This window comes from Symbiobacterium sp. (assembly GCF_040797425.1).
Taxonomy (GTDB): Bacteria; Bacillota; Sulfobacillia; order Symbiobacteriales; family Symbiobacteriaceae; genus Symbiobacterium.
This window is the reverse complement of sequence record NZ_JBFNEH010000005.1, coordinates 1-56,434: the sequence shown is the minus strand read 5'-3', so window position 1 is coordinate 56,434 and position 56,434 is coordinate 1. Positions and strand designations below refer to the sequence as shown.

Annotated in this window: 57 protein-coding genes (1 of these 57 cut by a window edge); 5 read left to right on the top strand and 52 right to left on the bottom strand. The window is 68.4% G+C overall.

All coding sequences use genetic code 11. The annotated features are described in order from the left end of the window. The 14 genes from AB2385_RS02725 to AB2385_RS02660 all read right to left on the bottom strand — a co-directional run. Positions 1–317: the 5' portion of a bifunctional riboflavin kinase/FAD synthetase gene (locus AB2385_RS02725; RefSeq protein ID WP_367653388.1), read on the bottom strand. Its footprint begins 664 nt before the window's first position; only the first 317 of its 981 coding nucleotides appear in the window; it begins with the start codon at positions 315–317; the stop codon falls past the left edge of the window. Positions 318–328: 11 nt separating this feature from the next. Next, positions 329–1,300 carry a tRNA pseudouridine(55) synthase TruB gene (truB, locus tag AB2385_RS02720; RefSeq protein ID WP_367653387.1) on the bottom strand — a complete coding sequence of 324 codons (972 nt, stop codon included), beginning with the start codon at positions 1,298–1,300 and terminating at the stop codon, positions 329–331. A gap of 2 nt (positions 1,301–1,302) precedes the next feature. Beyond that, the gene (locus AB2385_RS02715; protein WP_367653386.1) at positions 1,303–2,274 is read right to left on the bottom strand and encodes a bifunctional oligoribonuclease/PAP phosphatase NrnA; all 972 of its coding nucleotides are present in this window, start codon (positions 2,272–2,274) and stop codon (positions 1,303–1,305) included. Continuing rightward, complete coding sequence (rbfA, locus tag AB2385_RS02710) at positions 2,267–2,644, bottom strand: 30S ribosome-binding factor RbfA (protein ID WP_367653385.1); 378 nt, start codon at positions 2,642–2,644, stop codon at positions 2,267–2,269. The genes AB2385_RS02715 and rbfA overlap by 8 nt, the downstream gene beginning before the upstream one ends. A gap of 94 nt (positions 2,645–2,738) precedes the next feature. Then, positions 2,739–5,852 (bottom strand): translation initiation factor IF-2, encoded by a 3,114-nt coding sequence (infB, locus tag AB2385_RS02705; RefSeq protein ID WP_367653384.1) that lies wholly within the window; start codon positions 5,850–5,852, stop codon positions 2,739–2,741. A 4-nt stretch (positions 5,853–5,856) separates the two neighbouring features. After that, the gene (locus AB2385_RS02700; RefSeq protein WP_367653383.1) at positions 5,857–6,189 is read right to left on the bottom strand and encodes a L7Ae/L30e/S12e/Gadd45 family ribosomal protein; all 333 of its coding nucleotides are present in this window, start codon (positions 6,187–6,189) and stop codon (positions 5,857–5,859) included. Beyond that, positions 6,189–6,488, bottom strand: a complete 300-nt coding sequence (locus AB2385_RS02695) for a YlxR family protein (RefSeq protein ID WP_367653382.1) — start codon at positions 6,486–6,488, stop codon at positions 6,189–6,191. The genes AB2385_RS02700 and AB2385_RS02695 overlap by 1 nt, the downstream gene beginning before the upstream one ends. Positions 6,489–6,525: 37 nt before the next feature. Beyond that, the gene (gene nusA, locus AB2385_RS02690) at positions 6,526–7,602 is read right to left on the bottom strand and encodes a transcription termination factor NusA (protein WP_367653381.1); all 1,077 of its coding nucleotides are present in this window, start codon (positions 7,600–7,602) and stop codon (positions 6,526–6,528) included. Between the two features lie 21 nt (positions 7,603–7,623). Beyond that, positions 7,624–8,106, bottom strand: a complete 483-nt coding sequence (gene rimP / locus AB2385_RS02685) for a ribosome maturation factor RimP (RefSeq protein ID WP_367653380.1) — start codon at positions 8,104–8,106, stop codon at positions 7,624–7,626. 243 nt (positions 8,107–8,349) lie between these two features. Beyond that, positions 8,350–8,907 carry a hypothetical protein gene (locus tag AB2385_RS02680; RefSeq protein ID WP_367653379.1) on the bottom strand — a complete coding sequence of 186 codons (558 nt, stop codon included), beginning with the start codon at positions 8,905–8,907 and terminating at the stop codon, positions 8,350–8,352. A gap of 47 nt (positions 8,908–8,954) precedes the next feature. Next, the gene (locus AB2385_RS02675; RefSeq protein WP_367653378.1) at positions 8,955–10,301 is read right to left on the bottom strand and encodes an ADP-ribosylglycohydrolase family protein; all 1,347 of its coding nucleotides are present in this window, start codon (positions 10,299–10,301) and stop codon (positions 8,955–8,957) included. Then, a complete protein-coding gene (locus tag AB2385_RS02670) occupies positions 10,301–10,774 on the bottom strand; it encodes a DUF4149 domain-containing protein (protein WP_367653377.1) in 474 nt (157 codons plus the stop codon). Before AB2385_RS02670 ends, AB2385_RS02675 begins: the two co-directional genes overlap by 1 nt. Continuing rightward, a complete protein-coding gene (locus AB2385_RS02665; RefSeq protein WP_367653376.1) occupies positions 10,771–11,625 on the bottom strand; it encodes a Cof-type HAD-IIB family hydrolase in 855 nt (284 codons plus the stop codon). The genes AB2385_RS02670 and AB2385_RS02665 overlap by 4 nt, the downstream gene beginning before the upstream one ends. A 110-nt stretch (positions 11,626–11,735) precedes the next feature. Further along, positions 11,736–12,341, bottom strand: coding sequence for a biotin/lipoate A/B protein ligase family protein (locus AB2385_RS02660; protein ID WP_367653375.1), 606 nt, complete (start codon positions 12,339–12,341; stop codon positions 11,736–11,738). A 112-nt stretch (positions 12,342–12,453) separates the two neighbouring features. On the opposite strand from AB2385_RS02660, the gene AB2385_RS02655 reads away from it, so the two are divergent. Further along, a complete protein-coding gene (locus tag AB2385_RS02655) occupies positions 12,454–12,657 on the top strand; it encodes a hypothetical protein (protein ID WP_367653374.1) in 204 nt (67 codons plus the stop codon). Between the two features lie 63 nt (positions 12,658–12,720). Here AB2385_RS02655 and AB2385_RS02650 read toward each other — a convergent pair whose 3' ends face one another. The 7 genes from AB2385_RS02650 to AB2385_RS02620 all read right to left on the bottom strand — a co-directional run bounded on the left by AB2385_RS02650 (position 12,721) and on the right by AB2385_RS02620 (position 22,670). Beyond that, positions 12,721–17,160: a PolC-type DNA polymerase III gene (locus AB2385_RS02650; RefSeq protein ID WP_367653373.1), complete on the bottom strand. Its 4,440-nt coding sequence runs from the start codon at positions 17,158–17,160 to the stop codon at positions 12,721–12,723. Positions 17,161–17,276: 116 nt separating this feature from the next. Next, complete coding sequence (locus AB2385_RS02645) at positions 17,277–17,993, bottom strand: MgtC/SapB family protein (RefSeq protein ID WP_367653372.1); 717 nt, start codon at positions 17,991–17,993, stop codon at positions 17,277–17,279. Positions 17,994–17,999: 6 nt separating this feature from the next. Continuing rightward, positions 18,000–18,641: a glycosyltransferase family 2 protein gene (locus tag AB2385_RS02640; protein ID WP_367653371.1), complete on the bottom strand. Its 642-nt coding sequence runs from the start codon at positions 18,639–18,641 to the stop codon at positions 18,000–18,002. A 148-nt stretch (positions 18,642–18,789) separates the two neighbouring features. After that, entirely contained in the window at positions 18,790–19,668 is an 879-nt protein-coding gene (locus AB2385_RS02635) for a metal ABC transporter permease (RefSeq protein ID WP_367653370.1), read from the bottom strand. After that, complete coding sequence (locus tag AB2385_RS02630) at positions 19,669–20,937, bottom strand: metal ABC transporter permease (RefSeq protein WP_367653369.1); 1,269 nt, start codon at positions 20,935–20,937, stop codon at positions 19,669–19,671. It lies immediately after the preceding gene. Positions 20,938–20,940: 3 nt separating this feature from the next. Next, positions 20,941–21,726 carry a metal ABC transporter ATP-binding protein gene (locus AB2385_RS02625; protein ID WP_367653368.1) on the bottom strand — a complete coding sequence of 262 codons (786 nt, stop codon included), beginning with the start codon at positions 21,724–21,726 and terminating at the stop codon, positions 20,941–20,943. A gap of 32 nt (positions 21,727–21,758) precedes the next feature. Beyond that, positions 21,759–22,670 carry a zinc ABC transporter substrate-binding protein gene (locus AB2385_RS02620; protein WP_367653367.1) on the bottom strand — a complete coding sequence of 304 codons (912 nt, stop codon included), beginning with the start codon at positions 22,668–22,670 and terminating at the stop codon, positions 21,759–21,761. A 330-nt stretch (positions 22,671–23,000) separates the two neighbouring features. On the opposite strand from AB2385_RS02620, the gene AB2385_RS02615 reads away from it, so the two are divergent. The 3 genes from AB2385_RS02615 (at position 23,001) to AB2385_RS02605 (ending at position 25,090) form a co-directional block, all read left to right on the top strand. Then, positions 23,001–23,948: a patatin-like phospholipase family protein gene (locus AB2385_RS02615; protein ID WP_367653366.1), complete on the top strand. Its 948-nt coding sequence runs from the start codon at positions 23,001–23,003 to the stop codon at positions 23,946–23,948. Positions 23,949–24,050: 102 nt separating this feature from the next. After that, positions 24,051–24,650: a CPBP family glutamic-type intramembrane protease gene (locus AB2385_RS02610; protein WP_367653365.1), complete on the top strand. Its 600-nt coding sequence runs from the start codon at positions 24,051–24,053 to the stop codon at positions 24,648–24,650. Between the two features lie 95 nt (positions 24,651–24,745). Next, positions 24,746–25,090: a hypothetical protein gene (locus AB2385_RS02605; protein WP_367653364.1), complete on the top strand. Its 345-nt coding sequence runs from the start codon at positions 24,746–24,748 to the stop codon at positions 25,088–25,090. A 143-nt stretch (positions 25,091–25,233) separates the two neighbouring features. On the opposite strand, the gene proS is transcribed toward AB2385_RS02605, so the two are convergent. The 26 genes from proS to AB2385_RS02475 form a co-directional block, all read right to left on the bottom strand. Further along, a complete protein-coding gene (proS, locus tag AB2385_RS02600; RefSeq protein WP_367653363.1) occupies positions 25,234–26,700 on the bottom strand; it encodes a proline--tRNA ligase in 1,467 nt (488 codons plus the stop codon). Positions 26,701–27,493: 793 nt separating this feature from the next. Then, positions 27,494–28,606: a flavodoxin-dependent (E)-4-hydroxy-3-methylbut-2-enyl-diphosphate synthase gene (gene ispG / locus AB2385_RS02595; protein ID WP_367653362.1), complete on the bottom strand. Its 1,113-nt coding sequence runs from the start codon at positions 28,604–28,606 to the stop codon at positions 27,494–27,496. A gap of 65 nt (positions 28,607–28,671) precedes the next feature. Beyond that, positions 28,672–29,706, bottom strand: coding sequence for an RIP metalloprotease RseP (gene rseP, locus AB2385_RS02590; RefSeq protein WP_367653361.1), 1,035 nt, complete (start codon positions 29,704–29,706; stop codon positions 28,672–28,674). A gap of 301 nt (positions 29,707–30,007) precedes the next feature. Continuing rightward, entirely contained in the window at positions 30,008–31,168 is a 1,161-nt protein-coding gene (locus AB2385_RS02585) for a 1-deoxy-D-xylulose-5-phosphate reductoisomerase (RefSeq protein WP_367653360.1), read from the bottom strand. Between the two features lie 30 nt (positions 31,169–31,198). Further along, a complete protein-coding gene (gene ytvI / locus AB2385_RS02580) occupies positions 31,199–32,260 on the bottom strand; it encodes a sporulation integral membrane protein YtvI (RefSeq protein ID WP_367653359.1) in 1,062 nt (353 codons plus the stop codon). Between the two features lie 26 nt (positions 32,261–32,286). Then, complete coding sequence (locus tag AB2385_RS02575; protein WP_367653358.1) at positions 32,287–33,096, bottom strand: phosphatidate cytidylyltransferase; 810 nt, start codon at positions 33,094–33,096, stop codon at positions 32,287–32,289. A gap of 48 nt (positions 33,097–33,144) precedes the next feature. Further along, entirely contained in the window at positions 33,145–33,915 is a 771-nt protein-coding gene (locus tag AB2385_RS02570; protein WP_367653357.1) for an isoprenyl transferase, read from the bottom strand. Continuing rightward, positions 33,909–34,160 carry a hypothetical protein gene (locus tag AB2385_RS02565; protein ID WP_367653356.1) on the bottom strand — a complete coding sequence of 84 codons (252 nt, stop codon included), beginning with the start codon at positions 34,158–34,160 and terminating at the stop codon, positions 33,909–33,911. The genes AB2385_RS02570 and AB2385_RS02565 overlap by 7 nt, the downstream gene beginning before the upstream one ends. Before the next feature lie 3 nt (positions 34,161–34,163). Next, positions 34,164–34,721, bottom strand: coding sequence for a ribosome recycling factor (frr, locus tag AB2385_RS02560; RefSeq protein WP_367653355.1), 558 nt, complete (start codon positions 34,719–34,721; stop codon positions 34,164–34,166). A gap of 2 nt (positions 34,722–34,723) precedes the next feature. Further along, positions 34,724–35,449 (bottom strand): UMP kinase, encoded by a 726-nt coding sequence (gene pyrH / locus AB2385_RS02555; RefSeq protein ID WP_367653354.1) that lies wholly within the window; start codon positions 35,447–35,449, stop codon positions 34,724–34,726. Positions 35,450–35,606: 157 nt separating this feature from the next. After that, positions 35,607–36,521 carry a translation elongation factor Ts gene (gene tsf, locus AB2385_RS02550; protein WP_367653353.1) on the bottom strand — a complete coding sequence of 305 codons (915 nt, stop codon included), beginning with the start codon at positions 36,519–36,521 and terminating at the stop codon, positions 35,607–35,609. Between the two features lie 225 nt (positions 36,522–36,746). Further along, the gene (gene rpsB, locus AB2385_RS02545; RefSeq protein ID WP_367653352.1) at positions 36,747–37,526 is read right to left on the bottom strand and encodes a 30S ribosomal protein S2; all 780 of its coding nucleotides are present in this window, start codon (positions 37,524–37,526) and stop codon (positions 36,747–36,749) included. Between the two features lie 161 nt (positions 37,527–37,687). Next, positions 37,688–37,918 carry a hypothetical protein gene (locus AB2385_RS02540; RefSeq protein ID WP_367653351.1) on the bottom strand — a complete coding sequence of 77 codons (231 nt, stop codon included), beginning with the start codon at positions 37,916–37,918 and terminating at the stop codon, positions 37,688–37,690. Between the two features lie 92 nt (positions 37,919–38,010). Next, the gene (locus AB2385_RS02535; protein WP_367653350.1) at positions 38,011–38,328 is read right to left on the bottom strand and encodes a hypothetical protein; all 318 of its coding nucleotides are present in this window, start codon (positions 38,326–38,328) and stop codon (positions 38,011–38,013) included. 119 nt (positions 38,329–38,447) lie between these two features. Continuing rightward, a complete protein-coding gene (locus AB2385_RS02530) occupies positions 38,448–39,869 on the bottom strand; it encodes a DUF342 domain-containing protein (protein WP_367653349.1) in 1,422 nt (473 codons plus the stop codon). A gap of 24 nt (positions 39,870–39,893) precedes the next feature. Beyond that, positions 39,894–40,553, bottom strand: a complete 660-nt coding sequence (locus tag AB2385_RS02525) for a flagellar brake protein (protein ID WP_367653348.1) — start codon at positions 40,551–40,553, stop codon at positions 39,894–39,896. Between the two features lie 70 nt (positions 40,554–40,623). After that, the gene (locus AB2385_RS02520; RefSeq protein ID WP_367653347.1) at positions 40,624–40,842 is read right to left on the bottom strand and encodes a flagellar FlbD family protein; all 219 of its coding nucleotides are present in this window, start codon (positions 40,840–40,842) and stop codon (positions 40,624–40,626) included. A 161-nt stretch (positions 40,843–41,003) separates the two neighbouring features. Next, positions 41,004–41,762, bottom strand: coding sequence for a GTP-sensing pleiotropic transcriptional regulator CodY (codY, locus tag AB2385_RS02515; protein ID WP_367653346.1), 759 nt, complete (start codon positions 41,760–41,762; stop codon positions 41,004–41,006). A gap of 277 nt (positions 41,763–42,039) precedes the next feature. Continuing rightward, the gene (gene xerC, locus AB2385_RS02510; RefSeq protein WP_367653345.1) at positions 42,040–43,098 is read right to left on the bottom strand and encodes a tyrosine recombinase XerC; all 1,059 of its coding nucleotides are present in this window, start codon (positions 43,096–43,098) and stop codon (positions 42,040–42,042) included. A 258-nt stretch (positions 43,099–43,356) separates the two neighbouring features. Further along, entirely contained in the window at positions 43,357–44,703 is a 1,347-nt protein-coding gene (trmFO, locus tag AB2385_RS02505; protein WP_367653344.1) for a methylenetetrahydrofolate--tRNA-(uracil(54)-C(5))-methyltransferase (FADH(2)-oxidizing) TrmFO, read from the bottom strand. Beyond that, a complete protein-coding gene (topA, locus tag AB2385_RS02500; RefSeq protein WP_367653343.1) occupies positions 44,704–46,905 on the bottom strand; it encodes a type I DNA topoisomerase in 2,202 nt (733 codons plus the stop codon). It abuts the gene before it with no gap. A gap of 73 nt (positions 46,906–46,978) precedes the next feature. Next, positions 46,979–48,085, bottom strand: a complete 1,107-nt coding sequence (gene dprA, locus AB2385_RS02495) for a DNA-processing protein DprA (RefSeq protein WP_367653342.1) — start codon at positions 48,083–48,085, stop codon at positions 46,979–46,981. 95 nt (positions 48,086–48,180) lie between these two features. Further along, a complete protein-coding gene (locus AB2385_RS02490; RefSeq protein WP_367653341.1) occupies positions 48,181–49,335 on the bottom strand; it encodes a M20/M25/M40 family metallo-hydrolase in 1,155 nt (384 codons plus the stop codon). An 81-nt stretch (positions 49,336–49,416) separates the two neighbouring features. Beyond that, positions 49,417–49,680, bottom strand: coding sequence for a sulfurtransferase TusA family protein (locus AB2385_RS02485; RefSeq protein WP_367653340.1), 264 nt, complete (start codon positions 49,678–49,680; stop codon positions 49,417–49,419). A gap of 171 nt (positions 49,681–49,851) precedes the next feature. Next, positions 49,852–50,100: a hypothetical protein gene (locus AB2385_RS02480; protein ID WP_367653339.1), complete on the bottom strand. Its 249-nt coding sequence runs from the start codon at positions 50,098–50,100 to the stop codon at positions 49,852–49,854. Positions 50,101–50,141: 41 nt separating this feature from the next. After that, positions 50,142–51,794, bottom strand: coding sequence for a YifB family Mg chelatase-like AAA ATPase (locus AB2385_RS02475; protein ID WP_367653338.1), 1,653 nt, complete (start codon positions 51,792–51,794; stop codon positions 50,142–50,144). A gap of 189 nt (positions 51,795–51,983) precedes the next feature. Here AB2385_RS02475 and AB2385_RS02470 point away from each other — a divergent pair, with 189 nt between their 5' ends. After that, complete coding sequence (locus AB2385_RS02470) at positions 51,984–52,811, top strand: DUF3794 domain-containing protein (protein WP_367653337.1); 828 nt, start codon at positions 51,984–51,986, stop codon at positions 52,809–52,811. A gap of 54 nt (positions 52,812–52,865) precedes the next feature. Here AB2385_RS02470 and AB2385_RS02465 read toward each other — a convergent pair whose 3' ends face one another. From AB2385_RS02465 to rplS, 5 genes are all read right to left on the bottom strand, one after another. Then, a complete protein-coding gene (locus AB2385_RS02465; protein WP_367653336.1) occupies positions 52,866–53,222 on the bottom strand; it encodes a YraN family protein in 357 nt (118 codons plus the stop codon). Continuing rightward, positions 53,223–54,008, bottom strand: coding sequence for a ribonuclease HII (locus AB2385_RS02460; protein ID WP_367653335.1), 786 nt, complete (start codon positions 54,006–54,008; stop codon positions 53,223–53,225). It abuts the gene before it with no gap. Positions 54,009–54,203: 195 nt separating this feature from the next. Continuing rightward, complete coding sequence (gene ylqF / locus AB2385_RS02455) at positions 54,204–55,070, bottom strand: ribosome biogenesis GTPase YlqF (protein WP_367653334.1); 867 nt, start codon at positions 55,068–55,070, stop codon at positions 54,204–54,206. Positions 55,071–55,083: 13 nt separating this feature from the next. Beyond that, complete coding sequence (gene lepB / locus AB2385_RS02450) at positions 55,084–55,776, bottom strand: signal peptidase I (RefSeq protein WP_367653333.1); 693 nt, start codon at positions 55,774–55,776, stop codon at positions 55,084–55,086. 108 nt (positions 55,777–55,884) lie between these two features. Beyond that, positions 55,885–56,253 carry a 50S ribosomal protein L19 gene (rplS, locus tag AB2385_RS02445; RefSeq protein WP_367653332.1) on the bottom strand — a complete coding sequence of 123 codons (369 nt, stop codon included), beginning with the start codon at positions 56,251–56,253 and terminating at the stop codon, positions 55,885–55,887. Positions 56,254–56,434 lie beyond the last annotated feature (181 nt).

Here is a 56,434-nt window from a genome sequence, read left to right as displayed (position 1 = left end):
AACGCCGCCGGGGTAAGGTCGGCGAACTCCCGATTGAAGGGCAGCGCCAGGTGCACATCCACGCCCAGCTCCGCCATGATCTCGGCCCGCTCCTCCAGCGTTTGCAGCATGGGCGGCGCCGATTCGGGCCGCAGCACCGCCATGGGCAGGGGATGAAAGCCGACGGCCAGCGACTGCCCGCCGACCCGCCGCGCCTCGGCCACCAGGGCCCTCAGGATCGCCTGGTGCCCCAGGTGCACACCGTCCCACTTCCCAATGGCAATCACATTCCCCGTGCCCTTCAGCGGAACGTCAGCTATGCGCGTAACAAGCTTCATGCCTATACCTCTTACGCAAATACTCTTAGGAGTCGTAGCGCCCCGCCGGTCACCTGCGCCAGCGCCAGCAGTTCGCCCGCCTCACCCAGCAGCGCCACCGTGGCGCCATCGGGCGCCGGGGGGCGAATCCGCGGCGCGACGCCGTGGCGCAGGCGCTCCGCCGCAGGCCCGGCGACGACCACCTGCGGCATGTCGCCCAGCACGGCGGCCATCGGCAGCAGCCGGGCCTGCCCCGCCGCCAGCTCCTCCAGCGTGGCGGCCTCGCTCAGGGTGAACTGGCCCGAGCGGGTGCGCACCAGGTAGGAAAGGTGGGCCCCCACCCGCAGGTACTGGCCAAGGTCGTGGGCCAGGGTGCGCACGTAAGTCCCCTTGGAGCAGACCACGTCCAGGTAGGCCACCGGCCGTGGCCCCGGGCGGAAGTCCAGGAGCTGCAGCCTGTGGATGGTGACCCGCCGCGGCTTCCGCTCCACCTCGATGCCCTCCCGAGCCAGCTCGTAGAGCCTGCGCCCCTCCACCTTGACCGCGCTCACCATCGGGGGCACCTGCTCGATCTCGCCGTGGAACCGGGTGAGGGCGTAGGCCACGTCTCCCCGGGTGAGGTGCGAGGCATCGGCTTCGGCCAGCACCTCGCCGAAGCTGTCCTGGGTGCTGGTCGTCACGCCGAAGGTGACCTCGGCCCGGTAGGCCTTGTCGGCCCCGGCGATGTACTCGGCCAGGCGCGTGGCGCGCCCCACACAGATGGGCAGCACGCCGGCGACGCCGGGGTCCAGGGTACCCGTGTGCCCGACCCGCTTGACCCCGAGGGTGCGGCGCACGAAGTTCACCACGTCGTGGGACGTCATCCCCGGCGGCTTGAGCAGGTTGAGAATCCCGTCCGGACCGGGCGCCGGCACGCCGGCCGCACCGGCCTTGGGGGCGGCAGACCGGCGCGGGCCCGACCCTGCCGCCGCCCGGAGTGCATCTCCCCTCGCTGTATCCGCCATCGCTAGAGCACCGCCTTCACCGCAGCCACCACCTGGCCGACCACCTCGGCCACGGGGCCGGCCAGGGTGCAGCCAGCCGCCCGGGGGTGGCCGCCGCCGCCCAGCTTCACCGCCACCGCACCCACGTCGACGCGGCTGCGGGAGCGCAGGCTCACCCGCACCCGGCCGTCCTCCGTCTCCTTGAACAGCAGGCCGACCTCCACCCCCGCCACCGAGCGGGCGTAGTTCACGATGCCCTCCACGTCGTGATCGCTGGCCCCGACCTCCGCCAGCATCTGGCGGGTGACCACCATCCAGGCCATCCGGCCGCTCTCGTCCACCTGGAGCGTCTGCAGGGCCCGGGACAGCAGCGCGAGCCGGGGAAGCGGCTCGGACTCGAAGATCGCCTGGGCCACGTCGTAGGGCCGGACCCCGCGCTCGATCAGGTCTGCGGCCACTCGGTGCGTGGACGGGCCCGTAGAGTCATAGCGGAAACCGCCGGTATCCGTGACCAGCGAGGTGTACAGGCAGAGCGCCGTCCCCGCGTCGATGGGGGCGCCAATCTCCTGCAAGATGCGGTAGGCCAGCTCGCCCACGGCCGCGGCCGAGAAGTCGAGGTAGTTGTACTCCGCAAAAGCCGTGTTGGTAGCGTGATGGTCGATGTTCAGGGTGCACCGACCCAGCCGGACGGCCGGCAGAGCGTCGCCCACCCGCTCCAGGTCGCCGCAGTCGAGGAAGCAGGAGAGGTCCCACTCCCCGGTGACCTCCTGCCACGGCACCTGGTACGCATCCCAGCCGGGCAGGAAATGGTACATGGGCGGGATGGGGTCCACCCCGACCATCACCGCCTCCTTGCCCATCTGCCGGAGGGCGCGGATCATGCCCAGCGTCGAGCCGATCGAGTCGCCGTCGGGCTGCACGTGCATGAAGAACAGGATCCGCTGCGCCTCCCGAATCAGGCGGCCCGCCGCCGCCAGGTCGACCAGGTTACTCATCCTTGTCCTCCGCCCGCTGCTTCTGCTCCTGCTGCACCTGCACCAGCAGCTGGGCGATGCGCTGACCGTGCTCGATCGATTCGTCCAGGGTGAAGTGCAGTTCAGGCGTGTAGCGTAACTGGAGCCGCCTGGCCACCTCGCTGCGCAGGAACCCCGTGGCCGAGGTGAGGCCCTTCATCGTCTCGGCCTTCTGCTGCTCGTTCCCCAGTACCGAGACGTAGATCTTCGCATGCCGGAGGTCGCGCGATACCTCGACCTTTACGATTGAGACGAACCCGATGCGCGGGTCTTTCACCTCGTCGCGCAGCAGTTCCGCCAGGATGTCGCGCATCTCCTCACCCACGCGGGCGGCACGCTGGCTTCCTGCCATGAGTACGCACCTCCTGCCTTACCTTCGCGTTGCGCCCATCTGCAAGTCAAGGCCGGTGGCAGCGCCACCGGCCTTGCGCCGGGCTCTATCCGGGCTAACCGGCCTTGATCTCCCTCAGCTCGTAGGCCTCGAGGATGTCGCCGCGCTTGAAGTCCTGGAAGTTCACCAGCGTGATGCCGCACTCGTAGCCTTCGGCCACTTCCCGGACCTCGTCCTTGAAGCGGCGCAGGTCGTTGATCTCGCCGTCCCACACGACGACGCCGTCCCGGACGAGGCGGTAGCGGGCGTTGCGGGAGACCTTGCCGCTGATGACCATGCAGCCGGCCGCCACGCCGACCTTGGGCACCTTGAAGGTCTCGCGCACCTCCGCCCGGCCCAGCACCACCTCTTCGATCTTCGGCTTCAGCATGCCCTTCATGGCGGCCTCGACATCGTCGATGATGTCGTAGATCACGTTGTAGGTGCGCACGTCGATGCCGTGCTCCTCGGCGGCCCGGGACGCCCGGTCGTCAGGCCGCACGTTGAAGCCGATGATGATCGCCTTCGAGGCGCTGGCCAGCATCACGTCGGACTCGGAGATGGCGCCGACACCGGCGTGGATGACCTTCACCTGGACCTCTTCGTTCCTCAGCTTCTCCAGCTGGCCCCGGATCGCCTCCACCGAGCCCTGGGCATCGGCCTTGACGATCAGGTTGAGGTCCTTCATCTCGCCCTGGGCGACCTGGCTCATGAAGTCGTCCAGCGAGATCGCCTTCTGCGCCTGCCGCTGTGCCTGGGCCTTGGCGATGCGCTTCTCTGCGACGGTGCGGGCCGTCTTCTCGTCCGGGGTTACCCGGAACACGTCGCCGGCCGCAGGCACGGAGTTGAAGCCCAGCACGCGCACAGGCGTCGAGGGACCGGCCGACTTCAGCTTGCGGCCGCGGTGGTCGAACATCGCCCGCACCCGGCCCCAGGCGGTCCCGGCCACAAAGACGTCGCCGGTCCGCAGCGTGCCGCCCTGGACCAGCACCGTGGCCACCGGGCCGCGGGCCTTGTCCAACTCGGCCTCCAGGATGGTGCCGGCCGCAGGCTTGTCGGGGTTCGCCTTCAGGTCGGACACCTCTGCCAAAACCAGGATGTTCTCGAGCAGCAAGTCCAGATTGGTATGCTGCTTCGCCGACACCGGTACCATGATGGTGTCGCCGCCCCACTCCTCGGGCACCAACCCGTAGGCCGTGAGGTCCTGCATCACCCGCTGCGGGTTCGCCTCGGGCTTGTCGATCTTGTTGATCGCCACCAGGATCGGCACGTTGGCCGCCTTGGCGTGGTTGATGGACTCGACGGTCTGCGGCATCACCGAATCGTCGGCCGCCACCACCAGCACGGCGATGTCGGTGACGTTGGCGCCGCGGGCCCGCATGGCGGTGAATGCCTCGTGGCCGGGGGTGTCAAGGAAGGTGATCTTCTTGCCCTTCAGCTCCACCTCGTAGGCGCCGATGTGCTGCGTGATGCCGCCCGCCTCGCCCGCGGCCACCCGCGATTGCCGGATGGCGTCAAGCAGCGAGGTCTTGCCATGGTCGACGTGGCCCATGATCGTGACCACGGGATGCCGCGGCTTCTTCAGTTCCTCCGGCTCGCCCGGGTCCTCCACACGGTCGTAGATCTCGACGATGTCTTCCTTCTCCTGGACCGTGACCTCCACGCCGAACTCCGAGGCGACCAGGACACAGGTGTCGACGTCCAGTTCCTGGTTGATCGTCGCCATGATGCCGAAGTCGGTGAGGAGCTTCTTGATGACCTCGGCCGCGGTGACGCCCATCTCGTGGGCCAGATCCTTTACCGACATCGGGCCGCTGATCGTGATGGGCTTGAGCACGCGCCGCTCCACCACCGAAGCCTTCTTGGCGGGACGCCGCCCGAACAGCTTCTCCTCAGACGGCCGGGAGGCCTCTTCGTCCCGCCGCGAGTAGATCTCGGCCCGCTTCCGGTCGCCGCCCTGGCCGACGCGCGGCCTGCCGTCCGAGGGCTTCGCCTGCTCGGCGACCTTCGGGTCCAGCTTCGGAATGGCCAGCGGGCCGCCACGGCGGCCGCCCTTCTGCGGCAGGCCGAGCCCTCCGGGACGGGGGCCGGCGGGGCGCGAGCCCGCGCCGGTGCGCGGAGCCGCGGGCTTGACCGGCAGGCCGATGCCCGAGCCACCGGGCTTCGGCGCCGGGGCGGCAGGCTTGCTGGGCAGCCCCAGGCCGGGTCGGCCGCCCTGCGCAGGCTTCACGGGCAGACCGAGACCAGGCGTTGCGGGACGGGCCGGCTGTCCGGCGGGCTGGCGCGTCTGCGCAGCCGGTTCCCCGCCGCCCCGGGCCGCTGTCTCCGTCCTGGCGCCTTCGGCAGCGGCTGCCGGACGCTCCGCGGCGGGCTTCGCCGGGGCCGCCTGAGCAGGCGCCTTCGCCTGGCCGGCCTCCGCGGCAGCGGCGGTCGGCGCCGCCCGCCCGGCTGCGGGCTTTGCAGAAGCGGCCGGCTGCTGCTCGGCCCTGGCGGGCTCGGCGGGCTTCACCGTCTCTGTGCGGTTCTCAGCCGGCACAGCGGCCTGCGGTGCGGGTTCGCCGGTGCCGGGCCCGGCGGCCGGGCGCGTAGCGGCAGGCCGCTCGGCAGCAGGCCGTTCCGCGGCGGGCCGCTCGGCCGCGGGGCGCTCCGTGACGGGACGCTCCGCGGCAGGGCGTTCAGCCGCAGGCTGCGCGGCAGCAGGGCGCCCGGCGGCCGGCCGCTCTGCAGCCGGACGTTCGGCCGCGGGGCGCTCCGCGAGGGGGCGTTCCGCCAGCGGACGGCGTTCGGCCAGCGGACGCTCCGCCAGCGGCCGTTCGGCCAGCGGGCGGCGTTCCGCGAGCGGACGGCGCTCCGCCAGCGGGCGCCGCTCCCCCTTTTCTGCGACAGGCCGGCGTGGCCGTGTTCCGGCACCGAAGTAGTCCTCGAGCAGTGAGGCCTTCGCGGGGTTCGCTTCCCGGACCTTCGGTGCAGCCGCCTGCTTGGCCGCCTTTGCCGTGGTGCCGGGCGAGTCGTCCCCTTTCTGGGTGCCGGTGCGCTTCACCACGCCGGCCACCTGGTCTGCGGTCTTCTGGTCGATGGTGCTCATATGGTTTTTCACATCCACGTTCAAAGATTGAAGGACTTCCAGCACCCGCTTGGAGTCCACACCCAACTCTCTAGCCAGTTCAAATACGCGCAGCCTCGGCTCCAACGGATCACCCCCGTCCTGTCACAGGCGCCAGACCCTCACGCTGAAGGATGCCAATCATACCCCGCGTGAAATCGCGAGACTGGACGACGATCACCGCACGCCCCGCCTTGCCCACCGCTCCGCCCAGTTCGGCGCGGGTTCCCACGAAGTAGCAGGGAACCCCCGCTTGTGCGGCCAGGTGGGCAAACTTCGCCCGGGTGCGCTCGCTGGCGTCGGTCGCCAGCAAGACGAGGTCGGCACGCCCACGCCTGAGGGCCTGCTCTGCGGCCAGGTCGCCCGAAACCAGCTTCCGGGCCCGCTGGCACAGCCCGAGCATGGCACGCAGCGATGGTGGCATCAACCAGGCTTCACCATCCCCAGTCCTGCCTCGAGCCGGGCCCAGATCTCGTCGGAAACCGGCTGCTCCAGGGCTCGCTCCAGGCGCTTGCCCTTGATCGCCTTCGCCAGGCACTCCCGGTCGGGGCACAGGTACGCGCCCCGTCCCGGCCGCTTGCCCGAAGGAGAGGTATCCAGGTCGATGACGCCGTCGGGCGTCCGCACGATCCGGATCAGCTCCTTCTTGGGCCGCATCTGGCCACAGCCGACGCACATGCGTTGCGGAACCTTCTTCACCCGGGGCTGCTGCCCTCTGGCCATCACCGCACCCCCTCTCCGTCAACGGGCGGCTCCCGCCTTACTCGCCGAGGCCCGGAACGTCCCAGACGCCGGCGGCAGCCTGCGACTCAGACTTGATATCGATCTTCCATCCCGTGAGCTTCGCGGCCAGGCGGGCGTTCTGCCCTTCCTTGCCGATGGCGAGGGACAGTTGATTATCTGGCACAATCACCCGGGCCGTACGGGTGGCCTCGTCACAGATCACCTGCGTCACCCGGGCCGGCGAGAGCGCCTTCGCCACGAACACCGAGGGGTCGGGCGACCACTCCACAACGTCGATCTTCTCCCCCTGCAGCTCGTCGACGATGTTCTGCACCCGCAGGCCCTTCTGCCCCACACAGGCGCCAACCGGGTCGACGTTGGGCTCCCGGGCCATCACCGCGAGCTTCGAGCGCGCTCCGGGCTCCCGGGCGACGCCCTTAATCTCCACCGCACCGTCGTGGATCTCCGGCACCTCCAGCTCGAACAGCCGCTTCAGCAGACCGGGATGGGTGCGGGAGACGGCGATGGCGGGTCCCTTGGTGGTGCGCTTGACCTCGATGACGTACGCCTTGATGCGCTGGTTCTCCACGAAGCGCTCGCCGGGAATCTGTTCGTTGGCGGTGAGTACGGCCTCGACGCCCTTGGAGAGCTCCAGGTAGACGGTCTTGGTCTTCGGATCTTGCCGCTGCACCAGGCCGGTGACGATCTCGCCCTCGCGGCTGGAGTACTCCTCGTAGATCATGCCGCGCTCGGCTTCCCGGATGCGCTGCACCACCACCTGCTTGGCGGTCTGGGCGGCAATGCGGCCGAAGTCACGGGGCGTGACTTCCACCTCAAAGATGTCGCCCACCTGCAGGTTCGGGTTCTTCGCGCGCGCCTCCTCGAGGCTGACCTGAAGCCGCGGGTCAGTGACCTGCTCGACGATCTCCTTCTGGGCGTACACCCGGTAGTCGCCCGTCTTGTCATCGAAGAAGACCCGCACGTTCTGCGCGATGCCGAAGTTCCGGCGATACGCCGAAATCAGCGCCGCCTCGATCGCCTCGATCAGGACCTCCCGCGCGATGCCCTTCTCTCGCACCAGGTCATCCAGCGCTTCGAGAATCTCGGCTTTCATACTCAAACCCCTTCCGCACGCCTAAAAATCAACGTAAAGCCGAGCGCTCGCAACCTGCTTGCGGTCGAGGGCGATCGTCTGGCCCTGCGACTTCCCCTCGGTGAGCCTCAGCATGATACGACCATCCACCAGTCCGAGCAGTTCACCCACAAACGACTTCTGCCCGTCCACGGGGGCGTAGGTGGTGACCATCACCTTGCGCCCCGCGAAACGGGCGAAGTCTGCCTCGCGCTTTAAGGGCCGCTCCAGCCCGGGCGAAGAGACCTCGAAGAACTCGTACGGCGGATTGGGCAACAGTTCGTCGAGCCGGGCGTCAACCACACGGCTCAACGCCTCGCAATCGTCGAACCCCACACCGCCCTCCTTGTCGATATACACCCGGAGATAGCGGTTGGCACCTTCCTTGACCAGTTCCACGCCTACCAGTTCCAACCCCAGGGCCGCAGCGTGGGGCGCTGCGACCTCCTCCACCAACTCTTCGAGACGTTTCCCGCTCTTCGCCAAACAGGACCAGACCTCCGATCGCACACTCAAGCAGGCAGCCGACTTGGAGACAGGACCTACAGCACTACTCTTTCCCGTTTCCGGGCACCAAATGAGCCGGTTCTCACCGGCTCCCGACAGTCCCCAACGAGGAAACCTCGGACGTTGAAAAGAGTGGGTTAACACCCACTCCTTAACACTCAGGACGGCTACCTCAGTTCTCATGATAGCATAGTTTCCCGGCCGTGGCAATAGCGAGCGGTCCTACTTTCCGCCAAGTCGCTCATCGACGGTGAGCGGGGGAATCCGCTCCTTCAGTTCGCCCACGAACCCGCCCACCGAGCGCAGGCAGATGGCCGGGATGGGCACGAACGTGAGCTTCTTGCCCGGGTTGCGCTTCTGAAACTGCGTCAGCAGCTCCTGCGTGCGCGGGTTCACGCCTTTCTCGGGCAGTGCGCGGCCCACATCGACGCCGCGCAGCACCACCCAGATCGCCGGGAAGAGCGGATTGCGCCCGCCGCGCACCAGCATGCCCACCTTGTCCAGAGGGATGACAGTGGTCCCGCGGGTATCCCGCACCACCATCTCGCTCTTGCGGACCTCCAGGCTGAAACCCCATGCCGTGGAGACGTACCAGGCCAGGACGCCGATGAAGATGCCGTAAAGCACGAAGATCACCGTCCCCACGGGGCCGGAAAAGACCGGGCTGAGCGGAACGACGACGATGGTGGCCGCCACCAGGATCAAGCCGTACAGGATCTTCTGGACCAGGGTCAGGCCAAACTGGGTCGCCGCCTTCGCATTCTTCGTCTCTGCTGTCATCCGCCGCGGCGGCCCCGCACACCGGCGCCGCCGCTCCACCTCCGTTGTTAGTTTCCGATTGTGAGGCTCCGGAACACGCCGTACAGCCCTTCCGCCAGTTCGTCGAGCACCGCGCGGTCTCTGAGGCGCTGGCTCCAGCGGCGGGGCACCGCCGCCGGCCCATAGGCCGCACCGGCGAGTCCCCCCGCCACGGCGCCGACCGTATCGGCATCCTCTCCTAGATTCACCGCTGCCGTGATGCACTCCTCCAGCGACTGGCTGCGCAGGAAGGCCCAGAGTGCGGCCTCCAGCGTCTCCACCACATAGCCGCCTGCCCGGATCTGCTCGGCCGGCCGGTCCTTCACCCCGGCCAGGCGACGGGCCAGGTCGCCGATGGCCTTCGCAACGGGAGGTTCGGCCCCGGGCAGGGGCGACAGCCCCGCCGCCAGCGCCTCCTCCGCCCCGGCGCCCTCCAGCAGTGCGTCCACCGTGCGGTGGTAGATGGCGATGGCCGCGTCTGACTCGGGGTGCGGGTGCGTCATCCGACCGATGCGAATGGCCTGCGCCGGATCGCACCCATAGGCCAGGGCAGCCGGCAGCGTGCGCATGAGGGCACCGTTCCCGGCAGCCCACTTGCCCAGCTCCGCCGCCACGTGGGCGCTGGCCAGTTCCCAGGAGCCCAGCCGCATGTACGCGGCGATGGCCGTCCGGCACGTGTTGCCCACGTCGGGCGGGTTCGACTTCAGCCACGCCACAAAGTGGCGCCCCACGGCGTCCACCGGGTCGGCAGGCGACTCGAGAATCCCCCGCCCCACGGCCACGGCCATGTCGGTGTCGTCGGTCCAGCCGCCCGCCGGAATGCCGAAAGGCCCGCCGCCCAGGATCTCCCGGTGCCCATCCGGAAAGCGGCGCCGGATCGCGGCGCGGTCCATGAACTCCACCGTGCAGCCCAGGGCGTCGCCCACCGCCAGGCCGAGCAGCGCCCCGAGGCTGCGGCCCGCCCGGGTGAGCGCCAGCTGCCGCTGCACGGTGAGCGCCTCCCGATCCAGCCAGGTGAGGCGGCTCCGCACCACGTGCCAGGTGGGCAGGCTCATCAGCCGTGCAAAGGGGAAGTAGGCATCGCTCAGCCCACGGTGAGCGGCCACCAGCACAGCGGCCTCGATGCAGAGCAGATCCTCCGGGGCCATCCCCGCCGGCAGGCTCACCTCCACCCCCTCGAAGGGTTGGAGCTCACGCTCGGCGTGGGGGTTCCGATAACCCAGGTCGATCATGGTAAGGAGGGTGCGGTCCAGCGCTGCCGCCTCCGCCGGACCGAGCCCCCCGTAGAGGGCGAGCACGGCCCGCCAGTCCGGCGGCGCGTCCCAATGCGGCCGTGAGTTCCTCAGGGCCTCGAGCACCCGCGCCTCCCAGTCCATCACCGCCGCCTCCCTTTTTCCTCCGCAAAGGGCCCCAGCACGATCACGCCCGTGCCCATCAGCATGCCGGCGGCAGCCACCCGCTCCGAGAGGGTGTGCCAGCGGTTGTACTCCACGCGCACCGGATCGGTCTCGGCGTAGTTCTGAATCGGCTCGGGCGGCTCCGCCCGCTCCATCTGCGGGAAGATATAGAGCCAAGTGGTGAGACCCACGCCGAGGCAGCCGAGGAGCAGCACCAGGCGGGCCTTGTTCACGCCGCTGCGCAGGCGGGGCAGCAGCGCCAGCAGCGCGACCAGCCCCAGCAGCAGGCCGGCGTTGTTCAGCAGGTAGATCATGTCGCCGGCCAGGTCGCCGGCCGCCTGGCGGTCGGGGCCGAATGCGGCGAAGATCTTCGGCGCGCTCAGGACGAAGCCCGCCGCCGCGCCTACCCAGAGTCCCATCGCCAACTGGGTCACGGCCTCCAGTGCTTTCATCGTCCGCACACCTCCTCGAGGACGCACGCGACGCCGTCCTCCTCACAGCAGGGCGCCACGCGGTCTGCCGCGGCCTTCACGTGTGCGGCCGCGTTGCCCATGGCCACTCCCAGCCCGACGTACCGTAGCATGTCCACATCATTATCCGAATCGCCGAAGGCGATCATCTCCTCACGGGGAATCCCCAGCTTCTCCCCCAGCGCGGCCAGGCCCGTGGCCTTGGAGACGCCGGCGGCGTTGATCTCCAGGTTGCCCTTGCCCGACGACGTGACCGTAACGCCCGGCACCTCCCGGCGAATCTCCTCCGCCAGGACGGGAAGCCCGGCGGGCTCGCCCAGGAGCATCAGCTTCAGCACGGGCGGACGGTCCGCCGACAGCGCCCACCGGTCCAGCCGCCGCACCAGCTGGGTGCGGTTCGCTTTCCACATGCGGATGACGCCCAGCGCGGACCGGAGCGGCGTCTCGCCGAGACGGAGCCACTGGTACGTGTTAAGGGCGTGGGCCAGGGGCTGGTCCAGCACCTTCCCGTCCGGGGTGTAGCAGTGCACGAGGGCGCCGAAGCGGCGCGCGACGGCGATCGTGTGCGCCACGGCCTCGCCGGGCACCGCACGGAAGTCCAGGTACGCCCCCGCCTCGTCGAGGACCGCGGCGCCGTTGCAGCAGATGACCGGCCCGCCGCCGACTTGGCGGCTGATCTCCAGGGCCGACTGGGGCGTGCGGCCGGTGGCGATGACGGTGATCATGCCGCGGTCGCGCACCGCTGCCAGAGCCGCCCGGGTGCGCGGGGAGACCTGGTGACGTTTGCAGAACAACGTGCCGTCCACATCGAGGGCGACCAGCCGGTAGCGCAAGCCGATACCCCCACCAAAACCGCCCCGCTGCCCACTCGCCCGAGCAGCGGGGAAATATGCAACGCTATTGACATACTACCTGTTTCCGGACACTGGCGCAATCCTGCGGGCTACACCCGGCGCAGTTCCGCCTCCAGCGCCTCCGCCAGGGCATGCCACCCGCCCCGGTACCCGGCACGGACCAGCGAGGTGAGGAAGGCATGGTGCCCCCGCCCCCGACGGTAGTCGGGCTCCCGGGACGGGTGCGGCAGCAGGGCGGCGATGGTCTCCAGGTCCGGGTCCACCAGCAGCGAGCCCTGGTAAAGGGCCACCTCCCGGTTCGCGTAGAGGCTGGAGCCCAGCACCTTCAGGTCGCCGATGGCCACGTCGCCCATCCCCCGCACCTGCACGTCCTCCAGTCCCAGGCCCCGCAGGGCCCGTGCGATGGCGTCGGCGATGGGGCCGACCCACTGCGTGGCGAACGCCTTGCGGCGGGCGTCGTAGGCGGCGGTGATGATCATGCAGCCCGGCGTGAGCACCACGGCCCCGCCCCCGCCCCGACGGCGGTAGACGGGCACGCCGGCGGCCGCGCAGAGGGCGAGGTCAACGTCGGTCTCCGGGGTGCCGGCGCCCAGCACGGCCTCGGTCCGTTCGGGCTCCCAGAGCCAGATGAAGGGTCCTTCGTTCTTGAATCTCTCGAGTGCGATCGCATCGTAGGGGAGGGGTTGGATCTGCATGGTGGACCTCCTGCCGTAGCGGTCTGAGCTGTGATCTCACTGCTCCCCCCGACTTACGAGGGGTGTGATTTTTGCTTATCGTTCAAATGGCAAAGGGGGGGATTGGTCGTGCATGCCCGGCCCCATGCTCCGTCAGCCCCCGCGGCGCCACCTGCACTTCAACGCCGCGTGCTCACTCGTGGGCGGTATCATCTGTTTCGTCACGCTCGACCACCTGCACCCCGCGGGGCTGATCTCCACCGCGGTCTGGCGCGTTGCCCTGCCGGCGGCCGCGAAGCTGCTGGCCGTGCGGTTCCGCCGGCTGACCGCTGCCTGATGCGGTGCCGGCAGCAGATCATCCAGGGGAGGATGGGTCCCGGCCCATCCTCCCCCTTCGCACTCAGAACGCGAACACCAGCTGGTTGCCCTCCGGCAGCCCCTTCAGACACCCGTGGTTCTCCAGCAGTTCCATCACGGCCTTGTTCAGCCGCGCCCGGTTCTTCAGGTCTTCCTTCGAGTGGAACTCCCCCTGCGCCCGGGCCTCCACGATCGCCTGTGCGGCGCTGTCGCCCAGGCCGGCCAGCGAGTTGAAGGGGCAGAGCAGAAGCTTGTCCCCGACGATCTGATACCTGGTGGCGTCGGACCGGTACAGGTCCACCGGGGCGAAGCGGATGCCCCGCAGGAACGCCTCCTCCACCAGTTCGTACTCGGTGAGGGAGTCCTTCTCCTTGGGCGTGGCGTCGCGGCCCTTGGCCTCGATCTCCTGCACGTACCGCCGCACCGCCTCGGGGCCCTGCACCAGCAGGTTCGCGTCCACCGAGCCCGCCCGCACCGTGAGATAGGCGGCGTAGAAGAGCGTCGGCTCGTGCACCTTGAACCAGGCGATGCGCAGGCAGGAGAGGACGTACGCCGCGGCGTGCGCCTTCGGGAACATGTACTTGATCTGCTTGCACGACCAGATGTACCAGTCGGGCACGTGGCAGGATCGCATCGTCTCTTCCATCTCGGGGGTGAGGCCGCGGCCCTTGCGCACCGACTCCATGATCTTGAAGGCGGTGGCCGGCTCGACGCCCCAGTAGATCAGCTGCACCATGATATCGTCGCGGCAGCCAATCACGTCCTGGAACGGGATCCCCTTCTTCACCAGTTCCTGGGCGTTGTTGGTCCACACGTCGGTGCCGTGGGAGAGGCCCGAGATGCGCACCAGGTCGGAGAAGTTGCGGGGGCTGGTCTCCATGAGCATCTGCCGGACGAACCGCGTGCCCATTTCGGGCAGCACGATGGTGCCCAGGTCGAACTGAAGCTTCCCGTCCTCGATGCCCAGCACCCGGTTGCCGCCGGGCCGGAAGAGCGCCAGCACGTCCGGGTCGTCTACCGGCACCTTGCGGATGTCGAAGTCGGGGTTGCCCGTCTTCTGCCGGTAGAGGTCCTGGAGCACCTTCAGCATCGTCGGGTCATCGTGGCCGAGGATGTCGAGCTTCATGAGGGCCTGCTCGAAGGAGTGGTAATCGAAGTGCGTCGTCTTCACGCCGGAGCTGCGGTCGTCGGCCGGGTACTGCACCGGCGTGACTTCCTCGATCTCCATGCCCACGGGGCAGACCACCATGCCGCCCGGATGCTGGCCGGTGGTGCGCTTCACGCCGGCCACGCCCTGGGCGAGGTAGCCGATGTGCGCCTCGCGGACGCCGGCGATCTTGTTCTCCTCCAGCCAGGCCCGCACCATGCCGTAGGCCGTCTTCTCCGCGATGGTGCCCACCGTGCCGGCCTTGAAGACGTACTTCTCGCCGCCCAGCAGCTCCTCGGAGTACTTCTGGATGCGGTTCTGCACCTCGCCCGAGAAGTTCAGGTCGATATCGGGCACCTTGTCGCCCTTGAAGCCCAGGAAGGTCTCGAATGGGATGTCCTGGCCGTCGCGGTCCAGTTCGGTGCCGCAGCGAGGGCACTTCTTCCGGGGCAGGTCGAAGCCCGACCCGGTCTTGCCGTCGTCATGCCACTCCAGGTACTTGCAGGAGGGGCAGATGTAGTGCGGCGGCAGGGCGTTCACCTCGGTGATGTCCATGGCCCAGGCGACAAAGGAGGAGCCCACGGAACCGCGGGAGCCCACCAGGTAGCCCAGCTCGTTGGACTTCTTCACCAGGAGGTGCGAGATGTAGTACGACACGGCGAAGCCGTTGCCGATGATCGCATTCAGCTCCTTCTCCAGCCGCTGTGCGATCTTCTCGGGCACCGGGTCGCCGTAGACCCGCTTCACCTTCTCCCACGAGAGCCGCCGGGTCTCCTCCTCGGAGCCCTCCAGCTTGGGCGGGTAGAGCTTGTCCGGCACCACCTTCACCTTTTCGATCTGCTCGGCGATGGCGTTGGGGTTCGCCACCACCACCTCGTAGGCCGCCTCCTCGCCCAGGTAGGCGAACTCGTCGAGCATCTCCTGGGTGGTGCGCAGGTAGAACGGGCCGTCGTACTCATCCCGGAAGCCGATGCCGTGCTTCAGGATGCGGCGGAAGATCTGCTGGTGCGGGTCCAGGAAGTGCGCGTCGGAAACGGCCACAACCGGCTTGCCCAGCCGCTTGCCCAGCTCGTAGATGCGCCGGTTGAGCGAGAGCAGCTGCTCCTCGGAGTTCACCTGGCCCTGCTCCAGCAGGAAGGCGAGGCAGTCGCGGGGCAGGATTTCCAGGTAGTCGTACCAGCTGGCCAGCTGCTCCAGTTCCGGCTCCGGCACGCCGCGCAGCAGGGCATCGAAGAGGTGGCCCCCGTAGGTGGACGAGCCGATGAGAAGCCCCTCCCGGTGCTTCTCCAGCTCGGTCCGCGGCACGCGGGGCGTGCGGTTGAAGTACTCGATGTGGGAAAGGCTGATGAGCTTGTACAGGTTCTTCATGCCCACCTGCGACTTCACCAGGCAGGTGGCGTGGTGCGCCCGGAGCTGCTCGGCGTTGATGGTGCGCGTGAGGCGGTTGAGGTCGGCGACGCTTTCGACGCCCTCCGCCCGCTCTGCCGCCAGCTCCAGCAGCTTGGCCAGCACCATGGCGGCCGTCCGCGCGTCGGCATCGGCCCGGTGGTGGTCGACAAGCTCCACGTTCAACTCCTTCGTGAGCGCGGCCAGGCTGTGGCTCCGCATGTGGGGCAGCACCGCCCGGGCCAGGGTCAGGGTGTCGAGCACCGGGTTCTCGAAGGGCTCGCCCAGGTGCTTCTGCCGGTGGTAGCGCAGGAAGGAGTAGTCGAACTGGGCGTTGTGGGCCACGATGATGGCGTCGCCGACGAAGTCGAAGAACTCCCGCAGGGCCACCTCAGGCTCGGGTGCGTCGGCCACCATCTCGTTGGTGATGTGGGTCAGCTTCTGCACGTCTTCGGGAATCGGCTTCGACGGGCGCACGAAGCGCTGGAACGACTCGCCGATCTCGCCGTTTCGGTACCGCACCGCGCCCAGCTCGATGATGTCGTCGCCGATGGGGGAGAAGCCGGTGGTCTCGATGTCCAGCACCACGAACTCGGCGTCGGCCAGGCGCACGTTCTCCGGCGGCCGGAGCACCACCGGCGCCCCGTCGTCCACCAGGAAGAGCTCACAGCCGTAGATCACCTTGAAGTCGTCGGGAACCTTCACGTGGCTGGCGGCGGGGAAGGCCTGGACCACGCCGTGGTCCGTGATGGCCACCGCCTTGTGGCCCCACTTCACGGCGGTTCTCACCAGGTCGGCCGGGTCAATCAGGGCGTCCATCGCCGACATCGTGGTGTGCGCATGCAGTTCCACCCGCTTCAGCGGGCCCTCATACCCATCCTGCCGGCTCGGCCTCTGGCCCACCATCACGTCGTCGGCCAGCAGGGTCAGGTCGCCGGAGAACTTGTCCACCTGCACGTTCCCCCGCACCTTCACCCAGGCGCCGTTCTTCAGCACCGCCAGGTAGTCCGGGTCCTTCTGGGGGTCGCGGAAGAGCTTGACGGGAAGTGTGTCGCCCAGGTCGCCAGGGTGCTCGGCGCGCAGAAGGTCGCAGACGCCGAAGGAGATGAGCTGGCGGCCGCTCTTCAGGTCGCGGCTGTCCAGGCCCACCACCTCGCCCTCGATCACCACCCGGTTCTCCTCCTCGGTGATGGTGGCAATCCGCCGTACGGGCGCATCGTCCGGGATGGCGCGGCCCTTGATGACCCCCTCGGATGGCGGCGGGGCGCTCTTCGCCTCTTTTTTGCCGAAGGCGGACTGGCGCTGCATCCACTGTTCCAGGTAGGCCTCCGCCAGGTCGTCGGCCGGGATCGGCTCGGGCGGCGGCGGCACCTCCTCCTCTTCCCGGTCGGCGAAGGGATCCTCCGGCTCCGCGGGGACCGGGGGAGCCGCCGGCCTGGGCGCAGGACGGGCCGTCACCCGCACCTGCAGGCCGCAGCCGGTCTCCTGCCGCACCAGCCGCTCCAGCACGGGCACCACGCCGCGCCGCTCCACCACCTCGGCCTGGGCGGCGGTGGGCAGTTCCAGCACCAGCCAGGCGCCCTCCACCCGCCGCTCGGCCTTGTCGAGAATGCCGTTGACCAGCGGAAGCGCCGCTTTCAGCTGCACCAGGATGTCCGGCCAGGCCTCATCCAGGCGCTGGGCGGGGTCCGCCTGCGGGTCGGCCACCCGTACCGGTACCACGGTAACCGACGCGGCCAGGTCGCCGAAGCATCCCGCGGCGATGGCGGATGCCACGCCTTCGCGCTGCTCCAGCGGAAGCCGCACCGGGCTCTCCAGATGGAGCGCGACGGTTCGGGCGCGCAGGCGCACATCCACGCGCACCACCTTCGCCGCACCCAGGAACGCCTGCGCCTCCGGGGGCAGCTGGGCCACATCGACCAGCGAGAGCCAGTCGGACTGCGGTGACATCAGAATGGCTCACCCCAAGCCTGGAAATCGTTCCGCCGCGGCCCGGCGAGCGGGCGCGGCGGCTGCAAGGAACGCGAGCGCGAGGGCCTGGGCCCGCGCGCCCGCACCGATCTCCTTTAATCTTCTTCGGTGACGGCGATGACCCCTTCCGTCGCCATGAGGTCGCCGATCAAACCCGACATGTCGATGCCCCCGCGGCCCGTCGGCTTGACCGCGAAGGTGATCTCGATCGTCCCGGGCAGGGGACCTGCCCGCATGGCGACGTTGTTGATGGTGCAGCCCCACCGCCCGCAGATGGAGGCCAGTTCGCCCAGCTTGCCCGGGGTGTCGGTGACGTGGACCACCAGCGAGTGGTAGCCGCCGCGCGAGATGAACCGGCGCTCCACCTGGGAGAGGGTCTTCAGGGTGAGCAGCACCAGCACCACGGCGACGAAGGTCTCCAGGTACAGGCCCGCCCCCACCGCCAGGCCCATGGCCGAGACCACCCAGAGCGAGGCGGCGGTCGTCAGGCCCCGGATGTTGGCGCCCTCGCGCATGATCGTGCCGGCGCCGAGGAAGCCGATGCCGCTCACAACCTGCGCGGCGATGCGCCCCGGGTCAGCGTTGCCGACTCCCGTGGCGAGCACCAACTGGTACATGCCGATCGAGACCTTCATAATCAGGGCCGAGCCCACGCACACCAGGACGTGCGTGCGCAGGCCCGCCGGCCGGTTGGTGGCCTCGCGCTCCAGGCCCACCACGCCGCCGGCCAGCGCAGCCACGAACAGCGGGACGAGATTCTCCCAGAGTTCTTGTGCGAACGAGTAGAAGTTCGCCTGCAAATACTCTAGCAATCTATACTATCCCTTCTGTACATATTTTAATATTTCGTAGTACATCTTCAGGCGTGCCGCTGCACCCTTCATCAGGCCGAACTTCTCTTCCTTCATGCGGTGGGTCATCTCTTCCAGAACCACCTCCACGACCCGGCAGCCGTGGCTCCGCACGTACTTGGTGATTGCGACCTCGATGCCGAACCGAACCTGCTCCGCGTCGGGTTCCTGCTGGAACATGCCGGCCAGAACGCTGCGGACAATCGCCCGCTGCCCCGACAGGTAGGGCGCCACCATCTGCGCCAGGTCGGTGGCCACGCGGCCGTCGCCGAACACGCCGACGGTCATGTCGGCCTCCCCGGCGAGCACCGGGCGCAGCAGGTCCTGCAGGTGGTCGGGCTGGAGGCCGATCAGGTCCGCGTCGAGAAAAAGCAGAACCGGGGCGGTCGTGGCCTCGAAACCCGTCTTCATCGCCGCAGCCTTCCCCCGGTTTTCCGCATGCGAGATCACCCTGGCCCCTGCCGCCTTCGCTCTTGCAGCCGTCTCATCCGTGGAACCGTCGTCCACGACGATGGTCTCCTCGATCTCCGGTACCCTTACACAAACAGAAACAACATCGGCAATGGTCTCTTCCTCGTTAAACGCGGGGATGACCGCAGCCACTCTCATCAAAACGTTACCTCCGATTGCACCGGCCCGATCCCCGGGCGAGCAGGCCGCACCCGCCTGGCCTGTCTCGGTAGTGTATTCCGTACGTCCCGCCCTTTTTCCTCCCTCCGAAGTTCCCCCTTGCTAGACTTCCCCAGTTCTGGCCGCTTCAGCCGTCCGACCGTCGCCTGCGCCACCGCGCCACCAGCCCGTGCCGGGGGGCCAGGAAGAAAGCCAGTGCGAACAGCCCGCCCGCGGACACTGCCATGGCTGCGGCCACAGACGTGTCGGTAGCCCGGGAAAGGAGGTATCCCAGGGCGCTGGCGAGGGCCCCCAGCCCCACGGCAAGCCCCAGCATGACGGAGAGCCGGTCGGTCAGCAGGTAGGCCGTGGCGGACGGCACCACCAGCATGGCCACCGCCAGAATGGCCCCGACGGCATCAAAAGCCGCCACGGCCGACACCGATACCAGCGTCATCAGCAGGTAGTGAAAGGCTCTGACGTTGATGCCCGCCGCTTCCGCCGTCTCCGGGTCGAAGGCGCAGAACTTCAGTTCCTTGTAGAACAAGAGGACGGCCGCCAGATCCAGCAGAAAGATACCGCCCGTGGTCCAGAGCGCCCGGGGGCCGAGGCTGCGCTCGCCTACCAGCCACAGGTCCCAGGGCGCATATGCGATCTCCCCGTAGAGCACGTGGTCGAGGTCCAGGTGCACATGGTCCGCGAAGGCCGAGATCAGGAGCACGCCCAGGGCGAAGAGCCCGGTGAAGGCGACGCCGTTACCGGCGTCCTCCCGCACCCCGGCCCGCTGCAGGGCCTGCACCAGATAGGCACACAGGAGCCCGAAGGCCGCCGCCCCCAGCAGCGCCCACGGCGACTGCGGCCGGCCGGAGAGCAAGAACGCCACGGCAATGCCGGGCAGCACCGCGTGGCTGATGGCGTCGCCCAGCATGGTCATCCGCCGCAGCAGCAGAAACGAGCCCACCAGCGCGCACGCCCCCGCCACCTGCGCCCCCACGAGGATGATCACCAGCGGCGCCAGTGCGCCCATCTACCCCACCTCCCCCGCGGTGTGCCCGGGCAGCAGCCGCGGCTCCAGCCCGTGCTGCCGGAGCCACTGCTCCAGCTGCGGCACGATTTCCGGCGCAAATGCCGGCCGCACGCCCTGGTCCGTCATCCCGCCGTCCAGGTCGGCCTGATGCATCAGGTAGACCAGATGGAGTCGCTCGCTGCGGGCCGCCTGGTAGGCCTCGGCGAGCCCCCGGCCCGTCAGTTTCCAGGTTCCGCCCGCCTCATCCACCAGCCCTTCCCTGGCGAGGCGCGCCAGCTGTGGGCCCGCGCTGCGTGCCGGGATTCCCCGCCGCCGCTCCAGCGCCTCGGCCGTCACCGCAGGGGCGTTGCCGGCGCCCGCTGCCTCCTCGGCCAGGTCATACAGCGCCACCAGTAGACGCTCCCGCTGCGCCGCCTTTCGGGTGCGCAGGCTCCGCAGAGACCGGGCAAGCAGCCCCCGCCGGGGCGCGAGCAGCAGCGATGCCACGAAGATGCCGGTGGCCGCCAGCACGATCAGCGGGCCGGTGGGCATCCGGGGTCCCACCAGGGAGACGGCGGTGCCCAGGGCGCCGGAGAGGGCCCCGAACAGCCCGGACAGGGGCACCATGAGGTGAAGCCGGTCCGTCCAGCAGCGGGCCGCCGCGGCCGGCGTGACCAGGAGCGCCGCCATCAGCACCACGCCCACCGCCTCCAGCCCGATCACCACCGCCAGCACGACCGCCAGGTTGAACACGAGTTCCACCGCGGCCATCGGCAGGCCAATCCCCACGCCGAATTCCGGGTCGAAGGCCAGCAGTTTGAACTCCTTGAACAGCAGGAGGACCAGAAGACAGAGCAGGGCGGCCGCAAGCGTGATCACCCGCACGTCGCGCCCCACGATCGCCGCCGCCTGACCAAAGAGGAACTTGTCGAGCCCGCTCTGGTTCCCGCCGGGCGAGCGCTGCGCCGCCCCCAGCAGCATGATGCCCAGGCCGAAGAAGACCGTGAGCACCAGGCTCATCGCGGCATCTGCCTTCAGGCGGGAAAACCGCGCGATGGCCGACATGGTCAGAACACCCGCCACGGCCGCGATGGCCGCCCCCGCCAATAGCGGTCCGACCGCCTTGGTACCCGTCGCCAGGAAGGCGCCTGCCACGCCCGGCAGTGCGGCGTGCGCCAGCACGTCGCCCACCAGCGCCCGGCGCCGGAGCAGGGCAAAGGAGCCGAGTACCCCCCCGGCCACCCCCAGGAGCGCGGTACCCGTCATCACCCACTGCGTGTTGGCGTCCACGGCTCAGTCTCCTCCCGATGTCCGAAGCGGCGCCGGCGAGGCACCGGCCACGTGGGCCAGGCTGCCCAGCCGCCCGCCGTAGGTGCGGGTCAGGTTCTCCGCGGTGAAGACCCGTTCCACCGGACCGGCGGCCATGACCCGGACGTTCAGCAGCACCAACCAGTCGAAGTACTCCCGCACCGTCTGCAGGTCGTGGTGCACCACCACCACCGTGCGGCCGCGGGCCTTCAGCCCGCGCAGCAAGTTCACGATGGCCCTCTCGGTGGCCGCGTCCACCCCGGCGAAGGGCTCATCCATGAAGTAAAGCCGCGCGTCCTGCGCCAGGGCCCGGGCCAGGAAGACCCGCTGCTGCTGCCCGCCCGAAAGCTGGCTGATCTGCCGGCGGGCATACTCGGCCATGCCCACCCGCTCCAGCGCGGCCATGGCCAGTTCCCGCTCCCGGGCCCCCGGCCACCGGAGCAGCCCCAGCGTCCCGTACCGGCCCATCATGACCACGTCGAGCACGTCGGTGGGGAAGTCCCAGTCCACCGCCGTCCGCTGGGGCACGTAGCCGATCTCCTGGCGCGCCGCTGCGGGCGGTCGCCCCCAGACCCAGACCTCACCCGAAAGCCGCGGCACCATGCCCAGCACCACCTTCATCAGGGTGGACTTGCCCGCCCCGTTCGGGCCGACGATGCCGATCAGCCGCCCCTCGGGCAGCGAGAGGTTCACGTCCTTCAGTACCGGACGCCGCTGGTAGGCCACGGTGAGGTCACGGACGACCAGTGCGAGTTCGCTCTCCGCCGCCATACGCACCACCTCCGCTCGCCGGCGCCGGGCGGCTACCGCAGCGCCGCCACGATGGTGTCGACGTTGTGCCTGACCATGCCCACGTAGGTACCCTCCGGTGTACCCTCCGGTCCCAGGGCATCGGAGAACAGCTCCCCGCCGATGGTTACCGTGTGCCCCCGGGCCGCGGCGCCCTCCACCAGCGCCTCGATCGAGCTGCGCGGCACGCTGGACTCGACAAAGACGGCCTTGATCCCGCGGGCCACCAGCACGTCCACCAGGCGCTGCAGGTCGGCCAGGCCGTACTCGGCTGCGGTGGAGACGCCCTGCAGGCCCATCACCTCCACGTCGTAGGCCCGGCCGAAGTAGCCGAAGGCGTCATGGGCCGTCACCAGCACCCGCCGCTCCGCCGGAATGGTGGCCAGCTGCTCCCGGGCGTAGGTGTGCAGTTCTTCCAGTTCGGCGCGGTAGGCTTGGGCGTTCTGCGCGTAGACGGCCCTCCCGTCGAGGTCCAGCTCCGTCAGGTGGTCGCGCACCACCTCCACCGCCTCCATCCAGAGCGACACGTCGAACCAGATGTGCGGATCCTCCACCCCGTCCTCGGTGACCAGCAGGCGTTCGGGCGCGATCCGTTCCGCCACGGCCACCGTCGGCTTCTCCCGGGCCATCTTCACGAGGATGTCGCCCATGCGGCCCTCCAGGTGAAGCCCGTTGTAGAAGATGATCCGCGCCTGCTGCAGCCTGGCAATGTCACCCTCCGACGCCTTGAACAGGTGCGGATCGACGCCCGGCCCCATCAGGGCCGTCACCGCTACCCGCTCACCCCCGACGTTCCGCACCAGGTCCGCCACCATGCCGGTCGTCGTCACCACCGGAATCCGGCCGTCCCCGGCTCCGGTTCCCCGCCCGCCACAGCCAGCCACCAGCGCAGCCAGCAGGCAGGCACTCGCGAGAACCCCCACCATTCGGCGCCCTCCCATAGAGACTGCCTCCCCCCAGGTTTGTCGTTTGGCCAACAGTTTTAGCCTGCGCCAACTCTTGGCCTCCAAAGAAGGGGCTGGCCGCCCCCGCTTTTTCGTTCGGCCAAGACTTTTTCCTTCGGGAAACTCCTCCTCGGCCAGAATTATGCGTGAGTTCGGCGCTGCGTGTCAAGACTGATTCTCATTCGCAACCCCGGCGGTGAGAGCGGACGAAAGGCGTTGGCAGACCGCGCTCAGGCGGTGGACGGAGCAACCCGCCGCGACAGCCGGCGTAGAATGCCCAGGAAACCGAGACGGGTGCCGGGGGTGGATGGAATGGTGCGTCTGGCGCAAGCGGTGTTCCAGGGCGGCGGGGTCAAGGGGATCGCCCTGGTGGGCGCCCTGGCAGTGGCGGAGGAGCTCGGGTGGCGCTGGCGGGCGGTGGCCGGCACGTCGGCCGGGGCGCTGGTGGCAGCGCTCGTGGCGGCGGGTTACCGGGCCGAGGCCCTGCGCCAGGTTGTCGACGAACTCGACCTCCGCCGCTTCGGCGACACCTCGGGCTGGAAGGTCGCCAATCTGCTGCTGCACGAGGGGATCTTCAAGGGCGAGGCGCTGCTGGACCAGGTGGACCACCTTCTGGCCGAGCGGCTGGGCCGTCGCCGCGCCACCTTCCGCGATCTGCCGGTGGCGTGCCAGATCGTGGCCACCGACCTCACGCACCGGCGCATGCTGGTCTTCCCCCACGACCTGGCCCGGCCGCCCTACGGGCTCGACGACCCCTACGACTTCCCGGTGGCGGACGCGGTGCGGGCCTCCACCGCCATCCCGTTCTTCTTCCAGCCGTACCGGATGGAACTCCCCAACGGCGTGAAGGCCACTCTGGTGGACGGCGGGCTGCTCTCCAACTTCCCCGTGCGGCTCTTCCGGCCGATGGCAGGGCCGGCGCACCTGCCCACCTTCGGCTTCGGCCTGCGGGGCGGAGACGACGCGGTGCAGCCGACCGACACCCCGCTGGAACTGGTCCAGGCCATGGTCAACACCATCCTCAGCGCCCGTGACCTGAGCGACCTGGAGAACCAGTGGTATGTCCGCACCATCTCCATCGATACATCCCCGTACCGCACCACCCAGTTCGACATCGACGCCGAGGGTAAGGCGGAGCTGTACGCGCGCGGGCGGGCGGCGGCGGAGGCGTTCTTCGCCGACCCGGGCACGCAGGCCTGGCTGGCGGACTTCGCGGCCAGGCGTGCACTGCGGTCGCTGCGGCCGCCGCTGTGCGTGTAGCGGTCCGGCGGGCAGGACTGTCGTAATCGCGCGTCTAATCAATGCGATCATCCCGATTCGGCGTGCCGCCCCGTGCGGTGCGCACCCTCGCGGAGGTGGGCCATGCAACAGGCAGGTGGCTTCCTGGCGGGGCTGCTGACCGGTGGCGGGGCCATGCTGGCCGTCGCGGCCGGGCTCCTCGGCCTGCGCGCCGTCGTCCCCGCACCGGTGCCCGGAGGCGTGGACCCCCGGCACCTGCTCTTCACCAACCCGCTGTTCATGCTGGGCATCGTCACGCTCGAAGAACTCTTTTTCCGCTCCTTCCTGGTGGGCTGGGTCTCGCAGCGGACCTCGGTCGCCGCCGGTGTCGCGCTCTCGGTGGCCGTGGACTACCTGCTGCACGTCCCCAACGGAGGCCAGACGTTCCTCACATTCGTCAACTCCGTGCTCTTCTCGCTGTCGGCCTGCCTCTTCTACCTCCGCCTCGGCCTCGGTGCGGCCGTGGGCTTCCACTACGGCTGGAACCTGGTGCAGTGGACGCTTCTGGGGTTTCCCATGTACGGCAACGCCGTCGGCCGCTGGTTCGTCCTGAAGCCGGTGGGCGCATGGTGGCTCACCGGCGCCAGCCACGGGCCGGAGGGCAGCCTGCTCACCGGGCTCGTGTTCGGCGCCGGACTGCTCCTCTGGCTCACCGTTCTCTCGCGGAGGTTGCCCATGCCGTAACCCCACGGAGTCGACTCCCAGATCGGCCCAGTCTGGCCCGCCGCGCCAGGCGCGCCATCGCACTGCTCGCCGCGGCCGTGCTGCTGACCGGGGGCATGCTCCTCCGCCCCGGAATCTCCTGCGACAACCTGCCCCGGTTCGACGTCTGGGTCGACGGGGTCCGCCCCGACACCACCGGCTTCGGCTATGTCTGTGGGTGGCTCGTGGAGGGCATGGGCGTGACCGATCCCCTGCGGGCGCGGCGGGGCGCCCTGGTGCAGGTGGCGTACCACACCGACGTCACGTGGGGCCGCCTCACCTACACCCTGGAGGGAAACGACGACGTCGTGCGCCGGGGGTGGCTCTGGGGGAGGCAGCCGTCGTTCCGCCTGCCGGAACCCCCGGGCGAGTACAGGGTGGTGATCGGCTACTCCTGGCGAAGCTGGCTCACGGGGGCGTGAGCCGACGGCACCGTCACGTGTCTCGTGCGGATAGACCGAAGCGTACGAAAAGACCTGGCTGCGGGAATGGCCGCAGCCAGGTCGCTTTGCGTTCGGGTCCCGTCCCGGGCGGCACCGGCACCGCGCTGCCGCCCGGAGTCCTCTTAGTACGCCCGGGCGAACCAGACGGTGTACTTCGCCTCGCCGCCGCAGGTGATGCAGACGTGCTTCTGAACCGGCGGGTGGAAGGGGATGTTCCGGGAGGTGAACTTGGTCTCCTCCTTCACCTTCGCCTCGCACTCGTCGGAGCCGCACCAGCCGGCCAGCACGAAGCCTGTGATGTCGCCGGTCTCCTCGCACCGGGCGATGTGGGCCTTCAGTTCCTCGAGCGTGTTGATATGCAGGTGTGAATTGGCATCGCGGAAGGCCCGGGCCTTCTCGAACATGTTGCGCTGGATCTCCTCCAGCAGCGACTGCACCCGCGCTACCGCCTCGTCCAGCGGCACCGGGATCTTCTCGCCGGTGTCGCGCCGTACCAGCACGCACTGGTTGTTGTCGACGTCCCGCGGGCCCAGCTCCAGCCGCAGGGGCACGCCGCGCATCTCCCACTCGTTGAACTTCCAGCCCGGCGTCTCCTCCCGCAGGTCGGACTTCACCCGCACGCCGGCGGCCCGAAGAGCGTCGAAGAGCGGGTCGAAGCGGGCCATGACCTTGTCGCGGAACTTGGGCGGGCCGACGGGGATCATGATCACCTGCACCGGCGCCAGACGCGGCGGCAGAGCCAGCCCCCGGTCATCGCCGTGCACCATGATCAGCGCGCCGATGAGGCGGGTGGAGACGCCCCACGAGGTGGTGTGGACGTACTTGAGCTGGTTGTCGCGGTCCAGGAACTTGATGTCGAACCCCTTGGCGAAGTTCGTGCCCAGGTAGTGCGAGGTGCCGGCCTGCAGCGCCTTGCCGTCCTTCATCATCGCCTCGATGGAATAGGTGTCCACCGCCCCGGCGAACTTCTCCGACGGGGTCTTCTGCCCCACGTAGAGGGGAATCGCCATCTCGCTCTCCACGAAGTCGCGGTAGACCTCCAGCATCCGCATGGTCTCCTCCCGCGCCTCCTCCTCGGTGGCGTGGGCGGTGTGCCCCTCCTGCCAGAGGAACTCGGAAGTGCGCAGGAACGGCAGGGTGCGCTTCTCCCAGCGGAAGACGTTGGCCCACTGGTTGATCAGCACCGGCAGGTCGCGGTACGACTGAATCCACTGGGCGTACATGTGGCCGATGATCGTCTCGGAGGTAGGCCGGAGGGCCAGCCGCTCCTCCAGCTTCTCGCCGCCGGCCTCCGTCACCCAGGGCAGTTCGGGATTGAACCCCTCCACGTGCTCCTTCTCCTTCTGGAAGAAGGACTCGGGGATCAACATCGGAAAGTACGCATTCCGGTGACCGGTCTCCTTGAACCGCTTGTCGAGCCCGGCCTGGATGCGTTCCCAGAGTTCGTAGCCGTCGGGCTTGAAGACGATGCAGCCACGCACCGGCGTGTAGTCCATCAAGTCGGCCTTCCGGATCACGTCGATGTACCAGCGGGAGAAGTCCACCGACTGGGGCGTGATCTCCTTGACAAACTCCTTCTCTTCTTTCATTCCCTACCTCTCCTTCAGTGCCCCGAACCGGCGCCTGGCTGCGCAGTCGGTTCGGGGGAAATCAAAAGCCCCCCGTCCCGGAAAGGGACGGGGGCCTAGCTCCCGTGGTACCACCCTCATTGACCGGGCACGTCCCGGCCCACTCCAACCCCGGTAACGGCGGGAAACCCGGCGCGGCTCAGGCCCCTCGGGGCGGTCGCCGGCGGCTCCAGGGTGGGTAGCCCTCGCCGACGCTGTGCCGACCTCGCACCGGTGCGGCCGGCTCTCTGCGACAGGTCCTGCGGGGCGCTCCCCTTCAACGCCTTTTGCTAGGGGTAGACTACCAGTTGAGTCTGCGGTTGTCAATCGCCACTTGGCAATCGTCGTTGGAAGAACCGCCCCGCCGTCACCCTGCCCTGGCACATGCGCCGGTCGCTGCTGGCGCTGCGCACATACATGCCGCGGTGGATCGAGGGGCGGTCCCCGGCCCGGTGGCTCTGCCGGGCTTCGACCCCGATCGCTGGTGGGAGCACCCCGAGGCCGCGTAGCGGGTTCCGCGGGAGGCACGCAAGCTGGTGAGGTACATCCGGGAGGGCTTCGTGGTCGACGAAGACGTCGCCCCGTAACAGGGTGGATCACCTGTCCCGGATACGCGACAAGGCGCGTCCCGTCGACGCGCAAAGCCGTCGCGGGGGCGCCTTCCCGATTACGGACCAGTGAGGCTGAGGCGCGCTCGTGCCGCCTCACTGGCTGTTCCCTTGCGATCCTGCCCGGCCGGTGACCGGGGCAGCGCGAGCGGAACCGTGCTGCCTCCTTACCGGGATTCGTGCCGACCGTAGCCGCCGGGCACCTGCCCCGCGGCCTTCATCTCGGCCGCCTTCTTCTCCACCAGTTCCACCAGGGCCTCCACCATCTCCTCTTCGGTGGTCTTGCGTACCTGCTCGCCACCGACGTAGAGCATGCCCACGCCCTTGCCGCCGAAGAGCGCCACATCGGCCTCGGCCGCTTCGCCGGGGCCGTTGACCACGCAGCCCATCACGGCCACGTTGAGGGGCACGTCGATATGCTGCAGACGCCGCTCCACCTCGTTGGCCACCTTCACCAGGTCGATCTGCACCCGGCCGCAGGAGGGGCAGGAGATGATGTTCACGCCCCGGGTGCGGAGCCCCAGCGCCTTCAGGATCTCGTAGCCCACCCGCACCTCCTCGACGCAGTCGGTGGAGAGCGAGACCCGGATCGTGTCGCCGATGCCCTCGGCCAGGATCGTGCCGATGCCCACCGCCGACTTGATCGTGCCGGTGAACGGCGTGCCGGCCTCGGTGACGCCCACGTGCAGCGGGTAGTCCACCTTCTCCGCCAGCAACCGGTAAGCCTCGATCATCATCGGCACCCGGGAGGCCTTGATGGAGATGACGATGTCGTGGAAGTCCAGATCCTCCAGGATCGCCACGTGCTTGAGCGCCGACTCCACCATGCCCTCGGCCGTGGGGTAGCCGTACTTCTCGAGGATCTCGCGCTCCAGCGAACCGGCGTTGACGCCGATGCGAATCGGCACCCCCCGGTCCTTGCAGGCCTTCACGACCTCCTCGACCTTCCAGCGGGCGCCGATGTTGCCGGGGTTGATGCGCAGCTTGTCGATGCCGGCCTCCAGCACCTTCAGCGCGATCCGGTAGTCGAAGTGGACGTCCGCCACCAGCGGGATGTTGCACCCCTTGCGGATCTCCTTGAAGCACTCCGCCGCCTCCATCGTGGGGGCAGCCACCCGCACGATGTCGCAGCCTGCGGCCTCAAGCTCCCGAATCTGCCGCAGCACCTCAGGCACGTTGCGCGTGTCGCACTTGGTCATGGACTGCACGGAGATGGGGGCGCCGCCACCGATCTGCACACGCCCTACCCGCACGGCCCGTGTCTTTCTCCGCTCCGTCATCGCCTGTCATTACTCCCTCTGTACAAGGCGCCGGCCCCGGTTGCCGCAGGGCCGGCCGCCAAGACTCACTGACCCAGAATCATGGCCCTCAGGTCCGCGTACGTGACCACCAGGATGAGCCCCATCAGCAGCAGGAACCCGAAGAAGTGGACCATGCTGACCCGCTCCGGGTCCAGCTTCCGCCCGCGGATGGCCTCCACCGCCATGAAGAGCAGGTGCGAACCGTCCAGCGCCGGGATCGGCAGCAGGTTAAACAGGCCGAGGTTCACCGAGAGGAACGCCGTCAGCCAGAGGACGTTGTCCAGCCCCGCGGAGGCCTGCGTGGCAATCTCACGGGTGATGCCCACCGGCCCCGTGAGCTGCAGTTCCTGCCGGCCCACCAGCGCGTCCACCAGCGCGAGCACCCAGGCCTTCGAGTACTCGTAGGTCAGCGAAGGCCCCTGCGCCAGCGCCTTCCAGAAGGACCCGGGCCGGGTCGCCTGCTGGATGCCGATGATGTACCGCCCCTCCACCAGCGTCGGCGTCAGGACCGCGGTGAACTCCTGCCCCTTCCGCTCCAGGCGCATCTCCACCGGCGCGCCGCCCGAGCCCCTCACCAGGGTCAGGATGTCGGTCCAGGAGTTCACGGGCTCGCCGTTGATCGTCAGCACCCGGTCGCCCGGCTGCAGCCCGGCGGTCACGGCCGGGCAGGTGTGGCCCTCGCAGTCGACCATGACCTCGCCCAGGACCGGCTCGTCCACCGGCACGCCCTGCGCGTAGAACAGCGTCGAGAACAGTAGGCAGGCCAGCAGGAAGTTCATGAAGGGCCCGGCAAAGATCGTGAGGGCACGCGCATAGATCGGCTTGTTGTTGAACCCGTCGGGATCATCGGTATCCCCCGGGTCCATGCCCGCCATGCGGACGTATCCGCCCAGCGGGATGGCCCTCAGGCTGTACCGCGTCTCGCCCCAGTCGAAGCCGAGCAAGCTAGGGCCGAATCCCAGTGCGAACTCGCGCACGCGGATGCCGAAGAACTTGGCCACTGCGAAGTGCCCAAGCTCGTGCATGAAGATCATCAACCCGAAGACCGGGATTGCCCACAGCCAGTTGCCCAGGGTCACACGCTCACCACCTGTTCAGGCGCTCCGGCTCGTCTGCACAAATACGCCGCCGCCACCCCGTTGGCGGCGTCTGTCACGGCCGGTTCTGCCCCTCCCATTGTAACGACCCGGGGGGCGCACTGCAAGGAACGGCCCGTCCTCCACGTTCCGCGCCTGCAGAGCCGGGGTCCACTGACACGACAGGGTCCCGCTCAATCGAGCGTCGCGAAGCTCGCCACCCGCAGGCCACCGCCCATGCCCGTCACGGTCGATTGTGCCGGCACCGGCAGGCCGGCCGCCACAGCCGGCCACCCGTCCGGGATCACGCGCTCACCACCTGCTGACGCGCTGCGGACCGCGCCCACCGGTCTGCGGCCAGAATCGCATCCAGATCCGGCCGCGGCACCACCTCATGGCGCGCCATCACGCCCGCCACCACGGCGAAGATGCCCGTGAAGGGGATCTCCCCCTTCAGGAAACGGCCCACCGCTACCTCGTTGGCGGCGTTCATCACCGCCGGCATCGTTCCGCCCGCCGCCACGGCCTCACGGGCGTAACGCAATGACGGGAACGTCTCCTCGTCGGGCCGCTCAAAGGTGAGGCTGCCCAGCGCCGCCAGGTCGAGGGGCGCCGTGCAGCCTTCCCACCGCTCGGGATAGCAGAGGGCGTACTGGATCGGCAGCCGCATGTCGGTGGGGCCCAGCTGTGCGATGATGCTGCCGTCGCAGAACTCCACGGCGGAGTGCAGGATCGACTGGGGATGGACGACGACCTCGATCTTGCTCATGGGCACGCCGAACAGCCAGCGGGCCTCGATCATCTCCAGGGCCTTGTTCATGAGCGTGGCGCTGTCGATGGTCACCTTGGCGCCCATCGACCAGCGCGGGTGGCGCAGCGCCTGCTCCGGCGTTACCCCGGAGAGGTCCTTCCACCCCCGGAACGGGCCGCCGGAGGCAGTGAGCAGGATCCGCCGTACCCGGTCCGCGTCCGAGCCGCCCAGGCACTGGAAGATCGCGGAGTGCTCCGAGTCCACCGGCACGATGCGCACCCCGCACCGCCTGACAGCGGCCATGACCAGCTCGCCCGCGGCTACCAGCGTCTCCTTGTTGGCCAGTGCGATGTCCTTGCCCGCCTCGATGGCGGCGAGGGTCGGGCGGACGCCGATGGCGCCCACCACCGCGGTGAGCACCAGCTCGCTCTCCGGGTGCGTCGCCACCCGCTCCAGGCCGTCCTCACCCCAGACGATCTCGGGCCGGTAACCGTCTTCCCTCTGGGCCAGCAGCCGCCGCAGCTCTGCCGCACGCGCCTCGTCTGCCACCGAGAGGAGCAGCGGGCGGTGGCGCAGGGCCTGCTCGGCCAGCACCTCCACCTGACGGCCGGCCGCCAGGGCCACCACGCGGAAGCGGCCCGGGAGGTGGTTGATCACGTCCAGGGCCTGGGTGCCGATGGAACCGGTGGAGCCGATGATGGCGATGTTCTTCATTGAACCAAGACTCCTTCATTACACAGGGGCTCAGATCTTGCGGCTATCGTCGGTGAAGATGGGCAGCAAGCCGGATGTAATCATGGCCTTCAGCAGAATCGTGATCAGCGGGCCGAACAGCACCCCGAGGGCACCGAAAAACTTGATGCCGAGGTAGATCGACAGCAGAACCGCCAGGGGGTGCAGGCCGACGCGGTCGCCCACCACCTTCGACTCCGCCGCCTGCCGGGCCGCACTCACCGCGGCGTAAAGAATAAGCAGTTTGACGCCGAACCAGAAGCGGCCCGTCAGGGCAGCATAGATCGCCCAGGGCACATAGATGGCGCCGGGACCGACGATGGGCAGCACGTCGAGGATGCCGATGGCCAGGCCCGCCAGGGCCACGTAGTTGGCCCCGATGATCGCAAGGCCAAGCATCGAGACGAGCATCGTCATCAAGATCAGCAGCACCTGTGCCTTCGCCCAGCCGATCGCGTCGGTCCAGACCTTGGTCTTCACCTGCCGCAGCTGGTCCCGCCACTTGACCGGGAAGAGCGACAGGAGGAACTTCCCGATGGCCTCCCGGTCGCGCGCGATGAAGAAGGTAGCGACGAACGTGATCACCACGTTAATAAGGAAGCCGGGAACGCTGGTGACGAACCCCAGGTTCTTCGCCAGGCTCTCCAGGTAGCCGACCAGGGTGGACTGGAGTTTGCCCAGGTTTTCGTTGATCTGCACCTGCATCGTCTCCGGCAGGTTGCCGACCAGCTCCTCCAGCTGCGCCAGCAGCTGGACGGAGAAGTCAAGCCCGGCCGCATACAGATAGGGCAGATTGCTGATCAGCGTGCGGATCTCGCCCACGAGGTACGCGATGCCCACGGTGAAAAGGGCCACCAGGACGCCGATGACCACGACCAGCGACACCGCCACGGCCAGCGTGCGCGGCATGCGGGCCCGGCGCACCAGCCACCGGACGGTGGGTTCCATCAGTTCCGCGATGAGCAGTGCGACCACGAAGGGCATCACCAGGGGCAGCCCGTACGTGAGCAGTGCCCAGGAGAGGAGAAGGAAACCAACAAGTCCGAGTACCGAGAAGAGCCAGGCCCGATCCACTGCTCAACCTCCCGCCCTGTTTCGGCTCAGGAGAGGCCGAAGATCAGAGTCGCTACATAATAGACGAACGGCAGCACGAACAGGCTACTGTCAAACCGATCGAGAATGCCCCCGTGGCCGGGCAGCAAGTGCCCGGCGTCTTTCACTCCTGCGGCCCGCTTCAGGGCAGACTCGGTGAGGTCGCCCAGCGTGGCCATCAGCGCGATGGCCGCCCCCAGGAGGAGCCCCTGCCAGCGTGCAATGCCCGCCACCGGCCCCCAGAGCATGCCCACCACCGCGGCGCCGGCCACGCCGCCCAGCAGCCCCTCCACGGACTTCTGCGGCGAGATCTTCGGCGCCAGCTTGTGCCGCCCCAGCGGCACGCCCACGAAGTAGGCCATGGTGTCGGCGCCCCAGGTGCAGAAGAACGCGAGGGCCACCCATGCGAACCCGGCGTCGAACCCGGTTCCGTCCCCGAGCCGCCTCAGGAGCAGGAGGTGGCTCAGCATCCCCACGTAGAACACCCCCGCCAGGGTGATCAGGGCATCGACCGGGGTATACTCCACCGGGCGGGCGAGCGTCCACGTCAGGATCGCCAGCGCCGACAGGGCCACGGCCGCGCCGAGGTGCGGGGCGGTCGGCGGCAGCAGCCCCGCGGCGAGCAGGATGGCGAACACGGCCAGGCTGCCCACGGCCAGGGAGGGCCTGAAACCCATCGCCTGACCGAGGCGCGTATACTCGTAGAAGGCAACAAGGCCCATCCCCGCGACCAGCGCGAGGAGGGGCCACTGCCCGAGATACAGCAGGCCCAAGAACAACGGTATACCCACAAGGCCCGTCAGAATGCGAACGAGCACAGCGTCACCTGCTTTACTCCGACGGCGGCGATCCCGGGCCCAGGCAACCTAGACAGCGCCGAACCGGCGCTCGCGCCGCGCATAGTCGCGCAGTGCCTGTTCCAGATGCTCCCGGGTGAAATCGGGCCAGTACACGTCCGTAACCCAGATTTCGGCATAGGCGGCCTGCCAGAGGAGGAAGTTCGAAAGGCGCATCTCCCCCGCCGTCCGAATCACCAGGTCGGGGTCGGGCAATCCTGCTGTGTACAGGTGGCGTGCGATCGCAGCCGCATCGATATGGGCAGGATCCAGCCGACCGGCCTGGACCTCCGCCGCCAGGCTGCGGAAGGCGTCCACCAGCTCGGCCTGGCCGCCGTAGTTCACGGCCAGGTTCAGGATGAGCCGATCGTTGCCCCGCGTGAGATTGACCGCCCGCTCGATCTCCCGCTGCTGGGCCAGCGGCAGTTCGTGGATTCGGCCGATCGCGTTGATGCGCACCCCGTTCTTGTGGAGGGTCGTCGCCTCGAGCCTGCAGTACTCGAGGAGCAGGTTCATCAGGGTGTCGACCTCGTCTTTGGGCCGCTTCCAGTTCTCTGTGGAGAACGCGTAGCATGTGAGCACCTTGATGCCCAGCTCGGGGGCGGCCTTCACCACCCCCCGCAGGGCCTCCACCCCAGCGCGGTGCCCCGCGGTCCGGGGCAGGCCGCGCTGCAGCGCCCACCGGCCGTTACCGTCCATAATAATGGCGACGTGTAGGGCCCCACCCGCGTTGGAGTGTGAGGCCAGACTGGCGGACGCCTCCCGCGCCTGCCCTGCGTTCTTGTTCAAACCGTCTAGCACGCCCCTCCACGACCTCCCTGCCCTGGAGCCTGTTCCCCGCGCGCGTACTCCCGGTGCGCCAGCACCAGGGTCAGGCCCGCTGGCGTCTCGCGCTGCGCAACGACCCGGAGTTCACCAATCCCCACCGGGCGGCCGGGGGGCGCCGTAATTTTCCACGTGTAGGAGAGGCCGCGGGCAATCAGGATCGGCTCCGCCTCCGTCCAGCGGAGGCCGACGAGATCCCACCGCCATGAACCGCCTTCCACCGGTCAGACCTCCATGATCTCCTTCTCTTTGGCGGCCATGACCTGCTCGCTCTCCTTAATATACCTGTCCGTCAGCTTCTGCACCTCGTCCTGTGCCCGCCTGGACTCGTCCTCGGAGATGGCCTTGTCCTTCTCCATCTTCTTGATCTGGTCGTTGGCGTCGCGCCGGATGTTGCGAATGGCCACCCGCTGCTCCTCAGTGCGCTTGTGGACGACCTTGACCAGCTCCTTGCGGCGCTCCTCGGTCATGGGCGGGACGTTCAGGCGAATCACCACGCCGTCGTTGACCGGGGTGAGGCCCAGGTCCGAGGCGTTGATCGCCCGCTCGATGGCCTTGATCAGGGAGCGGTCCCATGGCTTGATCACCAGTGTGCGGGGATCGGGCACTTCGATCGTCGCCACGTTGTTGACCGGAACCGGCGATCCGTAGGCCTCGACGCGCACCTTCTCCAGCAGCGCCGGAGTGGCCCGCCCCGCCCGCATGCCGGCCAGGTCCTGACGGAAGAGCTCAACCGCCTTTTTCATGCGTTCCTCGGCATCCTTGATGATCTCCTTCGTCATGGTTATACCCCCCTGACATAGGTTTGACCCACGTCCTCACCGAGGACGACCTTCACGATGTGGTTCGGCCCCATCACATCGAAGACGACGATGGGCAGCTGGTTGTCCATACAAAGCGCGGTGGCCGTCGCATCCATGACCTGAAGGTTCTTGGCCAAGACTTCCTGGTATGTCACTTCGTCATACTTGACCGCATGCCTGTTGACGCGGGGATCAGAGTCGTACACCCCCTCCACCCCTTGCTTGCCCATGAGGATCGCATCGGCCTCGATCTCAGCGGCCCGAAGGGCGGCGGTGGTATCGGTGGTGAAGTACGGGTTGCCGGTGCCGGCGGCGAAGATCACCACCCGCCCCTTCTCCAGGTGCCGGATGGCCCTGCGGCGGATGTACGGCTCGGCGATCTGGCGCATCTCCACGGCGGACATGACGCGCGTGTCCACCTGCTGCTTCTCGATCGCATCCTGCAGGGCGAGGGCGTTCATCACCGTCGCCAGCATACCCATGTAGTCGGCCGACGCCCGGTCCATGCCCATCTGCTGCCCCTGGCGGCCCCTCCAGAAGTTGCCCGCGCCCACGACAATGGCGACCTGCACGCCCATGGCGTGGACCGTCTTGATCTGCTCCGCCAGCGCCATCAGGACCTGCGGGTCCAGCCCGAACCCGTTCTGCCCGGCCAGCGCCTCGCCGCTGAGCTTCAGCACCACCCTGCGGTACTTCGGTGTCTGCATCCTCAGGCCTCCAGTCCGTGGTCGGCCGCACACGGCCGATCATTAACGGTTTCTACGTCGCTCAAAGCGTTTCCTCCAGCAGTTGCCGCGATCCCCAGCGCCTTTCCTGCTCGTGGGGGCGGGAGGTCACGTGCCTCCCGCCCCCCAGAGAACAGGCCTACTTCAGACCAGCCTGCCGCATAACCTCTTCGCCGAAGTCGTCCTGCCGCTTCTCGATGCCCTCGCCCTTCTCGAAGCGAGCGAACTGCTTGACCTTCAGCTCTCCGCCCACCTGAGCGGCAACTTCCTTCACCAGGGCGCCGACGGTCTTGCTGGAGTCCTTCACCCACTCCTGCTCCAGCAGGCAGACTTCCTTGAAGAACTTCTGCAGCCGGCCGGCCACCATCTTCTCGGCGATCTCGGGCTTCTTGCCCTCGTTGATGGCCTGGGCCTTCAGGATCTCCCGCTCGTGCTCGATCTCGCTGGCCGGCACATCGCCCGGCTGGACGTAGCGGGCCTTCATCGAGGCGATCTGCAGGGCGAGCTCGTGGCAGAGCTCCTTCACTTCCGGCCGGTCGGCGACCTCCTGGCTCGAGGCCTCCACCTCCAGCAGGACGCCCACGCGGCCCTCGCCGTGGATGTAGGCGTGCACCCGACCGGCCCCGGCGACCTCATACCGGGCGAAGCGGCGCACCTGGATGTTCTCGCCGATGCGGGCCACGGCCTCCTTCACCGTGTCGCCCAGGGCCTCCTGAAGCTCCTCCATGCTGTTCAGCTTGCGGCTCAGCACCAGCTCCGCCACCTGCTGGCACAGGTTGATGAACTGCTCGCCCCTGGCGACGAAGTCGGTCTCGCAGTTGACCTCGACCAGCGCGCCGTGGCGCTCGCCCTCTGCGACGACGGCGTGGACGCGGCCATCGGCGGCCACGCGACCGGCCTTCTTCACGGCGGTGGCCAGGCCCTTCTCCCGCAGGATGTCGACCGCCTTCTCAAAATCGCCGTCCGCCTCCATCAGCGCCTTCTTGCAGTCCATCATGCCTGCGCCGGTCCGGGCCCGGAGCTCAGCCACCATCTTCGCGGTAATCTCAGCCATGATCGAATTACCCCCTGTTGGTTCGCATTCCAGTTCGTGAGACCTGGATCACCAGTTTTTGGCATGCATGGTCACAGTGGACCGGGGGAAGCAACGCACTCCCCCGGCATCCCCCCGTCCCGCGAACGGGGCCCTATTCGTGCAGAAAAGCGGGGCGACCAAGGCGTCAATCCCATCTCATGGGATAGGCTTCCTCGAGTCCGCCCCGCTCATGCTCCACCGCCGCTACTCCGCCTCGTCCTCCACGCCGATCTCGATTTCCTCGACCGGCTCGGCGTCCGTAGCCGGCTCTTCCTCCTCCTCGACCGTGGCGGATACGTCAAGCCCCTGCCGACCCTCGATGACGGCATCGGCGATCTTGCTGGTGATGAGCTTGACCGCCCGGATGGCATCGTCGTTGCCGGGGATCACGTAGTCGATCTCGTCCGGGTCGCAGTTGGTGTCGACGATCGCGACGATCGGAATCTTCAGCTTCCTGAGCTCGGCCACCGCGATGCGCTCCTTGCGCGGGTCGATCACGAAGGCCATGTCGGGCAGGCGGTTCATGCCCTTGATCCCGCTCAGGTACTTGGCGAGCTTCTCCCGCTCGTGCGAGAGCTGCGCCTGCTCCTTCTTGGTGAGCTTCGTCCAGTACTCGGTCGACTCGATCTCCTCGAGCTCGACGAGGCGGGCCACCCGCTTCTTGATCGTCTCGAAGTTGGTCAGCATGCCGCCCAGCCAGCGCTGGTTCACGTAGAACATGCCGCAGCGCTCGGCCTCTTCCCGGACGGCGTCCTGCGCCTGCTTCTTCGTGCCGATGAAGAGGATCCTGCCGCCCTCGGCCGCCACCTGGCGAACCGCGGCGTAGGCCACCTCCATCATGCGCACGGTCTTCTGGAGATCGATGATGTAGATGCCGTTCCGTTCGGTGAAGATGTACTCCTTCATCTTCGGGTTCCACCGGCGGGTCTGGTGGCCGAAGTGGACACCCGCCTCGAGGAGCTGCTTCATGGAAATCACAGACACGAGCGAGACTCACCTCCGCTGATTTTGGAACCTCCGCCCGCTTCATCCCGCCCCGGAACTGCCGTGAGGCAGCATCGCCGCGACGGTCGGCGAACGTGTGTAGTCACACACCAACGGTTATCTTAGCACAATCAGGGCACCCTGGCAAACAGTTTTCGTGGCTAGAAGCCAAACCACGTGCGAATCTGTTCGGGCGTCGCACCCTGGGCCACCATCGCCGCGAGGTTGCGCAGGAGCGGCACAGCGTCAGGCGCGTACCGAACCTCCCCGCGGGGACCGCGCACGGTCAGGCAGCGCATCTGCGTCGCGAACCGGGCCTGGAACCAGCGCAGTTCGGCGGCGCTGAGGCCCACCTCCGCCAGCAGCTCCTCCTCTGACAGCCAGCCGGCCACCCTGCCCCGCCCCCTCGGACCAGTCTTGCAACCATAGATAACGAAAAGCCCGGGCCCGTGGTTCACCGGACCCGGGCCGGGCAGACAGCGCTTCAGACTTTCACGTCCAGGAGGCTGGACCCGTCCTCCGGTTGCTGGCGGGATGCCGGCGCCTGCCGCCGCCTCCGCCCGTCGCCGGGCCGCGGTCCCGTCTGCGCGGCGCCGCCCTGCCGGGCGTCGGGGTTTACCACCGGCCCCTCGGCTTCCGTGCGCCGGCGCACCTGTTTCTGGCTGCGCTCGCCGTCCTGCTGGACCTGCGCTCCCAGCACCTGCTGGAACGCGTGCGGGTACTGCTCGACCTGCTGCACCGCACGCCCCGCCTCGGTGAGGCGCGGCAGCATGGTCAGCGAATCGATCGGTCGCACCGACATCGTCAGACACCTCCCGCCGCCTGCCGTCTGTAATTCCCGGTGCGCCGGTCCGTCGTCCCGAGTACAGATCCGGCATCCCGGTGTCTGCCCGTCATCGCTTTACGCCTGCGCCGGGCCCGCTAGTAGGCGGGCACCAGCGTTACCTCGTCGTCCTCATTCAGCACGAAACAGATGTTGGTCGACATGTCCACAACGGAGTACCGGTGAGGGCCGATGGCGATCCGGACCCCGGGGTAGGCCACGTCGAAAGCCTTCACGCACGCCCCCGGCACCGGCGCCATCTGGGCCTCCAGGGCGGCGGCCCTCGCCGCGAGCTGTTCCCGCTGGGCGGCGGTCAGCCGCTTGCTCCGCGCCAGAAGGTCCCGCGACCTGTCGAAGGCCCCCCGCACCGCCTGCTCCAGGTACTTCTCGTTCCGGGCCGCCTCGTCGAACCGCTCCTCCACCTGGGCCAGCCGGGCGCGGATCTCTTCCAGCTCGGCCCGCACGGCGGGCGGAGCGCCCACTTGCAGTTCGGTCACCGTTCCGCTGGCCGAGCCGAGCGTCCTGGCGCTGATCTCCCGAAGCGCCCGCACGCGACCGCCGACGATGGAGCCGCGCCCCCCGGTCACCAGCACCCGGTCCCCGGACACCCGGGCATTCAGGATGCCATCGGCCACCACGACGTCGCCGCCGGCCTCCACCTCGGCCGCCTCGATGAACCGGCAGCGCACCGTACCCCCCGCCTTCACCTGGCTCCGGCCGCCGCCGACGATACCGTAGCGCACCAGCACATCCCCCGCGGCCTCCACGCAGCCGCCCATGATGCCCCCGTGCACCTCCACGTTCTGGCCGGCCTTCACGGTGAAGCCCTGCGTCACATCCCCGTAGATCACCACGGTGCCCACGAAGTCGATGTTGCCGGTGCCGTAGCCCACATCACCGGAGACGCGGTAGATGGGGGAGACCGTCACCTCTCCCCTGGAGTTGATGGCCGCGTGGCCGTCCACCTGGGCGATTACCGCCTGCCGGTCGGGCGACAGCCTGGTCCCGGAGCCGGCCACTAACCGCACGTCCCTCCCCGGCCGCGCCGGAACGGGGCGACCGAACACGTTGCACCCCGGCTCCCCCTGGGTGGGGGGCTGGCGCCGGGCCAGGACCGTGTCCTTCGCCACGTTCCGCACCATGTTCAGGTCAAAGAAGTTCGCCCGCCCGTCTTCCATCAGGCGCGGAGAACCAGACGGCCCCTGCAGGGCCGGGTGCCGGATGATGGCGCCGTCCTGGCCGTCAACAGGCCGCTTCCCCAGCGCTACCACGGCTTCGGCGCGCCCTCCCCGCTCCGCACGCTGGACCAGATCTCTGACGGCCTCCTGGTCAATGCCGAAGACCACGCCTTTCGCCGCCAGGGCCTGCAAGACCTGTTCAACCGAGACCGGCTTCCCGCCCGGCTCGGGTGGCACGGTGCGCGCCGTCACCATCATGCCGTCGGGAGAGATGACCAGGAGCACCTCACCATCCCGCGGCGCGGGCGGAGCCTGCCCCCTGTTCTCGCCCGGATCGCTCACTCCTACTCCACCCCCAGGACCTCACTACAACAAGCCTTTCCTCCTCCGTTGCCGCTGCTCTGCGAAGATGTACCGCACAATCCGCTCCCGGTCGCGCTCCTCGATGGCGGTGAAGCGCACTCCGAGCCGCGGCGGCGCGTGCGGTTCGGTGATGTGCCGCACCACCTCGGCCTCGGCGGGAATCACCCGGTCGGGCAGGTGGAGCACCAGGTCCAGGCGTGCGCCGACCGGGAACTCCTCCTCCACGAGCAGTTGCGCACCACCGCCGCTCAGGTTGACCACCCGCCCGGACTTCAGTTCCGCCTCGCCTTCGCCCTCGCTCGCGGGCCGGCGCGTGCCGCTCGGGGCGTAATCCACCGGCAGGCTCACGTCCAGCCGCACGAAGTTGCGCAGCTGCAGCCGGCGAATCGCCCCGGGCTCCGGCCGGGTGAGGACCAGCGTCGGCATGTCGCCGCTGCTCCGTTCCAGGACCGTGGCCTCGAAGCCAACCCGTTCGCCGCCTTCGAGGTACTCGACCACCACCTCATCGCCGGGCATCACCGGCAGGAGCGCCGAGCGGTACATCGGGTGCGCCACGCGCAGCGTCTGCTCGTCAACCGCCTCAAGGTACGTCGGATAGCGGCCCTTCCAGATGCCTTGTGGTACGTAGATTGTCACTCGCTCGTTGATTACGGGCAGTCGCACGGACCATATCCTCCTTGGCCTCTATGGGAACACGCGGGGCCCCCGGGCGTGCAGTATGGCACTCGAACGGCTAGTCCACGGGTTCCCGACAGACCGGCAGCGGAGCCTGGCAGGCACGCCGGAACTCGACCACCCGCCGGATGACCTCGTCGACAGACTCCTCCACGATCACCTTGTGACCCGTGGTCAGCGTGATCACGGTGTCCGGGGTCGCCTCCACCGTCTCGATGAGGTCGGCGTTGACGACGAATTCCCCACCTTTCGCCCTGAAACGCCGAAGCTTGATCATGGCGCCTCCCCCCTTCCGGCTGCAGCCACCTTGCACAGCAGGATGTGTATGTGACTTAATCTTTCAGGCAAAAAGTTCGCTCTCTCCCCAGCGGTTCCCTTCTGGAGGCGCTCGAACCAGACCAGAACCCCACGCCGTGCGGCGTGGGGTTCTGGCACCGCCTAGGAGCGCAGCTTGCGGAGTTCTTCGATCAGTCGGTCGTTCAACACCTTGATGTGGGTGCCCTTCATGCCCAGCGACCGGGACTCGATAACGCCGGCCGACTCGAACTTGCGCAGGGCGTTCACGATGACGGAGCGGGTGATGCCGACGCGGTCGGCGATCTTCGAGGCGACCAGGAGCCCCTCGTTGCCGTCCAGCTCGTCGAAGATGTGCTGCACAGCCTCCAGCTCGGAGTACGAGAGCGTGGCCAGGGCGATCTGCACCGCAGCCTTCTTGCGGGCCTCCTCCTCCAGCTCGCCCGCATGGGCCCGGAGGATCTCCACGCCGGCGACGGTGGCCGCCAGCTCGGCCAGAATGAGGTCCTCGTCGCCCAGGCTCTCGCCCCGGACCAGGACCAGCGTGCCCAGCCGCTCGCCGCCGCCGTTGATGGGAACGATGGTCACCAGGCCGCCGCGCATCTCGCTCTCGGCGCCCTCGCGCACCACGGTCAGGCTCTCCTGCTGGCTGTTGGGCGTGGTGTCATCAATCTTCATGAGCGAGCTGTTGTACGCCTCGGTGAAGGTGGCGTTCTGGTAAGCCTCAACGTCTCCGCTCGTGAGCCCCAGGCCGAGGATCTTCCCCTTCCGGGAGGCTACGTAAACGTCGGCGCCCACGAGATCGGCCAGTACTCCGGCCAGTTCGTTAAAGTTTACCTGGGTTCCGGCGCTCTTCTGCAGCAGGCGGTTGATACGACGGGTCTTCTCCAGCAGTGTCTTCATTGAAAATCTGCCTCCGTTTCAGTCTTTCGTATGTGATGGCCAATAGTGTGCGGCCCTGCTGAACGCTTCCCTGCGCGGCGGCGCTCCTCGCCGCCCTCATGAGCGTTCCCGATGCACCAACTTCTCAGGCTCTTCACTAATGATGCCCCAACTCTCTCCGAAATCAATCGCCTCCGCTGCCTGGAATGTGCTGAAAAAGAGTGCATGAGCGCTGCTGCGATGGGCGCAGGACCGAGTTTCCGCCTTGACCAGAAGCAACGCCCAAGGAGTTGCTGCGTCAAAGGTCACCGCCTTGCTGCGTTCGCCGCTGGCGTGGATGAGCCTTCAAATATTGCTGCCGCAGTTGCTGCGTGGTGACGTGGGTGTACACCTGGGTGGTGGACAGGCTGGCATGCCCGAGCATCTCCTGCAACGCGCGGAGGTCGGCCCCGTGGTTGAGCATATGGGTCGCAAACGTATGGCGCAGCTTGTGGGGGCTGATGTGCCGGGAGAGCGCCATCTGCTCCACGTAGTGGTCGAGCAGCCGGCGCACCGAGCGGTCGGTAAGCCGCGTGCCCAGCTTGTTCAGGAAGAGCGGCTGCCGCTCTTCGGGGAGGGCCTGGTCGGCCGCCGGGGCCCGTGCCCTGAGCTCCGGCCACGCCTGCGCCAGGTAGTTCCCCAGGGCCTGCAGCGCCTCGCTCCCCACCGGAACCGCGCGCTCCTTCCGCCCCTTGCCGTACACGACCACCCAGCCATCGGTGTAATCGATGTCGCCCCGGTTGAGGGCCACCAACTCGCTCACGCGGAGCCCGGTGGCGTAGAGCAGTTCCAGGAGCGCCCTGTCCCTGAGCCCCAGCGGGGTGCTCGTGTCGGGCTGCGAGAGCAGCCCGCCGATCTCCTCTTCATCCAGAAATACAGGCAGCCGCCGCTCCAGCTTCGGGGTCTGCACCCCCTTCACGGGATTCGAAGGCACGAGCCCGTTTTTCTGGAGATACTTGAAGAAGGAGCGCAGGCAGGAGAGCTTGCGTGCGATGCTGCGCCGGGTAAACTGCTGCGCCTGCAGGAAGGCCAGGTACGCGCGGATCGTGCGGTGATCCACGGCCCTGAGCTCGGCAAGGCCTATGGCCGGCAGCGGCGCTTCGCCCGGAGCGAAATCGTGCTTGCGCGTCCGCCCGGTGCGGCGCCCGCCCACCACCGGCACGCTCGTACCCCCGGTGGCCAGCCAGGCATAGAACTGCACCAGGTCCAGCCGGTAACTGCGCAGGGTGTGATCGGATGCGGCCTTCTCCACAGAGAGGCTGGTGAGGAAGCCCGCCACTTCGGGACCCAGGCCCTCGCCCAGGTACTCTCCCGCCACCCGCGTGCACCTCCCGCCAGCCACTTTGTTATGAGGCTTATCCAATCGGTCATTATCCTAACATACAGCATGTGCACGTGGCAAGGCTACAATTCAGAAAATATCTCTATCCCGATCCAATTTGGACACGCCGATTTCAACGCCTAAGGGCCGCTTGCTCCCATTTTCACGAGAAATCGGCCACGTACCAGTTTCTGCCTGTAATATAACATTTTCGTTACAACCCCTCGAGGCTCGGAAGATGCAACGTCTTGAACGCTATTCCCCCGCGAGAGTTACGCCCAGCGCCTCGGGAGCCCACTCGGCCAGCACCTTCAGGGCGCGCTCGGAGATGGCCCGCTTGCGCGCACGCTTGTCCCGGATCGGCGGCCCCTCCAGCGGGGGCATGAGGCCGAAGGCGATGTTCATCGGCTGGAAGTGGTCCGGGTCGGCATGGGTGATGTAGTGCAGGAGCGACCCGATGGCGGTCTCGCGCGGAAAGACCAGCGGCTCCTGCCCGAGTGCCCGGCGCGCCGCGTTGATTCCCGCCACCAGGCCGCCGGCGGCAGACTCCACGTACCCTTCCACACCGGTCATCTGGCCGGCGAAGAACAGCCCGGGCCGCTTGCGGGACTCGCCGGTGGGGTGGAGAAGCAGCGGCGATTTCATGAAGGTGTTACGGTGGATCACGCCGTACCGCTCGAACTCCGCCTCCTCCAGCCCCGGGATCAACCGGAAGACCCGCTTCTGCTCCCCCCACTTCAGGCTGGTCTGAAAGCCCACCAGGTTGTACAGGGTGCCCGCGGCGTTGTCCTGGCGCAGCTGGACCACCGCCCAGGGGCGCCGCCCCGTTCGGGGGTCGATGAGGCCCACGGGCTTCAGGGGGCCGTAGCGGAGCGCGTCTGGCCCCCGGCGGGCGATCTCCTCGATGGGCAGGCAGCCCTCGAAGTAGCAGACCTGCTCGTCTTCGGGGTTGTGGGGCATCGCCCGCTCGGCGGTGAGCAGCGCCTGGTAGAAGGTCTCGTACTCCTCCTTGCTCATGGGACAGTTGAGGTAGTCCTCGCCGCCCCCCTTGCCGTACCGGCTCATGCGGAAGACCTTCTCCATGTTCACCGTCTCGATGTTGACGATGGGCGCCGCGGCATCGTAGAACGAGAGCGCCTTCTCGCCGGTGAACCGCTGGATGGCCTCTGCCAGCGGCGCCGACGTGAGGGGCCCGGTCGCCACCACCACCACACCCTCGGGGGGAATCTCCCGGATTTCCTCCCGCAACACCGTGATGTTCGGGTGCTGCAGAAGGGCGCGGGTCACCCCCTCGGAGAAGTCCGTACGGCTCACGGCGAGGGCCCCGCCCGCGGGCACGGCATGGGTCAGGGCCTCGCGCAGGATGAGGCTGCCGAGCCGGCGCATCTCCTCCTTGAGCAGGCCAACGGCGTTCTCGAGGCTGGCCCCCCGCAGCGAGTTGGAGCAGACCAGCTCCGCGAACAGGTCCGTCTTGTGCACGGCCGTGGTGACCTTCGGCCGCATTTCGTAGAGCGTCACCTTCACGCCGCGAGAGGCGGCCTGCCAGGCCGCCTCCGATCCCGCCAGACCGGCGCCGATGATCGTGATGTGAGGCTGTTCCACTCAGGCATGCACCTCTTCCATCGATTCAACGGGTTCAACGTAGCCGCAGTCCGGCGCCTTGCACACGTGAGCCAGGCCGTACTCCTTCGTGCGCTTCTCCACCAGGAAGGGCGCGCCGCATTCGGGGCACGGGCGGTTCACCGGCTTCTCCCAGGAGACGAAGTCGCAGTTCGGGTAGTTGGTGCAGCCGTAGAACTTGCGGCCGCCCTTCTTCGCCTTCCGCTCCACGATGCGGCCCGTGCCGCAGGCGGGGCAGGTGACCCCCGTCTCCTCGAAGATCGGCTTGGTCGACTTGCACTCCGGGAAGCCGGGGCACGCCAGGAACTTGCCGAACCGGCCGTATTTCACCACCATGAACCGGCCGCACTTCTCGCAGCGCACGTCGGAGACCTCGTCTTCCAGTTCGAACCCGCCCACCTTCTCCTCGGCCTCTTTCAGGGTGGCCTCGAAGGGGCCGTAGAACTGGCTGAGCAGCTCCTTCCAGCTCAGTGCGCCCTCCTCCACCGCGTCCAGGTCGCTCTCCAGGTGCGCGGTGAACTCCACATCGATGATGCGGGGGAAGTACTCTTTCAGGATGTCGGTGACCAGCACCCCGAGCTGCGTCGGTTCGAAGCGCTTATCCCGCTTCACCACGTAGCCGCGGGCCTGGATCGTCTGGATGATCGGGGCGTAAGTGGACGGCCGCCCGATGCCCCGCTCCTCCAGCGCCTTCACCAGCATCGCCTCGGAGTACCGGGGCGGCGGCTGGGTGAAGTGCTGCCGGGGTTCCAGCCGGAGCAGGCGCACCCACTGGCCCTCGGCCAGGTCGGGCAGCAGCCCCTCCGCCTCCTCCCTGGGCCCCTCCTCGTCCTCGCTCTCGATGTAGACCTTCATGAAGCCCGGGAACTTCAGCGTCTGGCCGGTGGCCCGGAACACGTGCTCCCCGGCCGCCAGTTCCACCGAGACCGTGTCCAGCACCGCCGGGGCCATCTCGCTGGCGACGAACCGCTCCCAGATGAGCTTGTACAGCCGGTACTGGTCGGAGGTGAGGTAGGGTTTCACCATCTCGGGGGTACGGTTTACATCGGTGGGCCGGATGGCCTCGTGGGCACCCTGCTCCCCCGCCCGCTTCTCGGCCTCCCGGCGCTTGGCCGGGCGGTACTCGGGGCCGTACTGCTGTTCAATGAAGGCCGCCACGGCCCGCGCAGCCTCGTCTGCGATGCGGGTGGAGTCGGTGCGAATGTAGGTAACCAGGCCAGTGTGGCCAGCCTCGCCCAGGGGCAGGCCCTCGTAGAGCTGCTGGGCCACGGCCATCGTCCGGCGCACGGTGAAGCCCAGCTTGCGCGACGCCTCCTGCTGCAGGGTGGACGTGGTGAACGGGAACGCGGGGTTGCGCTTCTTCTCCCGCCGCTTCACGGTGCGCACCTGAAGGCGGAGGTCGGCACCGTTGAGGTCGACGGGCTCGCCGGAGGAGAGGCCGCCGAAGGCGCCGCTGCCCTCCCGCCGGAGCACGGCTTGCTCCCCGGCGACGGCCGCCACCACGGCGGCGGCGTCAGCGGCGTTCTTCAGTTCCACCTTCTCCTGCCCGCGGCCCTGGTACCGGGCGGTGAAGCCCTGCCCGTCGGCGGTCTCCAAACGTGCGGTCAGAGTCCAGTATTCCTCCGGCTGGAACGCCTGAATCTCCCGCTCGCGGTCGACGATCAGCCGCACGGCCACCGACTGCACCCGGCCGGCGGAGAGGCCCCGCCGCACCTTGCGCCAGAGCAGCGGGCTCAGCTTATAGCCCACCAGGCGGTCCAGCACCCGGCGGGCCTGCTGGGCCTCCACCCGGGCCATGTCGATGGGCCGCGGGCGCTTGATTGCGCGCTGGATGGCGTCCTTGGTGATCTCGTGAAACTCGATGCGCACCGGTGCGTCGGTGGGGATCTTCAGCGCCTGGGCCAGGTGCCAGGAGATCGCCTCGCCCTCGCGGTCAGGGTCTGTGGCCAGGAAGACGCGCTCCGCCTTCTTGGCGCTCTCCCTCAGTTCCTTCAGCACGTCTCCCTTGCCACGGATTGTGATGTATTTGGGCTCGAACCCCTCCTCCACGGCCACGCCGAGCTGGCTCCTGGGAAGATCGCGCACGTGCCCCATGGAGGCCTTCACGGTGTACTTCCTGCCCAGGAACTTCTCGATGGTCTTGGCTTTGGCCGGGGACTCCACGATGATGAGGTTCTTGGACACCCAGTCCACACCTCCGAGTGAGATGCCACGGCGCGGAACCCGTGGTCCATAGACTATTCCTTGCGTCTGTGGTCTATCCAATACGAGTGTATTGCCCGTCTGGTAGCCGCCGAATCGCGCTGCGAATCTCGAGCATGGTCAGGCAGGCCTGCACCTCGGCCACCGAAAGGCCGCACGTCTCCGCCAGGTCCCCTGGCCACCAGGTGGCATCGCCCATCCAGCCCAGCACCCGCTGCTCCAGCTCTGTGAGGCCGCGCGGCGTGAACTGGATCGGCCCCTCAGCCGGCGTGAGGAAGCCCATGTCCTCCAGCACCTGCCGGCCGCTGATGGCCAGGCCGGCGCCGTCCCGCAGGTAGCGGAAGAGTCCGCGCGACAGGGGGCTGGTGATCGGGCCGGGCACGATGAACAGCTCCCGGCACTGTTCGATGGCGTGCTGCGCGGTGATGAGGGTTCCCGACCGCTCCCCGGCTTCCACCAGGATCACCGCGTGGCTGAGGCCGCTGATGATCCGGTTGCGCTCGGGGAAGTGCTCGGGTCGGGGCTGGCTTCCGGGCGGTTGCTCGGAGAAGATCGCCCCCGTCTCCTTCATCTGGCGATATATGGCCACCGATTCACGAGGATAGCAGACATCGGCGCCGCCGCCAAGCACCGCCGCAGAGATTCCCCCGGCGCCGAGCGCTCCCCGGTGGGCGGCGGTGTCGATTCCCCTGGCCATGCCGCTGATGACCACCGCCCCCAACTGGGCCAGCTCCCGGGCCAGTTGCTCGGCCACGGCCAGGCCGTAGCTGGTGGGCCGCCGGGTGCCCACGATGGCCACCACCGGCCGCTGGGGCCGGGCGTCGGGCTCCCACGGACCGTGCTGGTAGAGCACCGGCGGCGGCACAGGAATCTCCTTCAGGCGCTCCGGGTAGCCGGGCTCGCCATAACAAAGCACCCGGAGTCCGGCCCGCCGGGCCCGCTCCAGGTCGCGCTCCGCCTCCCGCCGCAGGTCGGCGCTGCGGCGCGCCGTCACCGCGGCCCGGGCCACCTCGCGGTTCCAGCCCTTCACGGCGGCCAGTTCTGCCTCGCCCAGTTGCCACGCGATCTCGGCCGAATCGCACGCCCGCAGCAGTTCCGCCATCCGCTGCCGGCCCACGCCCGGGACACGCCCGTAGATCAACCAGACCAGGGCACTCTCCATGCCGCTCACCCCCACGCTGCCGGCGGCCGGTCCCCTTCCGGCCGCCGGTCCGCCTCCCCACGGCGCCCCTGACGGGAAAAAGCCCGGCGGCTCGTCTACCGGGCTCGCAAGGGCAACTCCTGCACCCCCAGCACCAGGAGCAGCACCTGCGCCAGCCCCTTGGCAAGCGGGGAGGTATAGATGTACTCGTCCAGCCGGTGGCCGTTGCCACCGAGGGTCACCCCCACCGTAACGGCCGGAATCCCTATGGAAAGCGGGACGTTGCCGTCGGTGGAGGAAGGGTAGCTCCGCGTCTGCAGCCCCAGATCGCGGTGCACGGCCCGCACCAGGTTGCAGAGCGGGTGCTCGTCGGGGATGGAGCCGATGGGGCGGTCGCCCAGGAGCTCCAGCGTGGCCCGCACCCCGGTCTCCCGCTCCACGGCCCGGATGATCCGCTGCACCCGCTCCTCCAGGCGGATCAACTCGGTCCGGTCCAGCGAGCGCAGGTCGATCACCGCCTCCGCCCGCGCCGCGATGGTATTGACCGAGGTGCCCCCGGAGATGAGGCCGACGTTGTAGGTGGTCTTCGGGTGGATGGGCACCCGCAGTTCGCTGATGCGGGCGATCATGCGGGCGAGGCTGTGGATGGCGCTGGGCGCCCCGAAGGAGCCCCACGAGTGGCCGCCGCTGGTGGTCACCACCAGGCGGAAGCGCCGGCTGCCCACGCCTTCCCGCACCATTCCGCCCAGGCTGCCGTCGAGGGCCACCACGTAGTCGATCTCCTGCTCCAGGGCCCGCACCACGGCGCGCATCCCCTCCAGGTTCCCGAGCCCCTCCTCGCCGCAGGTGGCCACGAAGATCACGTCGCCCGCCAGGCTGACGTCGGCTTCCACCAGCAGCCGGGCGGCGTGGAGCAGGATGGCCACACTGGCCGAGTTGTCGCCCACGCCGGGAGCGCGGAGGATCTCGCCCTCGTTCTTCACGGTCACGTCGGTCCCGGGCGGGAACACGGTGTCGAGGTGCGCGGCCAGGAGCAGGTTCGGCCCCTTGCCCGTTCCCCGCAGGCGGCCGATCACGTTCCCGATGCCATCGCGGTAGACCTCCCGCAGGCCGAACTCGCTCATGCGCCGCTGCACGTAGGCGGCGCGCTCCTCCTCGTGGAAGGTGGGCGCGGGAATCTGGCAGATTGCGATGACCTCTCGGACGACATCAGGCAGCGCGGTCTCTGCCTCGGCCACCAGGCGGCGTGCGGCAGGGCGTTCGAGCAACATGCGGCGTCGCCCCCTTCGGCAGGTTCAATCTCCGATTATAGCTGAAGGTCGAAAGGTTGGAAAGCGCAGCCACCTTTGCCCCTATTCGACCCGCTTCCGGATCACCACTTCCCACTCGCCTTCTCCCACTGCGCGCACCGCCAGCACCTCGTCGCCGCAAAGCTGGGCGCTGCGGGGCACGTTGCGGGTGGCCGGCTCGTAATCGAGCCGCACCAGCAGCACCTGTCCCACGGCCATTTCCTCCAGGGCGATCTTGGTCTTCGCAAAGGTGATGGGGCAGACGTCGCCGCGCAGGTCGAGGATACGGTCGGGCGGGGGCACCGCTGCGGTGTCGGTCGTCGTCATGGGGAAATCCTCCTCCTCACCGCTGCGCCGGGCCCATTCTCCTCCGGGCCCGGCGGGTACAGTCGCTTCCGTGCCGGAGGGCACCCGGGCGCGTCCTCGTCCCCTCCGGCGCAACCCCTGTGCAGACTGCGGGGAGGCCGGCGGCGCCCGCCTCCCCACCCGGTCCTGGTTCTAATCTTCTCGCCTGTCGCTCTCGCCACCTGCTGACTCGATGTCCCTTTCCACCGCGCCCCCGTCGGTCTTGGCCTCGCGCGCGTGCTGCTTGTCGAGGCTGGTCAGACTGTTGGGCAGCGTCTGCATCGGGTTCTCCAGCCGCTGCTGGTCCAGGGCCTCCAGACGGGCGGCGTCTTCCCGCCAGCCGGTGCCCCGGCGGTCGGCCATCGGCCCTTCGTGGACGATCTGCTGTTGCTTCCTTGCCATGAAGGCTCCCTCCCGGCGCCAAGGTTGACCGCAGGCCGCGGTCAGGCCTTAGCATGCGCAGGGCGCCGCCGCACAACCCGGAGCGGGCGGGCTTGCACTCCGGCCGTCGCAACAGGCTGCGCTTCAGTCGTCGGGCGGACTGCCCGCGCGGCCGGCGGGGTGAACAGCGGATCTGCGGAGGCGACGCGGTACTGCAGCGCCTCGGCCAGGTGCGCCAGAGAGATGGTCTCCGTGCCTTCCAAGTCGGCAAGGGTGCGGGCCACCCGCAGCACCCGGTCGTGGCCGCGCAGGCTAAGGCCGAACCGCTCCACAGCCTCCCGCATCAGTTCCTCGCCGCCGGCCGGCAGGCGGCAGAAACGACGGAGCAGTTCCGGCCCCATCTCGGCGTTGGTGCTGAGGCCGAACGGGGCCAGCCGGCACCGCTGGCGCTCGCGCGCGGCGCACACCCGTTCCCGCACCGCTGCGGACGACTCGGCCTCGGCGCAGGCGCGGTACTGATCGTAGGTCACGGGCTGCAGGTAGAGTTGCAAGTCGAAGCGGTCGAGCAGGGGGCCCGACAGGCGGTTGCGGTAGAGGTGCACGGCCGCCGCCGTGCAGGTGCAGGCGCGCACTGGGTCGCCCAGGTGGCCGCAAGGGCAGGGGTTGGCCGCCGCGACCAGCATGGGGCGCGCGGGAAACGTGACGTGACCGTTCGCGCGGGCCAGCCGAACCAGGCCCTCCTCCAGCGGCTGGCGGAGCGCTTCCAGCACGTCGCGGCCGAACTCCGGGAGTTCGTCCAGGAAGAGCACGCCCCGGTGGGCCATCGTGATCTCCCCGGGCCGGATGGGGTTTCCGCCGCCCAGCAGCGCCGCCCGCGAGGCGGCGTGGTGCGGCGCCCGGAAGGGGCGCCGGCGCAGCAGCCGGCCGCCGTCCAGTTCGCCGGCGACGCTGTAGATGCGGCTCACCTCCAGCGCCTCACCGCGCTCCAGCGGCGGCAGGATGGTGGCCAGGCAACGGGCCAGCAGGCTCTTGCCGGCACCGGGGGGACCGACCATGAGCAGGTTGTGCCCACCGGCCGCCGCCACCTCGAGAGCCCGCCGGGCCACCACCTGGCCCCGCACCAGCGCCAGGTCAACACTGTCCTCACCGGCCTCCTCCACCGGCGGCACCGGGGTGGGGACGGTCAGGTCCTGCTCTCCTCTCAGGTAGGCCACCAGGTCGACCAGGCCGTGTGCAGAGAGGACCGGGGGAGCTGACTCCCCCGTCCCTTCGAAGGCCGCCATCGCCTCGGCGGCGCTCTCCGGCGGCAGAATCAACCGGAGACCGCCCAGCGCCGCCAGGGCCATGGCCAGGGCCCCGCGCACCGGGCGCAGGGCGCCGTCCAGGGCCAGCTCGCCGGCGAAGGCCAGACCCTCCAGCCGTTCCGGGGGAAAGGCCCCGGTGGCCGCCAGCACGCCCAGTGCGATCGCCAGGTCGAAGCCCGCCCCCGCCTTGCGGGTGTGGGCCGGGGCGAGATTCACGGTGATCCGCTGAAGCGGAAACTGCCATCCGCCGTTGCGGATGGCGGCACGCACCCGCTCCCGGGCCTCGCGCACCGCCGCGTCGGGCAGGCCCACGATCTCGAAGCTGGGCAGCCCGGGACTCACGTCGACCTCCACCGCCACCGGCAGCGCGTCGATTCCAAGCAGGGCAAAGCTCCAGACCCGCACAAACACCCATCCCGCCCCCTGCCAACACGTGTTCGCCTTGCTGTTCACCATCATGCCACAGGAGGCGCATTCTGTCAATACCTGCTATTCCTGGTTGTCTGCTCCTGACTTGGAGTCAGAACCCCAGGCGTTATGTCAACATACGCTGGTACCGGACCGCCGCGGTGCAAACCGGGCGGCATGGGAGGGTGGCCGATGGCGTTCGAAGTCGAGCAAGTGGTTGGCTCCGGCAGCGTTCAGCAACTGCTCTGCCAGACGATCGATCTGGGCACCCAAGCTGAGGAGATCAAGCAGATCAGCAAGACGGTCATCATCGACAACTGCATGGCCGTCTTCGACAAGGTCATCGTCGACGGACGCCTGCGCAAGGATATCATGTTCAAGCAGGCCGGCATGGGCTTCCCCATCCCCGGCACCGTTCAGGGCTGCACCGGCGTCACGGGCACGGTGAGCGGCCCGGTCATGGACCTGGACGTCGAGATCACCTTCAACGCGCTGATCCCGGTGCCGGGGGCCCAGCCGGGCGACAAGTGCGTGGTGCTGCAGGCCTTCGTGGAGGGCGAGAAGGAAGAGCCGGCAGACATCCTGCCCAACGGCTCCTTCCGCCGGCTGGTGGACAAGTCGATCGTCTTCATATGCGTGAAAGTGGTGCGCGACACGGTCACCGACACGCTGGGCAACGGCATGGGCGCCACCACGGGGGGCGGCATCTCGGGCGTCATCATCAACGGCAACGGGAACGGCGGCGGCACGGCGCTCTGCCCGCAGCGCCGCTCCACCGGCTTCTTCCCGGGCGGAAACGGCACGATCCCCCGGGCCCGTCCGGGCCTCCTCCCCGGTACGTGGATCGGCCCGACGCTGATCTTCCCCGGCGTGCTCAACCCCGGCATCCCCACCACGATCCCGCCCATGAACCAGATCATGAGCCTCCAGGGCACGCAGGTGCAGGTGACAGGCGGGGCCGCCATGGAGAACAACGGGGCCTCGGATATCACCACCACCGGAGGCACTATAATCTCGTGATGTGTGCAAGAGGAGCCCCCGGTCATCCTGCCGGACGGCTCCCATCTGTACTGCCTATGCCGTGAACGCCCCCCGGATCACATGGCACCGGTAGCGGCCGTCGGGACCGGGCTCCACCTCCACCACGTCGAAGCGGCAGGGCGGCGCCGGGCGGCCCAGGCGGGCCAGATAAAGCGACGCCAGGCGCACGAGGCGCCGGCGCTTGTCCGCGGTCACCGCCTCGGCCGGGGAGCCGAAACCCCGCCCCCGGCGGGTCTTCACCTCCACGAAAACCAGGAAGCCGCCCTCCTCGGCGACCAGGTCGATCTCCCCGGCCCGGAAGCGCACGTTGCGGGCGATGATGCGGTAACCTTGCGAGGCGAGGTAGGCGGCCGCGGCCTGCTCGCCCTCGCTCCCCACGCGCCGGTTCACCTAGCTCTCCGTGAAGAGCAGCGGGGCGCCCACGGGTGCGCCATCGGCCGGCTTGCGGTGCAGCGGGCAGGGCCCGTATCGCTCGAGGGCGAGCCGGTGCTCGGCCGTGCCGTATCCCTTGTGGTGCTTGAAGCCGTACTCCGGATACTTGGCGTCCATCTCGATCATATACTCGTCGCGCCTCACCTTGGCCACCACGGCCGCGGCGGCGATGGAACAAGAGAGCGACTCGCCGCCCACCACCGGGACCTGCGGCTGCGTCACGCCGGGCAGGTGCAGGCCGTCGATCAGGAGGTGGTCGGGCGTCACGGGCAGGTCAGCCAAGGCCTTGACCAGGGCTTTGTAGGTGGCCACGATCACGCTGGCCTCGTCGATGGACTCCGGCTGCACCATGCCCACGCCGATGGCCACGGCGGAGGCGCAGATCTGTTCGTAGAGCTCCTGGCGCCGACGGGGCGAAAGCCGCTTCACGTCGTCGATGCCGGGCAGGTCCACCTCACCCGGAAGGATCACCGCCGCGGCCACCACCGGCCCCGCCAGCGGGCCCCGTCCCACCGCGTCGAGGCCGGCCACATGGCGGTAACCCATTGACCAGAGCTGGCGCTCGTAGCTGTACATGCGCTGCAGCGTCGCACGCCGCCGCTCCCGTTCCTCCAGCTGCTGGCGGCACTGCCGCACCAGCTTCTGCGCGCCCTCGCGCGGGTCCTCGCTCAGCGCAGCGATGATGTCTGGGAAAATCTCCGGGCCTTCCTCTTGAATGAGTGCTTGAAGACGCTTCAGGCTCATCCTTTTCAAGATGTGTCTTCTCATTATTCTACACACCCCCACCCTCTCTCCGACTTGAGCCAGGCTGCCTGGTCCGCCAGCCACCCCTTTAGGACTTCAGCGCGCCTAAATCGTGAAAGTGAGTTTCGGCAGGTTGTGAGAAAAATCCTCCTATGACTATTAGACCCGTTAGGATTTAGCTGTATGCTTGCAATATCACAGTTTCGTTGAGGGGGGGCAGGGGGTCTGAAGGGAGACACGCCCGAGGCGTCCTTCACGAAATTCGCGCAGAACCAGCGCTGCCGCCGCGTCCAGGTCCACCTGCTCGCCGGCGCGCAGGAGCCCCCGGTGGCGGGCCACCGCCGCCAGGTTGTTCTCGGGCTCGGGGTCGAGTCGGGTCAGCCCCAGCCGCTCGGCCAGGGTGGGGGCCAGCGGCTCATAGATCAGGGTGAGCAGCTCGGCCGCCACCGCGCGCCGGTCGAAGACCTCGTCCTTCACGCACCCGACCGCGGCCAGGAGGACGCCGTCGCGCGGGTCATCGAACTTGGGCACGAGGATGCCCGGCATGTCCAGCAACTCCACGTCCGCGCCGATGCGGATCCACTGCTTCCCGCGGGTCACGCCCGGGCGGTCGCCCACATGCGCGCGGCGGGCCCCCGCCAGCCGGTTGATCACCGACGACTTGCCCACGTTGGGGATGCCGACGGCCATCACCCGGGCCGGACGGGGCTTGCGCCCTTTGGCCGTCCACGCCTCCAGCACTGGGCCGAAGGCGCGGCGCACCGCCGCCAGCACCTCCCGCGCACCCGTGCCCTTCACGGCGTCCAGCGCGACAGCGGGCCGGCCCGGCTCGCTCAGCCGCTCCACCCAGGCGCGGGTGGCGGCGGGGTCAGCCAGGTCGGCCTTGTTCAGGATGAGCACCTGCGGCTTCTGCGCCACCAGCCGCATCAGATCGGGATTGCGGCTGGCCAGCGGACAGCGGGCGTCCACGATTTCCAGCACCACGTCGACCAGCGGTGCGTTCTCCTGCAGAATGCGGCGGGCCTTGGCCATGTGGCCGGGAAACCACTGGATGACCGGCACCGGGCTCCCTCCCTCACAAGCCGTCTCCCTGCGCCGGCGAGGCGAGGGCCCCGATGGCGGAGAGGGGCCAGATGCGGGCCACCGCGAGGCCGCGGATGTTCTCGATGGGCACCTCGCCAAAGTACCGGCTGTCCTCGCTGTTGGAGCGGTTGTCGCCGAGGACGAAGACCGAGTCTTCCGGCACCACGTACGGCCCGAAGTCGCCGCCGCTCATCCGGACCGTGTCCACCTCCGGAAACAACTCGCCGTTCACATACACCTTCCCGCCCCGAATCTCCACCGTGTCGCCCTCGACAGCCACCACCCGCTTGATGAAGTCTCGGTCAGGCTGGCGCGGATACTTGAACACGATGATGTCGCCGGGCTGCGGGTCGCGGAAGCGGTAGATGAACTTGTTCACCAGTACCCGTTCGTGGTCGTGCAGGGTGTTGGTCATGGAGTGACCCGACACCTGGTAGACCTCCACGACGAAAGTCCGGATGATCAGGGCGAAGACGAGCGCCAGGACCAGGGTCTCGACCAGTTCCTGCAGGGGTGACTTCCGCGGGACGGGCGACTTCTCTTCACGCTGTCCGTCACCGCCCTCGGGCCGCGTCTCCTCAGGCGTGGCCGCTTCGGACGGCGTTTCCGCCAGCGTGACCTCTTCGGGCGCCCTCTCCGCGACGGGCCTCTCGTCGGGCAGCCTCTCTTGCGGGATATCCGCCATCTAGGCTCTCCTCCCAGTTCGGCTCCGATGTACAGGCGCCTACATGTGGAACGCTCCGCTCAAACCCGGTGAGGGTGTCGAGCGGAGCGACGCGCGTATGAACCCGAATCATGCCTCTGTCGCAGCGGCGCCCGCCCGACGCTCGCGGATGCGGGCAGCCTTGCCGGTGAGGTTGCGCAGGTAGTACAGCTTCGCCCTGCGGACGACGCCCCGACGGACCACTTCGATGGAGGCGATACGGGGGCTGTGCACGGGGAAGGTACGCTCAACGCCGACGCCGTACGAGATGCGCCGGACGGTGAAAGTCTCGTTGATTCCCGAGCCCTGCCGCTTGATCACCACGCCCTCGAAGGCCTGGATGCGCTCACGGGAACCCTCGATTACCTTCACCTGCACCCGGACGGTGTCGCCGGGCCGGAAGGCGGGAATGTCCGTGCGCAGGTACTCGCGCTCGATCTCCTTAATGATGTTCGACATGATTTCACCCCTTGTACGAGACGTTCGTACCGGTGCTTCCGAGCGTTGCAAGCGGGCCGGCAGCGGACCGTCCGTGATCACACGGAAACCATTATACCAGGGCAGGTGACCCCTGGCAATATTAACGGGCTCTACACTGAGAAGTGTGGGTACCAAGAGGAAATGGCGGTTCGCCAGCCAA

What these genes read in the sequence shown, in the direction of transcription:
- truB (WP_367653387.1), bottom strand. Translation starts at nt 1,300, where the DNA reads ATGGCGGATACAGCGAGGGGAGATGCACTCCGGGCGGCGGCAGGGTCG.
- AB2385_RS02715 (WP_367653386.1), bottom strand. Translation starts at nt 2,274, where the DNA reads ATGAGTAACCTGGTCGACCTGGCGGCGGCGGGCCGCCTGATTCGGGAG.
- rbfA (WP_367653385.1), bottom strand. Translation starts at nt 2,644, where the DNA reads ATGGCAGGAAGCCAGCGTGCCGCCCGCGTGGGTGAGGAGATGCGCGAC.
- AB2385_RS02700 (WP_367653383.1), bottom strand. Translation starts at nt 6,189, where the DNA reads ATGCCACCATCGCTGCGTGCCATGCTCGGGCTGTGCCAGCGGGCCCGG.
- AB2385_RS02695 (WP_367653382.1), bottom strand. Translation starts at nt 6,488, where the DNA reads ATGGCCAGAGGGCAGCAGCCCCGGGTGAAGAAGGTTCCGCAACGCATG.
- nusA (WP_367653381.1), bottom strand. Translation starts at nt 7,602, where the DNA reads ATGAAAGCCGAGATTCTCGAAGCGCTGGATGACCTGGTGCGAGAGAAG.
- AB2385_RS02680 (WP_367653379.1), bottom strand. Translation starts at nt 8,907, where the DNA reads ATGACAGCAGAGACGAAGAATGCGAAGGCGGCGACCCAGTTTGGCCTG.
- AB2385_RS02675 (WP_367653378.1), bottom strand. Translation starts at nt 10,301, where the DNA reads ATGGACTGGGAGGCGCGGGTGCTCGAGGCCCTGAGGAACTCACGGCCG.
- AB2385_RS02670 (WP_367653377.1), bottom strand. Translation starts at nt 10,774, where the DNA reads ATGAAAGCACTGGAGGCCGTGACCCAGTTGGCGATGGGACTCTGGGTA.
- AB2385_RS02660 (WP_367653375.1), bottom strand. Translation starts at nt 12,341, where the DNA reads ATGCAGATCCAACCCCTCCCCTACGATGCGATCGCACTCGAGAGATTC.
- AB2385_RS02655 (WP_367653374.1), top strand. Translation starts at nt 12,454, where the DNA reads ATGCCCGGCCCCATGCTCCGTCAGCCCCCGCGGCGCCACCTGCACTTC.
- AB2385_RS02650 (WP_367653373.1), bottom strand. Translation starts at nt 17,160, where the DNA reads ATGTCACCGCAGTCCGACTGGCTCTCGCTGGTCGATGTGGCCCAGCTG.
- AB2385_RS02640 (WP_367653371.1), bottom strand. Translation starts at nt 18,641, where the DNA reads ATGAGAGTGGCTGCGGTCATCCCCGCGTTTAACGAGGAAGAGACCATT.
- AB2385_RS02635 (WP_367653370.1), bottom strand. Translation starts at nt 19,668, where the DNA reads ATGGGCGCACTGGCGCCGCTGGTGATCATCCTCGTGGGGGCGCAGGTG.
- AB2385_RS02625 (WP_367653368.1), bottom strand. Translation starts at nt 21,726, where the DNA reads ATGGCGGCGGAGAGCGAACTCGCACTGGTCGTCCGTGACCTCACCGTG.
- AB2385_RS02620 (WP_367653367.1), bottom strand. Translation starts at nt 22,670, where the DNA reads ATGGTGGGGGTTCTCGCGAGTGCCTGCCTGCTGGCTGCGCTGGTGGCT.
- AB2385_RS02615 (WP_367653366.1), top strand. Translation starts at nt 23,001, where the DNA reads ATGGTGCGTCTGGCGCAAGCGGTGTTCCAGGGCGGCGGGGTCAAGGGG.
- AB2385_RS02610 (WP_367653365.1), top strand. Translation starts at nt 24,051, where the DNA reads ATGCAACAGGCAGGTGGCTTCCTGGCGGGGCTGCTGACCGGTGGCGGG.
- AB2385_RS02605 (WP_367653364.1), top strand. Translation starts at nt 24,746, where the DNA reads ATGCTCCTCCGCCCCGGAATCTCCTGCGACAACCTGCCCCGGTTCGAC.
- proS (WP_367653363.1), bottom strand. Translation starts at nt 26,700, where the DNA reads ATGAAAGAAGAGAAGGAGTTTGTCAAGGAGATCACGCCCCAGTCGGTG.
- ispG (WP_367653362.1), bottom strand. Translation starts at nt 28,606, where the DNA reads ATGACGGAGCGGAGAAAGACACGGGCCGTGCGGGTAGGGCGTGTGCAG.
- AB2385_RS02585 (WP_367653360.1), bottom strand. Translation starts at nt 31,168, where the DNA reads ATGAAGAACATCGCCATCATCGGCTCCACCGGTTCCATCGGCACCCAG.
- frr (WP_367653355.1), bottom strand. Translation starts at nt 34,721, where the DNA reads ATGACGAAGGAGATCATCAAGGATGCCGAGGAACGCATGAAAAAGGCG.
- pyrH (WP_367653354.1), bottom strand. Translation starts at nt 35,449, where the DNA reads ATGCAGACACCGAAGTACCGCAGGGTGGTGCTGAAGCTCAGCGGCGAG.
- tsf (WP_367653353.1), bottom strand. Translation starts at nt 36,521, where the DNA reads ATGGCTGAGATTACCGCGAAGATGGTGGCTGAGCTCCGGGCCCGGACC.
- AB2385_RS02535 (WP_367653350.1), bottom strand. Translation starts at nt 38,328, where the DNA reads ATGTCGGTGCGACCGATCGATTCGCTGACCATGCTGCCGCGCCTCACC.
- AB2385_RS02520 (WP_367653347.1), bottom strand. Translation starts at nt 40,842, where the DNA reads ATGATCAAGCTTCGGCGTTTCAGGGCGAAAGGTGGGGAATTCGTCGTC.
- codY (WP_367653346.1), bottom strand. Translation starts at nt 41,762, where the DNA reads ATGAAGACACTGCTGGAGAAGACCCGTCGTATCAACCGCCTGCTGCAG.
- dprA (WP_367653342.1), bottom strand. Translation starts at nt 48,085, where the DNA reads ATGGAGAGTGCCCTGGTCTGGTTGATCTACGGGCGTGTCCCGGGCGTG.
- AB2385_RS02490 (WP_367653341.1), bottom strand. Translation starts at nt 49,335, where the DNA reads ATGTTGCTCGAACGCCCTGCCGCACGCCGCCTGGTGGCCGAGGCAGAG.
- AB2385_RS02485 (WP_367653340.1), bottom strand. Translation starts at nt 49,680, where the DNA reads ATGACGACGACCGACACCGCAGCGGTGCCCCCGCCCGACCGTATCCTC.
- AB2385_RS02480 (WP_367653339.1), bottom strand. Translation starts at nt 50,100, where the DNA reads ATGGCAAGGAAGCAACAGCAGATCGTCCACGAAGGGCCGATGGCCGAC.
- AB2385_RS02470 (WP_367653337.1), top strand. Translation starts at nt 51,984, where the DNA reads ATGGCGTTCGAAGTCGAGCAAGTGGTTGGCTCCGGCAGCGTTCAGCAA.
- AB2385_RS02460 (WP_367653335.1), bottom strand. Translation starts at nt 54,008, where the DNA reads ATGAGCCTGAAGCGTCTTCAAGCACTCATTCAAGAGGAAGGCCCGGAG.
- lepB (WP_367653333.1), bottom strand. Translation starts at nt 55,776, where the DNA reads ATGGCGGATATCCCGCAAGAGAGGCTGCCCGACGAGAGGCCCGTCGCG.
- rplS (WP_367653332.1), bottom strand. Translation starts at nt 56,253, where the DNA reads ATGTCGAACATCATTAAGGAGATCGAGCGCGAGTACCTGCGCACGGAC.